Source organism: Streptomyces griseiscabiei (assembly GCF_020010925.1).
GTDB classification, from domain to species: domain Bacteria; phylum Actinomycetota; class Actinomycetes; order Streptomycetales; family Streptomycetaceae; genus Streptomyces; species Streptomyces griseiscabiei.
In genome coordinates, this window is record NZ_JAGJBZ010000002.1 from 401,384 (window position 1) to 458,714 (window position 57,331).

At 70.8% G+C, this 57,331-nt stretch carries 52 protein-coding genes and 1 tRNA gene (2 of these 53 cut by a window edge); 36 read left to right on the forward strand and 17 right to left on the reverse strand.

Annotated features, from left to right (window positions below; all coding sequences use genetic code 11):
• The 5 genes from J8M51_RS19375 to J8M51_RS19395 form a co-directional block, all read right to left on the reverse strand.
• Positions 1-420: the 5' portion of an FtsW/RodA/SpoVE family cell cycle protein gene (locus J8M51_RS19375; RefSeq protein ID WP_267299336.1), read on the reverse strand. 1,065 nt of this gene lie to the left of the window's left edge; 420 of the gene's 1,485 nt are visible here — the first part of the coding sequence; the start codon lies at positions 418-420; its stop codon lies beyond the left edge, outside the window.
• A gap of 54 nt (positions 421-474) precedes the next feature.
• Positions 475-834 carry an SH3 domain-containing protein gene (locus J8M51_RS19380; protein WP_086755880.1) on the reverse strand — a complete coding sequence of 120 codons (360 nt, stop codon included), beginning with the start codon at positions 832-834 and terminating at the stop codon, positions 475-477.
• 132 nt (positions 835-966) lie between these two features.
• Entirely contained in the window at positions 967-2,235 is a 1,269-nt protein-coding gene (locus J8M51_RS19385; protein WP_179203103.1) for a sensor histidine kinase, read from the reverse strand.
• Complete coding sequence (locus tag J8M51_RS19390) at positions 2,232-3,053, reverse strand: hypothetical protein (protein WP_398856466.1); 822 nt, start codon at positions 3,051-3,053, stop codon at positions 2,232-2,234. Before J8M51_RS19390 ends, J8M51_RS19385 begins: the two co-directional genes overlap by 4 nt.
• Positions 3,054-3,162: 109 nt before the next feature.
• On the reverse strand, positions 3,163-3,666 hold the full coding sequence (locus J8M51_RS19395) for a protein-tyrosine phosphatase family protein (protein ID WP_086755881.1): 504 nt from the start codon (positions 3,664-3,666) through the stop codon (positions 3,163-3,165).
• 119 nt (positions 3,667-3,785) lie between these two features.
• Here J8M51_RS19395 and J8M51_RS19400 point away from each other — a divergent pair, with 119 nt between their 5' ends.
• Positions 3,786-4,589: a nuclease-related domain-containing protein gene (locus J8M51_RS19400; protein WP_267299337.1), complete on the forward strand. Its 804-nt coding sequence runs from the start codon at positions 3,786-3,788 to the stop codon at positions 4,587-4,589.
• A 228-nt stretch (positions 4,590-4,817) separates the two neighbouring features.
• Here J8M51_RS19400 and ligD read toward each other — a convergent pair whose 3' ends face one another.
• From ligD to J8M51_RS19415, 3 genes are all read right to left on the reverse strand, one after another.
• Positions 4,818-5,699 carry a non-homologous end-joining DNA ligase gene (gene ligD, locus J8M51_RS19405; RefSeq protein WP_086760825.1) on the reverse strand — a complete coding sequence of 294 codons (882 nt, stop codon included), beginning with the start codon at positions 5,697-5,699 and terminating at the stop codon, positions 4,818-4,820.
• 532 nt (positions 5,700-6,231) lie between these two features.
• Positions 6,232-8,640, reverse strand: coding sequence for an excinuclease ABC subunit UvrA (locus J8M51_RS19410; protein ID WP_267299338.1), 2,409 nt, complete (start codon positions 8,638-8,640; stop codon positions 6,232-6,234).
• A gap of 146 nt (positions 8,641-8,786) precedes the next feature.
• Positions 8,787-9,194 (reverse strand): VOC family protein, encoded by a 408-nt coding sequence (locus J8M51_RS19415; protein WP_086761377.1) that lies wholly within the window; start codon positions 9,192-9,194, stop codon positions 8,787-8,789.
• A gap of 168 nt (positions 9,195-9,362) precedes the next feature.
• Here J8M51_RS19415 and ku point away from each other — a divergent pair, with 168 nt between their 5' ends.
• Complete coding sequence (gene ku / locus J8M51_RS19420) at positions 9,363-10,415, forward strand: non-homologous end joining protein Ku (protein WP_455568185.1); 1,053 nt, start codon at positions 9,363-9,365, stop codon at positions 10,413-10,415.
• Between the two features lie 775 nt (positions 10,416-11,190).
• On the opposite strand, the gene J8M51_RS19425 is transcribed toward ku, so the two are convergent.
• Together J8M51_RS19425 and J8M51_RS19430 are read right to left on the reverse strand one after the other, a co-directional pair.
• A complete protein-coding gene (locus J8M51_RS19425) occupies positions 11,191-12,459 on the reverse strand; it encodes a beta-ketoacyl-[acyl-carrier-protein] synthase family protein (protein WP_216590780.1) in 1,269 nt (422 codons plus the stop codon).
• A 128-nt stretch (positions 12,460-12,587) separates the two neighbouring features.
• On the reverse strand, positions 12,588-13,847 hold the full coding sequence (locus J8M51_RS19430) for a lysylphosphatidylglycerol synthase domain-containing protein (protein WP_216590779.1): 1,260 nt from the start codon (positions 13,845-13,847) through the stop codon (positions 12,588-12,590).
• Positions 13,848-14,314: 467 nt separating this feature from the next.
• Between J8M51_RS19430 and J8M51_RS19435 the strand changes: the two genes are divergently transcribed.
• Positions 14,315-17,290 carry a SpoIIE family protein phosphatase gene (locus tag J8M51_RS19435; RefSeq protein ID WP_398856471.1) on the forward strand — a complete coding sequence of 992 codons (2,976 nt, stop codon included), beginning with the start codon at positions 14,315-14,317 and terminating at the stop codon, positions 17,288-17,290.
• A gap of 108 nt (positions 17,291-17,398) precedes the next feature.
• On the forward strand, positions 17,399-18,079 hold the full coding sequence (locus tag J8M51_RS19440) for a TetR/AcrR family transcriptional regulator (protein WP_086763142.1): 681 nt from the start codon (positions 17,399-17,401) through the stop codon (positions 18,077-18,079).
• Between the two features lie 388 nt (positions 18,080-18,467).
• Here J8M51_RS19440 and J8M51_RS19445 read toward each other — a convergent pair.
• Positions 18,468-18,539, reverse strand: a tRNA-Arg gene (locus J8M51_RS19445).
• A gap of 171 nt (positions 18,540-18,710) precedes the next feature.
• Here J8M51_RS19445 and J8M51_RS19450 point away from each other — a divergent pair.
• The 26 genes from J8M51_RS19450 to J8M51_RS19575 all read left to right on the forward strand — a co-directional run bounded on the left by J8M51_RS19450 (position 18,711) and on the right by J8M51_RS19575 (position 47,355).
• Positions 18,711-19,265, forward strand: coding sequence for a response regulator (locus J8M51_RS19450; RefSeq protein ID WP_256965943.1), 555 nt, complete (start codon positions 18,711-18,713; stop codon positions 19,263-19,265).
• A 274-nt stretch (positions 19,266-19,539) separates the two neighbouring features.
• Positions 19,540-20,766: an ArgS-related anticodon-binding protein NrtL gene (nrtL, locus tag J8M51_RS19455; RefSeq protein WP_267299340.1), complete on the forward strand. Its 1,227-nt coding sequence runs from the start codon at positions 19,540-19,542 to the stop codon at positions 20,764-20,766.
• Positions 20,767-20,867: 101 nt separating this feature from the next.
• On the forward strand, positions 20,868-22,259 hold the full coding sequence (gene lysA, locus J8M51_RS19460) for a diaminopimelate decarboxylase (protein ID WP_216588684.1): 1,392 nt from the start codon (positions 20,868-20,870) through the stop codon (positions 22,257-22,259).
• A gap of 188 nt (positions 22,260-22,447) precedes the next feature.
• Complete coding sequence (locus J8M51_RS19465) at positions 22,448-23,740, forward strand: homoserine dehydrogenase (RefSeq protein ID WP_033526526.1); 1,293 nt, start codon at positions 22,448-22,450, stop codon at positions 23,738-23,740.
• Positions 23,741-23,746: 6 nt separating this feature from the next.
• Entirely contained in the window at positions 23,747-24,805 is a 1,059-nt protein-coding gene (thrC, locus tag J8M51_RS19470) for a threonine synthase (RefSeq protein ID WP_267299341.1), read from the forward strand.
• 359 nt (positions 24,806-25,164) lie between these two features.
• Entirely contained in the window at positions 25,165-26,118 is a 954-nt protein-coding gene (gene thrB, locus J8M51_RS19475) for a homoserine kinase (RefSeq protein WP_216588686.1), read from the forward strand.
• A gap of 410 nt (positions 26,119-26,528) precedes the next feature.
• Complete coding sequence (rho, locus tag J8M51_RS19480) at positions 26,529-28,565, forward strand: transcription termination factor Rho (protein WP_216588687.1); 2,037 nt, start codon at positions 26,529-26,531, stop codon at positions 28,563-28,565.
• Between the two features lie 158 nt (positions 28,566-28,723).
• Positions 28,724-30,448 carry a trypsin-like serine protease gene (locus J8M51_RS19485; protein ID WP_179203192.1) on the forward strand — a complete coding sequence of 575 codons (1,725 nt, stop codon included), beginning with the start codon at positions 28,724-28,726 and terminating at the stop codon, positions 30,446-30,448.
• Positions 30,449-30,659: 211 nt separating this feature from the next.
• A complete protein-coding gene (locus J8M51_RS19490) occupies positions 30,660-31,808 on the forward strand; it encodes an LCP family protein (RefSeq protein WP_086757582.1) in 1,149 nt (382 codons plus the stop codon).
• Between the two features lie 216 nt (positions 31,809-32,024).
• Complete coding sequence (gene rpmE / locus J8M51_RS19495) at positions 32,025-32,246, forward strand: 50S ribosomal protein L31 (protein WP_028804216.1); 222 nt, start codon at positions 32,025-32,027, stop codon at positions 32,244-32,246.
• Positions 32,247-32,380: 134 nt separating this feature from the next.
• Entirely contained in the window at positions 32,381-33,457 is a 1,077-nt protein-coding gene (gene prfA / locus J8M51_RS19500; protein ID WP_086757581.1) for a peptide chain release factor 1, read from the forward strand.
• A 39-nt stretch (positions 33,458-33,496) separates the two neighbouring features.
• Positions 33,497-34,342, forward strand: coding sequence for a peptide chain release factor N(5)-glutamine methyltransferase (gene prmC / locus J8M51_RS19505; RefSeq protein ID WP_086757579.1), 846 nt, complete (start codon positions 33,497-33,499; stop codon positions 34,340-34,342).
• Positions 34,343-34,419: 77 nt separating this feature from the next.
• On the forward strand, positions 34,420-35,067 hold the full coding sequence (locus J8M51_RS19510) for an L-threonylcarbamoyladenylate synthase (protein ID WP_086757577.1): 648 nt from the start codon (positions 34,420-34,422) through the stop codon (positions 35,065-35,067).
• Positions 35,064-35,735 carry an arsenate reductase/protein-tyrosine-phosphatase family protein gene (locus J8M51_RS19515; RefSeq protein ID WP_086757574.1) on the forward strand — a complete coding sequence of 224 codons (672 nt, stop codon included), beginning with the start codon at positions 35,064-35,066 and terminating at the stop codon, positions 35,733-35,735. The genes J8M51_RS19510 and J8M51_RS19515 overlap by 4 nt, the downstream gene beginning before the upstream one ends.
• Positions 35,736-35,837: 102 nt before the next feature.
• Positions 35,838-37,076: a serine hydroxymethyltransferase gene (locus J8M51_RS19520; protein ID WP_086757572.1), complete on the forward strand. Its 1,239-nt coding sequence runs from the start codon at positions 35,838-35,840 to the stop codon at positions 37,074-37,076.
• Positions 37,077-37,217: 141 nt separating this feature from the next.
• A complete protein-coding gene (locus tag J8M51_RS19525) occupies positions 37,218-38,513 on the forward strand; it encodes an MraY family glycosyltransferase (protein WP_086757570.1) in 1,296 nt (431 codons plus the stop codon).
• Between the two features lie 434 nt (positions 38,514-38,947).
• Complete coding sequence (locus J8M51_RS19530; protein ID WP_086757568.1) at positions 38,948-39,385, forward strand: hypothetical protein; 438 nt, start codon at positions 38,948-38,950, stop codon at positions 39,383-39,385.
• A gap of 273 nt (positions 39,386-39,658) precedes the next feature.
• Positions 39,659-40,429 carry a F0F1 ATP synthase subunit A gene (gene atpB / locus J8M51_RS19535; protein WP_086757565.1) on the forward strand — a complete coding sequence of 257 codons (771 nt, stop codon included), beginning with the start codon at positions 39,659-39,661 and terminating at the stop codon, positions 40,427-40,429.
• Between the two features lie 78 nt (positions 40,430-40,507).
• Complete coding sequence (atpE, locus tag J8M51_RS19540; RefSeq protein ID WP_013000660.1) at positions 40,508-40,741, forward strand: ATP synthase F0 subunit C; 234 nt, start codon at positions 40,508-40,510, stop codon at positions 40,739-40,741.
• Between the two features lie 40 nt (positions 40,742-40,781).
• A complete protein-coding gene (locus tag J8M51_RS19545) occupies positions 40,782-41,330 on the forward strand; it encodes a F0F1 ATP synthase subunit B (RefSeq protein ID WP_086757563.1) in 549 nt (182 codons plus the stop codon).
• Positions 41,327-42,142, forward strand: coding sequence for a F0F1 ATP synthase subunit delta (locus tag J8M51_RS19550; protein ID WP_086757561.1), 816 nt, complete (start codon positions 41,327-41,329; stop codon positions 42,140-42,142). Before J8M51_RS19545 ends, J8M51_RS19550 begins: the two co-directional genes overlap by 4 nt.
• Before the next feature lie 135 nt (positions 42,143-42,277).
• Entirely contained in the window at positions 42,278-43,873 is a 1,596-nt protein-coding gene (gene atpA, locus J8M51_RS19555) for a F0F1 ATP synthase subunit alpha (protein ID WP_086757559.1), read from the forward strand.
• Between the two features lie 21 nt (positions 43,874-43,894).
• Positions 43,895-44,812 (forward strand): F0F1 ATP synthase subunit gamma, encoded by a 918-nt coding sequence (locus J8M51_RS19560; RefSeq protein ID WP_086757557.1) that lies wholly within the window; start codon positions 43,895-43,897, stop codon positions 44,810-44,812.
• Positions 44,812-46,248 carry a F0F1 ATP synthase subunit beta gene (atpD, locus tag J8M51_RS19565; protein WP_059083623.1) on the forward strand — a complete coding sequence of 479 codons (1,437 nt, stop codon included), beginning with the start codon at positions 44,812-44,814 and terminating at the stop codon, positions 46,246-46,248. The genes J8M51_RS19560 and atpD overlap by 1 nt, the downstream gene beginning before the upstream one ends.
• Before the next feature lie 130 nt (positions 46,249-46,378).
• Positions 46,379-46,753, forward strand: a complete 375-nt coding sequence (locus J8M51_RS19570; RefSeq protein ID WP_086757555.1) for a F0F1 ATP synthase subunit epsilon — start codon at positions 46,379-46,381, stop codon at positions 46,751-46,753.
• 149 nt (positions 46,754-46,902) lie between these two features.
• Positions 46,903-47,355, forward strand: coding sequence for a DUF2550 domain-containing protein (locus tag J8M51_RS19575; protein WP_216588692.1), 453 nt, complete (start codon positions 46,903-46,905; stop codon positions 47,353-47,355).
• A 17-nt stretch (positions 47,356-47,372) separates the two neighbouring features.
• On the opposite strand, the gene J8M51_RS19580 is transcribed toward J8M51_RS19575, so the two are convergent.
• The 3 genes from J8M51_RS19580 to J8M51_RS19590 form a co-directional block, all read right to left on the reverse strand.
• Positions 47,373-49,196 (reverse strand): glycoside hydrolase family 18 chitinase, encoded by a 1,824-nt coding sequence (locus tag J8M51_RS19580; protein ID WP_267299342.1) that lies wholly within the window; start codon positions 49,194-49,196, stop codon positions 47,373-47,375.
• A 137-nt stretch (positions 49,197-49,333) separates the two neighbouring features.
• Positions 49,334-49,975 carry a response regulator gene (locus J8M51_RS19585; RefSeq protein ID WP_216588694.1) on the reverse strand — a complete coding sequence of 214 codons (642 nt, stop codon included), beginning with the start codon at positions 49,973-49,975 and terminating at the stop codon, positions 49,334-49,336.
• A 13-nt stretch (positions 49,976-49,988) separates the two neighbouring features.
• On the reverse strand, positions 49,989-51,176 hold the full coding sequence (locus J8M51_RS19590) for a sensor histidine kinase (RefSeq protein WP_086760475.1): 1,188 nt from the start codon (positions 51,174-51,176) through the stop codon (positions 49,989-49,991).
• Between the two features lie 153 nt (positions 51,177-51,329).
• On the opposite strand from J8M51_RS19590, the gene J8M51_RS19595 reads away from it, so the two are divergent.
• Complete coding sequence (locus J8M51_RS19595) at positions 51,330-51,920, forward strand: hypothetical protein (protein ID WP_086760452.1); 591 nt, start codon at positions 51,330-51,332, stop codon at positions 51,918-51,920.
• Complete coding sequence (locus J8M51_RS19600) at positions 51,917-52,126, forward strand: DUF5708 family protein (RefSeq protein ID WP_086760454.1); 210 nt, start codon at positions 51,917-51,919, stop codon at positions 52,124-52,126. Before J8M51_RS19595 ends, J8M51_RS19600 begins: the two co-directional genes overlap by 4 nt.
• A 19-nt stretch (positions 52,127-52,145) precedes the next feature.
• On the opposite strand, the gene J8M51_RS19605 is transcribed toward J8M51_RS19600, so the two are convergent.
• Genes J8M51_RS19605 through J8M51_RS19615 form a run of 3 tightly spaced genes read right to left on the reverse strand, consistent with a single transcriptional unit; the run spans position 52,146 to position 54,297 of the window.
• Positions 52,146-52,718, reverse strand: coding sequence for a cob(I)yrinic acid a,c-diamide adenosyltransferase (locus J8M51_RS19605; RefSeq protein ID WP_086760456.1), 573 nt, complete (start codon positions 52,716-52,718; stop codon positions 52,146-52,148).
• Between the two features lie 13 nt (positions 52,719-52,731).
• Positions 52,732-53,481, reverse strand: coding sequence for an ABC transporter permease (locus J8M51_RS19610; RefSeq protein ID WP_086760458.1), 750 nt, complete (start codon positions 53,479-53,481; stop codon positions 52,732-52,734).
• Positions 53,482-53,514: 33 nt separating this feature from the next.
• On the reverse strand, positions 53,515-54,297 hold the full coding sequence (locus J8M51_RS19615) for an ABC transporter ATP-binding protein (protein WP_086760459.1): 783 nt from the start codon (positions 54,295-54,297) through the stop codon (positions 53,515-53,517).
• A 101-nt stretch (positions 54,298-54,398) separates the two neighbouring features.
• On the opposite strand from J8M51_RS19615, the gene J8M51_RS19620 reads away from it, so the two are divergent.
• From J8M51_RS19620 to J8M51_RS19635, 4 genes are all read left to right on the forward strand, one after another.
• Complete coding sequence (locus J8M51_RS19620; RefSeq protein ID WP_086760461.1) at positions 54,399-55,040, forward strand: TetR/AcrR family transcriptional regulator; 642 nt, start codon at positions 54,399-54,401, stop codon at positions 55,038-55,040.
• Positions 55,041-55,169: 129 nt separating this feature from the next.
• The gene (locus J8M51_RS19625; RefSeq protein WP_086760463.1) at positions 55,170-56,018 is read left to right on the forward strand and encodes a 3-hydroxyacyl-CoA dehydrogenase family protein; all 849 of its coding nucleotides are present in this window, start codon (positions 55,170-55,172) and stop codon (positions 56,016-56,018) included.
• Between the two features lie 198 nt (positions 56,019-56,216).
• Positions 56,217-56,540 carry an STAS domain-containing protein gene (locus J8M51_RS19630; protein WP_033526497.1) on the forward strand — a complete coding sequence of 108 codons (324 nt, stop codon included), beginning with the start codon at positions 56,217-56,219 and terminating at the stop codon, positions 56,538-56,540.
• Between the two features lie 296 nt (positions 56,541-56,836).
• Positions 56,837-57,331: the 5' end (the start) of an ATP-binding protein gene (locus J8M51_RS19635; protein WP_086760464.1), read on the forward strand. It continues 2,064 nt past the right edge of the window; 495 of the gene's 2,559 nt are visible here — the first part of the coding sequence; the start codon lies at positions 56,837-56,839; its stop codon lies beyond the right edge, outside the window.

Consider the following 57,331-nt stretch of genomic DNA (forward strand, 5'->3'; position numbering starts at 1 on the left):
GCGCAGCAGCGCCACGACCGTGATGAACAGGGCCACCCCGAGCGTCGACCAGTTCAGCTGCGCGGGTGCCGCCTGGTCGGCCGGGGTCTCCAGGTCGAGCCGGTGGATCAGCACCAGCCCCAGGCCGTTGAGCAGCACCGCGATCGGCAGCAGCAGCGGATCGGCGTACGGCGCCCGCAGCCGCACCGCCAGATGGGCCAGCAGCGCGAGCACGCCGAGCCCGGCGCCGTAGTCGCCGGCGCCGGGCGGGACGGTGCCGTTCTTCGCCAGACCGACGGCGCAGTAGCCGGACACGGAGAGCAGGACGGCCACGACGGTGAGGGTGAACTCGACGCCTCGGCGCCGGAGCAGGCGTACGGCGGGTGGCGGGGACGGGTCGGAGGGATCCGCCGCCAGGGTCGTTCCGGCCTTGGTGGTCATGCCCGGAACTTACCCATATAGGACCTTTTTGGGGTGCCTTGCGCGCTCTGTCGCTCAGGCGTCGCACCAGCGCGGCGTCTTGAAGGGCTCGATGTAGCGGGCCGAGCCCCAGGCCCAGGTGCCGTCGACGAGCAGATACCACTGCCGGACGCCGTCGACGCTCTGGCCCTGGGTCCGGCAGTAGATCTTGACGATCTCGCCGTGGCGCGCGACCCGGATGACCGACCCGCCGCGGGTCGGCGCGCTCCGTAGGATCAGGCCGGTACGGGCGACGACCTCGCCCTTGACGATCTGCTTGCTCTCCCGCGGGTCCTCCGCGCCGACGCCGAGCGCGGGAGTCGTGGCCGCGAACGCCACCAGGGCGCCACCGGCAGCCGCTATACCGAACCGCATGAGCAGAATCCGCAGGGACATCTGAAGCTCCTCCAGAAGAAAAAGGGGGCGAGTCTGACTATTCGCCACGCTAGGAGGAGGGCGGGCGGGGCGCCTTTTCCAATGGGCCATCAGGGCGGCGCGCCCCTTTTGGGGGCGCGGGGAACTGCGCGATCAACCCTCACTCACCGGAAGCCGCAATACGGCCAACGCACCCCCACCCGGAGCGTTTTCGAATCCCAATCGCGCTCCCAGGACTTCCGCCTGTCCCACCGCGATGGTGAGCCCCAGCCCATGCCCCTTGGCGGAGCCCTCGGTCCGAAACCGCTGAGGCCCGCCCTGCACGAGGTACTCCGGAAACCCGCCCCCGTGATCCCGAACACTCACGACGGCCCCCTCCACGGTCACCACCACCGGTGGCCCCCCGTGGTTGTGCGCGTTGGCCACCAGATTCCCCAACACCCGCTCCAGCCGCCGCCGGTCCGTCTCCACCCACGTGTCCTCGACGACCCGCACCTCCGTCTCCCCGCTCGCCTGTGCGGCCACCCGCTGCGCCAGCACCCCCAGCCGGATCGTGTCCACCTCCAGCCGCTCGCTGCCCGCGTCCAGCCGGGAGATCTCCAGCAGATCCTCGGTCAGCGTCCGCAGCGCGGAGACCCGGTCCCGCACCAGCTCCGTCGGCCGCCCCGCCGGCAGCAGCTCGGCCGCCGCGTGCAGCCCGGTCAGCGGTGTCCGCAGCTCATGGGCGACGTCCGCGGTGAACCGCTGCTCGCTCAGCAGCTTCCGCTGCAGCGTGGACGCCATGGTGTCGAGCGCGGCGGCCACCGCGGCGACCTCGTCGCGGTACCGCCGCGGGTCCGTCGTCCGGGGGTCGCCGACCCGCGCGTCCAGGTCGCCCGCGCTGATCCGCCGGGCCACCTGCGAGGTCGCCCGCAGCCGCCGGGTGACCCCGCTGACGCCGAGCGCGCCCACGATCAGCGTCACCCCGATCGCGAGCGCCGAGGAGCCGAGGATGGCCCGGTCCAGGTTCTCGATGGTGGCGGCGCTCTGCGCGTAGTCGATCTGTACGGCGAGGGCACGGCCGTCGGCCGGCGCGGCGGCCCACATCGTGGGGTAGCCGTGGGCGACCCCGACCATCGTGCCGCGCCGCCCGCTCACCGCCAGCTCGCGCAGCGGCTTCGGCAGCCCCGGGGCGTCGATCCCGGTCAGCGGCGGCAGCCGGTTCCCGGCCTCGTACGCCCGTACCGCCTCGTCGAGCCGGACGAGCGCCCGGGAGCGGGCGTCGCTCACCGTCCGGTTGGTCACGGAGACATGGACGAGGGCGCCGAGCAGCGCGGCCAGCCCACAGCACATGACCGTGATGAAGGCCAGCGCCTTCCAGGTGAGCGAGGAGGCCCGGCGCCGCAGGCCGAACCGTTTCCGCGCGGACCCCGGCGCGCTCACCGCGGGCTCGTCGAGGGGGAGGTCGCGGGTGTCGTGGAGGGCGAGGGCGAGGGCGAGGACGACGGCGTCACGGTGGGCGGGACCGGCTTCGCCGACGCGCCGCCCACCCGCAGGATCTCGTCCCGGGTGAGCAGCATCGCCAACTGGTCCTCGTCCCAGGTCCACTGGGTGCGGTACTCGTAGCCGACGATCCCCGCGGGCGAGCGGATGATCACCGTCCGCCCGGCCAGTTCGACCGCGATCACGGCGTCGTCGCTGGCCAGCACCTGCACCAGCCGGTCCGCCTGGAAGGTGTACATCCGCACCGCCGTCTGGTTCCCGGGCAGCAGCCGGAACCCGAGCACCATGTCGTCGCGCCCGTCACCGGTGAGGTCCCGGTAGTAGGCCTTCAGGACGGGGCACCGGGCACGGTCCCCGCCACCGGCCCCGCCGCTGTCCGTCTCGCCGCCGTCGTCTCCGCAGTCCGCCATGCGCGCGGCCGTCCCGCCGTAGGGCGCCCCGGACCCCGTGTACACATCGGGGTGCGCCGCGATCTCCGCGCGTACGACCGCCACCGGGTCCACCTCGCGGATGTCCTCGCCGGGGGCCCGGACGCCCTTGACGACCTCGGTCTCGGCCTCGCCGTAGTCGTAGGCGGGGGAGGAGGCGGGCGGCTCCCCGGGCCACAGCCGGGTCGGGCCGCTCGCGGTGGGCGTGGCGCCCGCGCTCACCAGACCCCCGGAGTCGCCGCAGGCGCCCAGCAGCAGGGTGGCGGCCAGGGTGGCCGACGCGCCGGCGGCCACGCGCGCGCGGTGCCGGTGCCGGTGACGGGGGGACACGGGACTCCTGGGGGCGTCGTTACGATCCCGTACACCCTATTCGTCCGCACCCCCTATACGTGCGGAACCCCTCCGTCCGCCCCGCTGCTCCGCCGTCCGGGCCGCGCCCTCATGTCAGCTCCTCCAACTCCTCCAGGAGCCGGACCGTCGCCAGGCCGGTGTGCAGATACTCCACGAACAGCTCGTTGTGCAGCGCCCACGGCGAACGGCGGGTGCGGATCAGCCGGATCGCCTCCTCGGGGGAGTGCCCGTCGCGGATCAGCGCCTGCGCGACGACCAGACCCGACCGGTTGTACCCGCTGTAGCAGCGCACGAGGACCCGCTTGCCGTCCTCCAGCGCGTCGCACGCGGCCTGCGCGAGCCGCAGCACCCCCGCCAACTGCGTACCGTCCAGCGGTCCGTCCGGGATCGCCCACACATGATGCTCGACGCCCTCGTCCGGCCCGTACCCCGGAAGCCGCAGCAGCGTCAGCACCAGGTCGAACTCATCGTGTACGACCGCGAATTCGATTCCCCCGGCACCGGTCCGCCGCGCGAACTCGTGCCCGCCCATCCACAGTCCGGGCACGATCTCGCTCCACGGTTCCCCCGGCGCGGGAACATCGGGTCGCATCCTGCGCGTCCGCAACGGCGCCTCCCCAAGCCCCTGACGGCGGGTCGTCACCCCAAAGGTAACCGGGTTCTTGCCGATGGAGCACCCCGCCTGTTCCCATGGTCGTGGGGTGATGGTGCATGAGCGGACTGCGCGTCATACCGACCTGGCGGCACGGACGGGAGCGTCTGTACGTGTGCCGCGCCGACGGGCGGAACCTCGCCTGGTACGACCGTGAGGCGGGCCGGGTGAACCTCCTCGCCGAGGAGTACGGAGAGGATGTGCTGGCCGTTCTCGGCCCCTTCATCGCGGGCCCGGTCGCGGTGGGCCCGCCGCCCGTGCCCACCCCCGCCGAGCTGGTCCGGCTGAGTCTGCACCCCGACGACGACCTGGCCCCCAACCGCCCCGGCGAGGCCCTGCTGATCGCCCTCGACCGCGCCCCCGGACCACCGCGCCGGCTGCGCCCCGACCCGCGCCGCCGGGCCCTCGCCGCCGAGCAGACCGTCGGCGACGCGCTGGACCGGCTGGAGGGCGCCGGCTGGCACACCGTGCACTCCGTGCCGCTGCCCGGCGGCGACCGCATCCACCACCTGCTGCTCGGTCCCGGGGGCCTGTACTGCGTGCGGTCCCTGTACGCCCGCAGGCAGCGTGTCGTCGTCACCGACCCCGTGGTCGCCGTGGGCCGGCGTGAGCCCCGCGCGCTGCTGCGCGGGCTGCGCGCCGACGCCGACCGCGCCTCCTACGCCCTCACCGCCGAGGTCCGCCCCGTCCTCGCCCTCGTCGAACCCGCGGCCCTCGACATCGCCACGCCCCTGCGCGAACTCCGCGTCCTGCGCGACACGGACCTGCGCGAACTCGCCCGCGCCGGAGGGGTGTTGAAGCCCGCGGACGTGGAGGGCCTGCACGCTATGGCCCGCGACCGGCGGACGTGGGCCCGGGTGTAGACCACGTCGGTGGCACGGCTGGGCTGTGGGCTACGTCGGTGGTGCAGCCAGGGCGCGGGCCGCGCCGGTGGTGTGGCCGAGGTGCGGGCCATGCCGGCGGTGCGGCCGGGAGGCAGGCCACGCCGACGATGCGGCCGGGATGCTGGCCACGCCGACGGCGCGGCCGGGGCGTAGGGCACGTCGACGGACGGTGCCGCCGGGGTGCAGGCCCCGTCGGCGGTGGCGCCGTCACGGCAGCGCGTGTGTCGCCTCCGGGTCCAGGAGCGGGGCCAGCAGGTCGCCGTGGTCCTGGAGGCGGGGCGCGATGTCCTGGGCGCGGAACACCAGCCGGTCGGGGGAGGCGCACTCTTCCACCTCGGCCCAGGTCACCGGCGCGGAGACGGTCGGCTCGGCGCGGGCGCGCAGGGTGTAGGGCGTGGCGGTGGTCTTGCGGGCGGCGTTCTGGCTCCAGTCGACGAAGACCTTGCCGGGGCGCAGACTGCGGGTCATCCGGTGGACGACCAGGCGCGGCAGCGCCTCCTCCGCCTCCACGGCCAGCCGCTTGGCGTACTCCGACACCCGCTCCGAGGACGCCCCGCGCACCGCCGCCAGCAGATGCAGCCCCTTCGACCCGGACGTCTTCGCATGCGCCTCGATCCCGTCCGCCGCGAGCCGCTCCCGCAGCCAGCGGGCCACCTCGCAGCACTCGACGACCGTCGCGGGCGCCCCCGGGTCCAGATCGAACACCAGCCGGTCGGCCTCGTCGGAGCCACGGACGGTCCACTGCGGGGTGTGGTACTCGGCGACCAGGTTCGACGCCCACATCAGGCTCGCCAGATCCTGCACCAGCACCATCCGTGCCGGGCCCTCCATCCGCCGCACCTCGGCCGTGGTGACCCAGTCCGGGATGCCCGGCGGCACGTTCTTGGTGAAGAACACCTGACCGCCCGGCCCGTCCGGATAGCGAAGGAACGACACCGGCCGGTCGCGCAGATGCGGCAGCAGAGCGTCCGCCGTCGTCGCGTAGTAGTGCAGCAACTCGCCCTTGGTGAAGCCCGTCGCCGGGTGGAGGACCTTCTCCAGGTTGGAGAGGGCGACCCTGCGGCCCTCCACCTCGGTGATCGGTGTCATGGGAGCCAGAGTCCCATTTGGTGCGGTTGGCGGCAAAGGGTACTTATTGGGTGGGCGCCCGGGGGTTGGGTGCTCGTCGGTTGGGCGGGCCCGGGGTTGGGTGCTCGCCGGTCGGCGTACTGCGGCTGGGCACGTGGCGATCAGGTGTCTCGGGGCCGGGCGCCCGGCGATCAGCTTTCCCTTTAGGTCAGGCGCCTGGCGATCCGGTGGCCCGAGGCCAGGGGCCGGCGAGCAGCTGGCACGGTGGTCACTCGCCGTGCGGCCGGGTACCGACCCGCCTGGGCCGGGCACCCGATCGCCCGGTGGTCATTCGCCGCGCGGTCCGGCGTCCATCCGCCGCCCGGGTCGGGCATCCACCCGCCGTGCGGCCAGGCATCCACCCGCCGGGGCCGGGCACCCGACCGCCCGTTGGTCATCCGCCGCGCGGCCGGACGCCCATCCGCCGCGCGGCCGGACGCCCATCCGCCGCGTGGTCGGGCACCCGCCAAGGCCGGGCGCCCACCCGCCAAGGCCAGGCGCCCGCCCCCTCCGCTCAGCCCCCCACGTACGCGGCCAAGTGCTCCCCCGTGAGCGTGGAGCGGTCCGCGACCAGCTCGGTCGGGGTGCCCTCGAAGACGATCCGGCCGCCGTCGTGACCGGCGCCGGGGCCGAGGTCGATGATCCAGTCGGCGTGGGCCATGACCGCCTGGTGGTGCTCGATGACGATCACCGACTTCCCGGCGTCGACCAGCCGGTCCAGCAGCCCGAGCAGCTGCTCCACGTCGGCGAGATGCAGACCGGTGGTCGGCTCGTCGAGGACGTAGACCCCGCCCTTGTCACCCATGTGGGTGGCCAGCTTCAGGCGCTGCCGCTCGCCGCCGGAGAGCGTGGTGAGCGGCTGGCCGAGGGTGAGATAGCCGAGGCCGACGTCCGCCATCCGCTCGACGATCCGGTGGGCCGCGAGGGTCCGCGCCTCGCCCTCGCCGAAGAACCGCTCCGCCTCCGTCACCGACATCGCGAGCACCTCGCTGATGTCCCGCCCGCCGAAGCGGTACTCCAGCACCGACGCCTCGAACCGCTTCCCCTCGCACTCCTCGCACGTGGTGGCCACGCTCTGCATGATCGCCAGGTCGGTGTAGATGACCCCGGCGCCGTTGCAGGTGGGGCAGGCGCCCTCGGAGTTGGCGCTGAACAGCGCCGGCTTCACCCCGTTGGCCTTGGCGAAGGCCTTGCGGATCGGGTCGGCCAGCCCGGTGTACGTCGCCGGGTTGCTGCGCCGGGAGCCGCGGATCGGCGTCTGGTCGATCGACACCACGCCCTCCGCCCCCGCCTGCCGGGCCATCGAGCCGTGCACCAGCGAACTCTTGCCGGACCCGGCGACCCCGGTGACGACGGTGAGCACTCCGAGCGGGATGTCGACGTCCACGTCCTGGAGGTTGTTCGCGCTCGCGCCCCGCACCTCCAGCGTCCCGGTGGGCGTGCGGACCGTCTCCTTCAGCGCGGCCCGGTCCCCGAGATGCCGCCCGGTGACGGTGTCGCTCGCCCGCAGCCCCTCCAGGGTGCCCTCGAAGCAGACCGTGCCGCCCGCCGTACCGGCGCCGGGGCCGAGGTCCACGACATGGTCGGCGATGGCGATCGTCTCCGGCTTGTGCTCCACGACGAGCACCGTGTTGCCCTTGTCGCGCAGCCGCAGCAGCAGGTTGTTCATCCGCTCGATGTCGTGCGGGTGCAGCCCGATGGTCGGCTCGTCGAAGACGTACGTCACATCGGTGAGCGAGGAACCGAGATGCCGGATCATCTTCGTCCGCTGCGCCTCACCGCCGGAGAGCGTGCCCGAGGCCCGGTCCAGCGAGAGATAGCCGAGGCCGATCTCCACGAACGAGTCGAGCGTGTAGTGCAGCTTGGCGAGCAGCGGCGCCACCGACGCGTCCTCGATGCCGCGCGCCCACTCGGCGAGGTCCCGGATCTCCATCGCGCAGGCCTCGGCGATGTTGACCTTGCCGATCCGGGAGGAACGGGCCAGTTCGCTGAGCCGGGTGCCCTCGCAGTCGGGACAGACGGCGAAGGTGACCGCCCGGTCCACGAACGCCCGGATGTGCGGCTGCATCGACTCGCGGTCCTTGGAGAGGAAGGACTTCTGCAGCTTCGGGATCAGACCCTCGTACGTCAGGTTGACCCCGTTGATCTTCACCTTGGTCGGCTCGCGGTACAGGAAGTCGTGCCGCTCCTTCTTGGTGTACTTCCGGATCGGCTTCTCCTTGTCGAAGAAGCCCGACTCGGCGATCACCCGCACCACCCATCCGTCCCCGGTGTAGGTGGGGATGGTGAACGGGTCCTCGGACAGGGACTTGGAGTCGTCGAACAACTGCGTGAGATCGATGTCGGAGACCTTGCCCCGGCCCTCGCAGTGCGTGCACATCCCGCCGGTACGGCTGAACGTCACCTTCTCGGTCTTGGTCTTGTCGGCGCCCCGGTCGACCGTGAGACCGCCGCTCGCCGAGACCGAGGCGACGTTGAAGGAGAACGCGCCGGGCGGGCCGATGTGCGGGCTGCCGAGCCGGCTGAACAGGATGCGCAGCATCGCGTTGGCGTCGGTGGCGGTGCCGACGGTGGAGCGCGGGTCGGACCCCATCCGCTGCTGGTCCACGGTGATCGCGGTGGTCAGCCCGTCGAGGACGTCCACCTCGGGCCGGGCCAGGTTGGGCATGAAGCACTGGAGGAAGGCGCTGTACGTCTCGTTGATCAGCCGCTGCGACTCCGCGGCGATCGTGTCGAACACCAGCGAGCTCTTGCCCGAGCCGGAGACCCCCGTGAACACCGTCAGCCGGCGCTTCGGGATCTCGATGCTGACGTCCTTGAGGTTGTTCTCCCGGGCCCCGTGCACACGGATCAGATCATGGCTGTCGGCGGCGTGCGGCCCGGGAGACTGCGCCTGCGTCCGCGCCCTCGTGGCCTTGGTCATCGTTCCTCCATCTGTCGTGCGGAGCCGCGTGGCGGTCCCCGCCGGCGTCGCCTGTCCGGATCCGATCCGCATGGAACAGTGGGAACAGTACGTGCGGTGTGCGGTGTGCGGTGGTGGGCCCCGCGTGCGCGTCCGGAGCCGGTACCTCAGACCTCGTGGACGCGGATCAGGTTGCCCGCGGGATCACGGACCGCGAAGTCACGGACGCCGTACGGCTGCCGCATCGGCTCCTGGACGATCTCGGCGCCGCCCGCCTCCAGCCGTGCGAAGGTGCCGTCGAGATCGGCGGTGGCGAGGAGGACACGGGCGTACGTCCCCTTGGCCATCATCTCGACGATCACGCGCCGCTCGGCGTCGTCCACGGAGGGGTCGACGGCCGGCGGCTCCAGCACGATCGACGTGTCGGGCTGGCCGGCCGGTCCGACCGTGATCCAGCGCATCCCGTCGTACCCGCCGTCGTTGCGGACCTCGAAGCCGAGGATGTCGCGGTAGAAGGTGAGGGAGGCGTCCGGATCGTCGTGCGGGAGGAAGCTCGCGTTGATGGTGAGGTCCATGGCTTTCACGCTAGGCGCGCCCCGCCCGTCCGCGCTTCTCGAATCCTGACCGGTCCGGGACCGCGCACGGCCGTGCGCCGCTGCCCGGCGGCCGACGGGCAGCGGCGACACGCCGGAGTTACGGTGTGGACGAACCGGACGCGGCTACCCGAAAGGTGCGTGCTGCCCGTGCGATCCATCTGGAACGGCGCCATCTCCTTCGGCCTGGTCAGCATCCCCATCAAGCTGGTGAACGCGACCGAGAGCCACTCCGTCTCCTTCCGGCAGATCCACCTGGAGGACGGCGGCCGTATCCGCTACCGCAAGGTCTGCGAGCTGGAGGACCGCGAGGTGGCGCAGGGGGAGATCGGCAAGGCGTACGAGGACGCGGACGGCACGATGATCCCGATCACGGACGAGGACCTGGCGTCGCTGCCCATCCCCACCGCCAAGACCATCGAGATCGAGGGCTTCGTCCCGGCCGAGAGCGTCGACCCGCTGCAGGTGGACGCCGCGTACTACCTCGCCGCGAACGGCGTGCCCGCCGCCAAGCCGTACACCCTGCTCCGCGAGGCGCTCAAGCGCAGCGGAAAGGTCGCCATCTGCAAGTTCGCCCTGCGCGGGCGCGAGCGCCTCGGCATGCTGCGGGTGGTGGACGACGTCCTCGCCATGCACGGCCTGCTCTGGCCCGACGAGATCCGTACGACCGAGGGGGTCGCCCCCGACGCCGGCGTCACCGTCCGAGACAAGGAACTCGACCTCGCGGACGCCCTCATGGACACCCTCGGCGAGGTCGACCTCGACTCCCTCCACGACGACTACCGCGAGGCGGTCGAGGAACTCATCGCCGCGAAGGCCTCCGGCGAAGAGCCCCCCTCCGCCCCCGCCCCGGCCCCGGGCGGCAAGGTCCTCGACCTCATGGCGGCCCTGGAGAAGAGCGTCCGGGAGGCCAAGGAGTCCCGGGGCGAGGCCGACGCCGACGTCACGCCGCTGTCCCCCCGCCCCACCCCGAAACAGCCCACGGGCAAGAAATCCACCACACCGACGACCAGGAAATCGACGACGTCCCCGAAGAAGACGACCACCGCGAAGAAGTCGACCACCAAGAAGACGACCCCGGCGAAGCCCACCGCCACGAAGTCCACGGCGACAAAGTCCACCGCGACAAAATCCACGGCCAAGCAGCCACCGGCAAAGAAGACACCGACCAAGAAGACGGCAACCCGCAAACGCTCGGCCTGACCCCCCGCCCGGGCCACCGCGCTCGTAGCCGCTCGGCCCGACCGCCCGTCCCGGGGCCACCGCACGCGTAGCCTCTCGGTCAGCCGGGCGGGCCACCGCTGGTCGCCGCTGGGTTTGGTCGCCTGCCCCGGAGCACTGCTGGTTGCCGCTCAGCTTGACCGCCCGTCCCGGGCCACCGCCCCCGTAGCCGCTCTGCTTGATCGCCCGCGCGGACCACCGCTGGTTGCCGTTCGGTTCGATCGCCCGCACGCGCCCCCGTACTCGTGGCCGCTCGATTGGGTCGGCCGTCCGGCACCGCTGGTTGCCGTTCGGTTTGGTCGGACGCCCGGGCCATGCCCACAGCCGCTCGGCTTGACCACCAGCCCGGGCCACCGCTCGGTTTGGTCGGCCGCGGGCCACCGCACTCGTAGCGGCTCTGCTTGATCGGCCGAGCGGGGCACCGCTGGTTGCCGCTTTGTTTGGTCGGCCGCACGCGCCACCGCTCATAGCCCCTCGGTTCGATCGCCCGCCTGGGCCACCGCTCGTTGCCGCCCGGTCCGCTCAGTCCTACAGGTCACCGCTCGTCGTCGCTCGGACTGTTCAACCCCCGCAGCCACCGCCCGCTCTCTCCCGCCGCAGCCGTGCCCAGCCACGACGGCGGCGACCTGGTGCCGAACCGGCCGGAGCGACCGGGGCGGCAGTGCGGACCGGCCGGGTCGGCGGTGCCGTAGCGGCCGAGGCGCCCGGGGTCCCCCGGGCGCCATGCCGTGCGGCCCAGGCCGGCGTGCACCCGGGGCTACGCCGCGCGGCGCAGGGCGAGGACCGCGTTGTGGCCGCCGAAGCCGAAGGAGTTGGTGAGGGCGAGGTCGCCGTCGGGCGGGAGGGGACGGGGAGCGGTGGTGACGAGGTCGAGGGTGATGGCGTGGTCCTGGTCGGCGCAGCCGATGGTCGGCGGGATGACCCCGTGGTGGAGGGTGAGCGCGGTGGCGAGGGCCTCCACCGCCCCGGCGGCGCCCTGCAGATGCCCGAGGTGTCCCTTGAGCGCCGTCACCGGCACCCGCCGCCCCGACAGCACCGCCGTCAGCGCGTTCGCCTCCGCGAGATCCCCGTCGACCGTGGCGGTCGCGTGCGCGTTGACGTGCACCACGTCCGACGCCGAGGCCGCCGCGTCCGCCAGCGCCCGGCGCAGCGCGAGCGCCACCCCCGAGCCCGAGGGGTCCGGCGCGGCCATGTGGTGCGCGTCGGCGGACAGCCCCCACCCCGCCGCCTCGCAGTAGATCCGGGCCCCGCGCGCCCGTGCCCGGTCCTCCGCCTCCAGCAGCAGGAACCCCGCCCCCTCCCCGTTCACGAACCCGTCCCGGTCCGTCGCGAAGGGGCGCGACGGACTCCCCCCGCCCCCGTCCAGCCCGTGCCGCGACAGCGCCCGCATCGCCGCGAAGGACGCCATGATCGCCGGGGTCACCACCGCCTCGGCCCCGCCCGCGACCGCCACGTCCACCCGTCCGTACCGGATCCGGTCCACCGCCTGCCCGATCGCCTCCGTACCGGACGCGCACGCGCTGGTGACGGTCCGCGCCTCCCCGGTGATACCGAGGTCCAGGGAGATCTGCGACGCCGCCTGCGAGGGCACGCACATCGGTGTGGTGAGCGGCGAGACCCCGCGCGGCCCCCGGTCCCGTAACTGCCGGTCGCCGGCGACGAGCACCGACGCGTCACCGAGGATCGCCCCGGCGGACACCCCCACCCGCTGCGGATCGAGCCCGCTCGCCGCCGTGCCGCCGGGATCGAACCCGCCGTCCCGCCAGGCCTCCCGCGCCGCCAGTACGGCGAACCGCGCGGCCCGGTTCATCCGCCGCGCCCGGGGCCGGGGCAGCAGCCCGGCGGGATCCACCGGCACCGTCCCCGCGACCCGCACCGGTAACTCCGCGAACTCCGCCCCCTCCAACTCCCGTATCCCGCACCGCCCTTCCAGTAACCCCTGCCACAGTTCGCCCACACCCACGCCGAGCGGTGTGACAGCCCCGAGCCCCGTCACGACCACCCGTCGCCCCGTCGCGTACGACATGTGCCATCCCCCAACCCGCCGACCCCGCCCGATGCCTCTTGTCCCAGAGATGGTTCCCGCTTCAACTGCCTGCTGCACCCGGGGACGAAGGGCTTGTCGGCATCGGGCCGGGGGGATGGGGAGACCGCTCAGAGCACCTTCGCGCGTACCAACGCCGAGAGGACGAGCGTGCCGGGCAGGAGCGGGAGCCAGACGGTCAGGACGCGATAGCCGATGACGGTGGTGGTGGCGAGGGTCGCGGGCGCGCCGAAGGCGACGAGGGTGAAGACGAGCGCCGCGTCCATCGGCCCGAGGCCGCCCGGCGCGGGCACGGCACCGGCGGCCGTACTGGCGACGAGGTACACGAAGATCATCTGGACCCATGACACGGACAGCCCGAGCGAGGAGCCGACCGAGGCGAGCACGGCCCCCTGGCACAGCGGGAAGGCCGCGGCCCCGCCCCACAGCGAGACCGCCCGGACGGGACGGCTGTGCACCAGCCGGGTGTCGGTGAGGGCGGTCCGCAGCCCTCCGATGAGGGGCCGCCGCAACGGCCGTACGGTCGTGACCAGGGTGACCACGGCGGCGAGACCGACGCCGGTGATCGCGCCGGCCAGGGCGAGGGTCTCGCCCTTCGGGAGCAGCTCGGTCAGTCGGAGCGTGCCCGGGAAGGCGATGACGAAGACGACGATCACCAGCGTCTTGGCGACCGGTTTGACCGCCGAGTACAGGGCGAGCGAGGAGGTGGCCCGGGCCAGCGGGATGCCCCGGCGGCGCAGGAACCGCAGGACGACGGCGTGGGCGCCGATGTTGCCCGGCAGCGCGTGACCCGCGGCCCCGGCCGCGAACTGCGTGGCCAGCAGCTGCCCCGGCGGCAGCCGCTCCGGCACCGCGCCCTGCCGGATGCACGCGGACGCCACCGAGCACAGCGCGGTGAAGAAGGCACCGGCCAGCAGCCACCAGGGGTCGGCCGACGCCAGCCGCAGCGCCCCGTCGTGGACCGTCCGCCAGTCCACCGCCGCCCACACCCCGAGCAACAGCAACGGCAGCAGGGCGAGGGCGAACCGCAGCCGCCGCGCGTTGGCCGCCGACCGCGCGGGCAGCAGCGCCCGCACCCGGCCGGGCAGGAACGCCGGCATCCGGGACGGCCGGGGGCCCGCGGCGTCGGCGGCGGGGGAGACGCCGGGGCCGGCCGGATCGACGGGGTCACAGGGACGGGCGGAGGCCGCATCGGGCAGTGGTCTCGGTCCCGGGACCGTAAGGGGAGCACAGGGGGCGTCGGAGACCGCCGTCGGACCCTTGGTGAGGTCCGCGGGCCGGGCCGGACTGGGTATCAGGGGGAGCGGGTCGGTGACCGGGGACGGGGTGGGCCGCGAGGGGGGCGGCGCGTCGAGCGGGAGCGGGAACAAAGGGCACGTCGTCCTTCCGCGTCGCGTCGGCACGGCGGGGGACCGCTCCGACGGAGGCAGGGCAAGTCAAGAACGAAGGGAACCCCAGGACCGTTCCCACCCCAAATGACTCCCCGGTATGCGCCACCCGAACTCCTGCCACCGGCAGAACGACGACACCGCTTCCGAGCAGCGACTCTGCCGCCGGAACCCGCCCCGCCCCACCCGTCCCCCATGAGACGCAAGTCACCTCCCGACAAGCACGAGTCACCTGCCGACAGGCACGAGTCACCTCCCGACAGACGCGAGTCACCTCCCGGACCCCCCTCCGTCCGCCCCGCGCCCCCCTCGCCTCCGCCCCTCCGCTCCCGCCCCTCTCCACTGTTGTGATGCGCGTCACCCAAGGTCTAGGGTTGTAGCGCCTGGCAGGCGGCCCCCGGAGCGCGTCGGGTGGCGGTGTGCGGCGGGGCCGCCCGCGGCTGAGGGAAGTGATCCCGTTGTCCGTCTCCTGGGACGACATCGGCGGTCTCGTCGATGCCCATGAGCGCTTCCTCGCCGGGGCACGGGTCGACGCGGATGTCCGGGACCCGGTGCTCGACTCCTGGAAGCGGTGCCGTTCCGCCGGCCTCGAACCCCACCGGCTGCTGATCCCGTACGCGCCCGACCTCGCCCTGGACGACCCCTTCCTGCGCGCCGCCGACCCGGTGCTCGACCGCCTCACCACCTCCCTGTCGAACGTGAGCATGACCGTGGTGCTCTGCGACGGGCAGGCCCGCATGGTCCAGCGCCACGGCGGCGACCACCGGCTCCGCGCCCGCCTCGACGACATCAACTTCGCCCCCGGCTTCTGTGCCTCCGAGGCCGCCGCCGGCACCAACGGCGTCGGCACCGCCCTCGCCGAACGCCGGCCCGTCTACGTCCTCGGCCGCGAACACTTCGCCGACTGCCTCTCACCCTTCGCCTGCGCCGGAGCCCCCGTCCGCAACCCGCTCAGCGGCCGGGTGGAGGCCGTCCTCGACCTCACCTGTCTGCGCGACGACGGTGACCCCACGATGCTGCGGCTGGTCCAGGAGGCCGCCCACGACATCGAGGCCGGCCTCCTGGAACAGGCCACGGAACGCGAACGGGCCCTCCTCGCCGCCTACCACCGCGCCGCCCGCACCACGGCCGGCCCCGGCGCCTGGCCCCGCCAGCCCGACGAGCCGCCCTGGGCACGCGGCGACGAGGGTCGGCACGGCGAGACGCTCGGCCGCGTCGACCTGGCCGTCCTCCGCGAGAAGGCCGAGGAACTCATCGCCTCCCCGCACCGCACCCTCGACGAGGTCACCCTCTCCGGCGGCCGGATCGCGACCCTCCTGCGCCGCCCGATCATGAGCGACTCGGGCGAGTCCGGCGTGGTCGTCGAGGCCCGCGTCCTCGGCGGCCCCCACCTGCACCACACAGAACTGAACCCGCCCCGCACGGACCCGAACCCGCCCCGCACGGAACCGACCCCACCCCCCGCCCGGCCGACGCCGCCACCGCCCGTCACGCTCGATGCCGCCCCGGGCCCCGTCACCGCTGTCGCCCCGGGGCCGGCCGCCCCGCCCGTCCCGGCCCCCACCGCCCCACCACCGACCGTCGTCCTGAGCACCCTCGTACCCACCGCCCCGCACCCCCGCCCGACCCCCACGGAACCCCCACCGCCCCGGCCCGCCCCGCACGAGCCTCCCGCGGCCCCCGACTCCCCCTCCGACGCCTGGCTGCTCCTCATCGGCGAACCCGGCGTGGGCCGCCTCGCCGTACTCGCCCGCCGACGGCTCGAACTGCTGCACGACGCAGGAGTCCGGATCGGCACCACCCTCGACGTCACCCGGACCGCCGAGGAACTCACGGAGGTGGCCGTCCCCCGCTTCGCCGACTTCACGGCCGTCGACCTGCCCGTCTCCGTCCTCCTCGGCGACGAACCCGAACCCCTCGGCCCCGGCATGCGCCTGCGCCGGGTCGCGCTGGGCGCCGTGCACGAGCATTCGCATCTGTACGAGGTCGGGGACCCCGTCCGGTACGTGCCCACCACCCCGCAGGCCCGCTGCTGGGAGACGGGCCGGTCGGTGCTCGAACCCGTGCTCGCCGAGGCGGGCGGCTGGCTCGCCCAGGACCCGGCCCGGCTGGAGCGCGCCCTCGCGGCCGGCATCCACTCCCTGATCACCGTGCCGCTGCGGGCGCGCGGCGCGACCCTCGGCGTCGTCAGCTTCTACCGCTCCGAGCGGCCCGCCCCCTTCGAGGACGACGACCTCTCCCTGGCCCAGGAACTCGTCGGCCGCGCTGCGATCTGCATCGACAACGCCCGCCGCTACACCCGCGAGCACAACACCGCCCTCGCCCTGCAACGCAGCCTGCTGCCCCGCGGCCGTTCCGAACAGAGCGCGGTCGAGGTCGCCTACCGCTACCTCCCCGCGCAGGCGGGCGTCGGCGGCGACTGGTTCGACGTCGTCCCGCTCTCCGGCGCCCGCGTCGCCCTCGTGGTCGGCGACGTCGTGGGCCACGGCCTGCACGCCGCCGCGACCATGGGCCGGCTGCGCACCGCCGTCCACAACTTCTGCGCCCTCGACCTGCCGCCGGACGAACTCCTCACCCACCTCGACGACCTCGTCGGCCGCCTCGACCGGGGCGAGGGCTGGGCGGTGGAGAACACCCACCAGGACTCCGGCATCGTCGGCGCGACCTGCCTGTACGCCGTCTACGACCCGGTCTCCCGGCGCTGCACCCTCGCCCGCGCCGGGCACCCGCTGCCCGCGGTCGTCGCCCCGGACGGCACGGTGGACTTCGTCGACCTGCCCTCGGGACCGCCGCTGGGCCTCGGCGGCATGCCCTTCGAGACCGTTGAACTCGACCTGGCCGAGGGCAGCCAGCTCGTCCTCTACACCGACGGCCTGGTCGAGGACCGGCACCGCGACATCGACACCGGCCTGGACGCGCTCCGCAAGGTCCTCGCCCACCCCGACCGCGCCCCCGAGGACACCTGCGAGGCCGTCCTCGACGCCTTGCTCCCGGCCCGGCCGGGCGACGACGTGGCCCTGCTGGTCGCCCGTACACACACGCTCGGCCCGGAACGGGTCGCCCAATGGGAGCTGCCCAGCGACCCGGCCGTCGTCGCCCGCGCCCGCGCGTCGGTCACCGCCCAGCTCTCGGCCTGGGGCCTGGACGCCCTGGCCTTCACCACCGAACTCATCGCCAGCGAACTCGTCACCAACGCCATCCGCCACGCCACCGGCCCCATCCACCTCCGCCTCCTCCGCGACCGCGCCCTGATCTGCGAGGTCTACGACAGCAGCGGCACCTCACCCCGCCTGCGCCGCGCCCGCACCGAGGACGAGGACGGCCGCGGCCTCTTCCTGATCGCCCAGCTCACCGAACGCTGGGGCACCCGCTACACCCCCGACGGCAAGACCATCTGGACCGAACAGCCGTTGCCCCGCCCTTGATGGAACACTCATTACAATTACCGCAGACGCAATGACAGTGATGGCAGTGATGGCAGTGATGGCGATGACAGCCGTGACGACCACGGCAGAAGGAGCGGAACGCAGCTGATGACCAAGCCGCAATCGACGACCGGGGCACAGCCGACGCCAGATGCACGGCCGACGACCGGGTCGAGGACGCCGCGCAAGAAGCGTGCCAACGGTGTGGAGTCCCGTCAGCGCATCCTCGACGCCACCGTGGAGATCGCGGGCGAACGCGGCTACGAGGGCACGTCCATCGCGGCGGTCAGCGCCAAGTGCGGGCTGCCCGCCAGCTCGATCTACTGGCACTTCAAGGACAAGGACGACCTGATCGCCGCGGTGATCGAGCGCAGCTTCGAGACCTGGCTCACCGCCGTCGAACTCCCGGACGAGGAGACGGGCACCCCTCTGGAACGCGCCACCCTCATGGCGGCCGGAGTCGCCAAGTCCCTCGTCGACGCCCCCGACTTCCTCCGCCTGGGCCTGATGCTCGCCCTGGAACGCCGCCCCACCGAACCGAGAGGCCGCACGGTCTTTCTCCAGGTCCGCGACATCGCAGCCCGAAAGATCACGGCCGTCCTCAAGGACCTCTTCCCCACCCTGGACGACACCTCGGCCCACACCCTCACCACCTACGCGATGGCCGGCGCCGACGGCCTCTTCATCCAACACGAGATCCACGGCAACACGATCGACCTCCCCACCATGCTCAAACTCCACGCCCGCTCGCTCCACGACGCGGCACGCCACCTGACGGCCACGGAGTAACACCGGCTCGGCCATGCCCTCTGACGGGATGAGGCCCCGGATGACACCCCCACCCCATCCCGGGCAACCCTCAGCCGAGACTGCTGCTGAGTCACCCCCAAACTCCCCGGAATGGACCACGAGACCCAGACCACCCGCCTCCAGCAGTCCTTGGTCCCCACCCGCATCTCCACCCGCCTGGAGCCTGAGACCAGGCAGGCGCCGCAGTCGCCCACCCCGTCCGGCTCGGCCTTGTCAACGACCCCGAAACCACCGAGGACATACCCACCCGGGTCCGCTCCGGCGTCCCCGGCACTACCCCAGGCCGAAGCCGCACAGGACCCAAACACAAAGACCCCGTCCTCAGCGAAACCGCTGATGGCGGGGTCTTTGGGCACCTCGTGCAAGGTGCCCCCGGCAGGATTCGAACCTGCGCACACGGCTCCGGAGGCCGTTGCTCTATCCCCTGAGCTACGGGGGCGTGTCGGGCGCCTTGTTCGGCGGCGACGGGTAGAACCCTACCAGCTCTCTGAGGGAGATCATGAACGGGTTTTGGGGGTGGTGGGCGGGGTTGGGACGGGGGTGTCGCCCGCAGGGGGTGGAAGTGGGGAAAACCCGGACGCGGTGGTGGGCGCGGACCTACTCTCGAGTTGTGCCAGGCGTGTCCGGCCGGGTGCTTGTTGTGGACGACAACAAGGTCATCCGGCAGCTGATCAGGGTCAACCTCGAGCTGGAGGGCTTCGAGGTGGTGACCGCGGCTGATGGTGCCGAATGCCTGGACGTCGTTCATCAGGTGCGGCCCGACCTCATCACCCTCGACGTCGTGATGCCCCGGCTCGACGGTCTCCGTACCGCCGCCCAACTCCGCGGTGACCCCCGGACACGCGGCCTTCCGCTCGCCATCGTCAGTGCCTGTTCGCAGTACGAGGTCGACGCCGGGCTCGACGTCGGTGTCGACGCGTTCCTTGCCAAGCCCTTCGAGCCCGCCGAACTCGTCGCCCTCGTAAGGCGGTTGGTCGAGCGAGGGCATGCCGGGGGCGGCGAGTCCGTGCCCCGTGGGAGCAGGCAAGGGCAAGGGCAAGGGCAAGGGAATGGGCACGGGGGGAGCGGCAGTGGCGCCGATGGGTCCACGCACGCCGGCGCTTCCGGCGCCTCCCCCGACAGTGGGACCGAGTACACCGAGCGCGCCGGTCGAACCGGCAACTGATCGCTACCGGCTCCTGCCGGGCCGCCTGCGCGGGCGACGAGCTCTGTCAGGTGTGCGGTGTCTCCAGGAACTCCAGGAGTTCCAGGAACTCCAGCAGTGCCAGGAGTTCCAGGCGTCGCGCCTCGCCCTCCCCTGAGTCCGGCCGATCCGCTCGTCCCGGCCGACCCCGTCGACCGGCCGTCGGCCCGGCCTTCGGCCCCCACCCCGTCCACATCCCGGACCCTGGGCAAACCGGCTCGCATACCCACCCCCCTCCTCCCATACGCTTGTCCCCGTGACCCCCGTCGAGCTCTCCCGTACCGTGCTGCGCGCGGTGCGTCGTGCTGTGGATGAGGGGGAGCTCAGTGTCGCGGTGCCCGCACGGGCCGTGGTGACTCCGCCGGGGCCCGGTGGAAGCGGGGACTACGCGACGAACATCGCGTTGCAGCTGGCCCGGCCCGCAGGGCGGCCGCCGCTCCAGGTCGCCGAGATACTGCGGCCCCATCTCAGCCGTACCGAGGGCGTCGCCGCCGTCGAGATCACGGGCCCCGGATTCCTCAACATCCACCTCGACCGGGCCGCCGTCGCCGCGCTCGTACACCGGATCAGAGGAACCGAGGGCGACCGGGACGGACCAGGCCCTGCCCCCGCCCCCCTCCCGTACGGTCACAGCGGCACCCTCGCCGGACAGGTCGTGCGGTTGCGGATTCCGTACGACATCCGTGCCGAGGTCGTCGCGGACGCGCTCGTACGGATCGTCGGCAGCCAGGGAGGCCGCGTCGAGGTCGATCACGCCCGCCCCCCGATCACCGGCGAGGCCGAGCCCGCGGAACTCAAGGACATCGACCTCAGCGGCATCGATCACCTGGATCGGCCCGACGGCGGCGGCGACGGCCGCGATGTCCCCGAGCCCGACCCACCCGTCGACCTCCGCCCCGTCCCCGCCCCGGAGGACCCCACCCCCCTCGGCCCCGACGCCCTCCGCTGGGCCCTGCTGGCCCCGGCCGCGCACGACCGGCCCCGGATCAGCGCGGACCTTCTTGTGCAGCGTGCCGCCAACCCCCTCTTCCGGGTCCGTTACGCCCATGCCCGAGCCCGTGCGCTCACCCGCAACGCCGCGGCCCTCGGGTTCACCCCCGCCCCGGGCCCGCTCGGCACAACCGGCCCCCGGAGCACCCCGGCCGCCTCGAACACCCCGGCCCTCTCCGGCGCCCCCCTCACCACCGCCCCCCTCACCACCACCCTCGTCACCCCCGACGTGACCACCCCCCTCCTCACCGCCCTCACCGAATACCCCTCCGCGCTCGCCCGAGCCGCCACCCACCGCGCTCCCGACCGTCTCGCCCGGCACCTGGTCGTCACCGCCGACGCCCTGCTCGCCTTCCAGCACACGGTGCTGCCGCGCGGCGACGAGAAACCCTCGGCCGCCCACCGGGCCCGGCTGGCGCTTGCCGAAGCCGCCGGGACGGTGCTGGCCGGCGGCCTGTCCCTGCTCGGCATCGACGCACCCGACCACCTCTGAGCGAGTAACCCGCGGAGCCCGAAGCCCGAAGCCCCAAGCCGAGGCCGGTGCCGACGCCCCGCACACCACAGCCCAGAGCGCACACAGAAAGCCGTACAGACATGAGCCGTTCCGCACACCCCGCCGGGCCCCGTCACGCCGACGTGTTTCCCGAGGGGCATTACGCCGCCCCGCCCGCCGACCTGAACACGCTCGACCCGAAGGTGTGGGCGCAGACCGTCACCCGGGGCGACGACGGAGTCGTCAGCGTGGGCGGGATCGATGTGAAGGCGCTCGCGGAGGAGTTCGGCACGCCGGCGTACTTCGTCGACGAGGCCGACTTCCGCGCGCGGGCGCGCGCCTGGCGCACGGCGTTCGGACAGGACGCCGACGTGTTCTACGCGGGGAAGGCGTTCCTCTCCCGGGCCATCGTGCGCTGGCTGCACGAGGAGGGGCTCAACCTCGACGTCTGTTCCGGCGGCGAGCTGACCACCGCCCTCTCCGCCGGTATGCCCGCCGACCGCATCGCCTTCCACGGCAACAACAAGTCCGAGGACGAGATCCGCAGGGCCGTCGAGGCCGGGGTCGGGCGGATCGTGCTCGACTCCTTCCAGGAGATCGTGCGGGTCGCGCACATCGCCCAGTCGCTCGGCCGTCGGCAGCAGGTGCAGATCCGCGTCACCGTCGGCGTCGAGGCCCACACGCACGAGTTCATCGCCACCGCCCACGAGGACCAGAAGTTCGGGATCCCGCTGGCCGGCGGGAAGGCCGCCGAGGCCGTGCGGCGGGCGCTCAAGCTCGACGGGCTCGAACTGATCGGCATCCACAGCCACATCGGGTCGCAGATCTTCGACACCTCCGGGTTCGAGGTCGCCGCCCACCGGGTCGTCGGGCTGCTCAAGGACATCCGCGACGAGCACGGGATCGAGCTGCCCGAGATCGACCTCGGCGGCGGCCTCGGGATCGCGTACACCAGCGACGACGACCCCCGTGAGCCGCACGAGATCGCCAAGGCGCTGACCGAGATCGTCAACCGGGAGTGCGACGCCGCGAAGCTGCGCGCGCCCCGGATCTCCGTCGAGCCCGGGCGCGCCATCGTCGGCCCGACCGCCTTCACGCTCTACGAGGTCGGCACCATCAAGCCGCTGGACGGGCTGCGGACGTACGTCTCGGTCGACGGGGGCATGTCCGACAACATCCGGACCGCGCTGTACGACGCCGAGTACAGCGTGGCGCTGGTCTCCCGGACCTCCGACGCCGAGCCGATGCTCGCCCGGGTCGTGGGCAAGCACTGCGAGAGCGGGGACATCGTCGTGAAGGACGCGTTCCTGCCGGCGGACCTGGCACCGGGTGACCTGATCGCCGTACCGGCCACCGGCGCGTACTGCCGTTCGATGGCGAGCAACTACAACCACGTGCTGCGCCCGCCGGTCGTCGCCGTCAATGATGGAGAGGCCCGGGTCGTCGTCCGCCGTGAGACGGAGGAGGATCTCCTTCGGCTCGACGTCGGCTGAGGCGCGGCCCCGGAAAGGCCGCAGAAATGCCGGGCCGGAAGATCTCCTTCTTCCGGCCCGGAGAGAATGAAATAGATGTCTCACGATCCGGACCGGGGACAGAAACCCCCGTCCGGTGAGTGAGACTGGTCCCACCGTATTCGGTAGCGAGTATTCGGTATGTCGGTATGTTGAGGAAACGAGGTCGGATGATGCGTACGCGTCCGCTGAAGGTGGCGCTGCTGGGCTGTGGGGTCGTCGGCTCAGAGGTGGCGCGCATCATGACGACGCACGCCGACGACCTCGCCGCACGCATCGGCGCCCCGGTCGAGCTCGCGGGCGTGGCCGTGCGGCGGCCCTCCCGGGTCCGTGAGGGCATCGACCCCGCCCTCGTCACCACCGACGCCACCGCGCTCGTCAAACGCGGGGACATCGACGTCGTCGTCGAGGTCATCGGCGGTATCGAGCCCGCCCGCTCCCTCATCACCACCGCGTTCGAGTACGGCGCCTCCGTCGTCTCCGCCAACAAGGCCCTCCTCGCCCAGGACGGCGCCGCCCTGCACGCCGCCGCCGGGGACCATGACGCGGACCTCTACTACGAGGCCGCCGTCGCCGGTGCCATCCCGCTGATCCGGCCGCTGCGCGAGTCCCTCGCCGGCGACAAGATCAACCGGGTGATGGGCATCGTCAACGGCACGACCAACTTCATCCTCGACAAGATGGACACCACGGGCGCCGGGTACCAGGAGGCCCTCGACGAGGCCACCGCCCTCGGGTACGCCGAGGCCGACCCGACCGCCGACGTCGAGGGGTTCGACGCCGCGGCCAAGGCCGCGATCCTCGCCGGTATCGCCTTCCACTCGCGTGTGCGCCTCGACGACGTGTACCGCGAGGGCATGACCGAGGTGACGGCGGCCGACTTCGCCTCCGCCAAGAACATGGGCTGCACCATCAAGCTGCTCGCCATCTGCGAGCGGGCCGCGGACGGCGGTTCCGTCACCGCGCGCGTGCACCCCGCGATGATCCCGCTGACGCACCCGCTCGCCTCCGTGCGCGGCGCCTACAACGCGGTGTTCGTGGAGTCGGACGCCGCCGGTCAGCTGATGTTCTACGGGCCGGGCGCCGGCGGTGCCCCCACCGCCTCCGCCGTGCTCGGCGACCTCGTGGCCGTGTGCCGCAACCGCCTCGCCGGCTCCACCGGACCCGGCGAGTCCGCCTATGCCGCCCTGCCGGTCTCGCCGATGGGCGAGGTCGTCACCCGCTACCACATCAGCCTCGACGTCGCCGACAAACCGGGTGTTCTCGCCCAGGTGGCGACCGTGTTCGCGGAGCACGGGGTGTCGATCGATACGGTTCGGCAGCAGGGCAAGGACGGCGAGGCCTCTCTCGTCGTCGTCACCCATCGCGCCTCCGACGCCTCCCTCACCGGGACCGTCGAGGCGCTGCGCAACCTCGACACCGTGCGGGGTGTCGCCAGCATCATGCGGGTTGAAGGAGAGTAACCAGCAATGACCCACCAGTGGCGCGGAATCATCGAGGAGTACCGGGACCGGCTGCCCGTCTCCGACAGCACGCCGGTCGTGACGCTCCGGGAGGGCGGCACGCCCCTCGTGCCCGCGCAGGTGCTCTCCGAGCGCACGGGCTGCGAGGTCCACCTCAAGGTGGAGGGCGCGAACCCCACCGGGTCCTTCAAGGACCGCGGCATGACCATGGCCATCACGCGGGCGAAGGAAGAGGGCGCGAAGGCCGTCATCTGTGCCTCCACGGGCAACACCTCTGCCTCCGCGGCCGCCTACGCCGTCCGCGCGGGCATGGTCTCCGCCGTGCTCGTCCCGCGCGGCAAGATCGCGCTGGGCAAGATGGGCCAGGCCCTGGTGCACGGCGCGAAGATCCTCCAGGTCGACGGCAACTTCGACGACTGCCTCACCCTCGCGCGTGAACTGAGCGACAACTACCCGGTGGCGCTGGTCAATTCGGTGAACCCGGTGCGCATCGAGGGCCAGAAGACCGCCGCGTTCGAGATCGTGGACATGCTCGGCGACGCGCCCGACGTCCACGTCCTGCCGGTGGGCAACGCGGGCAACATCACGGCGTACTGGAAGGGCTACAAGGAGTACGCCGCCGACGGGATCGCGGCCAGGACCCCGCGCATGTGGGGGTTCCAGGCCTCCGGTTCCGCGCCCATCGTGCGCGGCGAGGTCGTCAAGGACCCGTCGACGATCGCCACCGCGATCCGCATCGGCAACCCCGCGTCCTGGAACTACGCGCTGGCCGCGCGGGACGAGTCGGGCGGCTTCATCGACGAGGTGACGGACCGTGAGATCCTGCGCGCCTACCGGCTGTTGGCCGCTCAGGAGGGTGTCTTCGTGGAGCCCGCCTCCGCCGCCTCCGTGGCCGGTCTGCTGAAGGCCGCCGAGGCCGGCAAGGTCGACCCGGGCCAGACCATCGTCTGCACGGTCACCGGCAACGGCCTCAAGGACCCCGACTGGGCCGTCGCGGGCGCCCCGCAGCCCGTCACCGTCCCGGTGGACGCGGCGACGGCCGCCGAGCGTCTCGGGCTCGCGTAACCGCGTCCGCGACCACTCGCGTATCCTCTCGCCCAGCCGTTCGAAAAGACCTGGGAGTCGCGCGTAGACGCGGGTTCCCGGGGGATAACCCTGACAGGACCCGACAGGGGGTGCACAGGGGGCTTACGACACGCATCGTGCGCCTCCTGTGCGCCCTATGTCGCCACAGAACCTTCCTTCGATAGGCTGTACTGAACCCGCCCGCCGCATATGCCCCGCAAGGGTGCGGCGCCGCGCCGTCTTGAGCGGCCGCAGGGTCTCACGTACCTGTCGAATGTCCGTCGATATCCATCGAACGTCATTCGACGATCGACAATCGAGAATCGTCAATCTCGCAGCTCAAGGAGAGTCATCGAGCGATGGCCGGTCCAGCGTTCCGCGCCGCCGCCGTACGGGTGCGCGTCCCCGCCACCAGCGCCAACCTCGGCCCGGGCTTCGACGCTCTGGGCCTGTCGCTGGGGCTCTACGACGACGTGGTCGTCCGGGTGGCCGACTCCGGCCTGCACGTCGACATCGCGGGGGAGGGCAGCGAGACCCTTCCACGCGACGAGAAACACCTCCTCGTACGGTCCCTGCGCACCGCCTTCGACCTGCTGGGCGGACAGCCCCGGGGCCTCGAGATCGTGTGCGCCAACCGCATTCCGCACGGCCGCGGCCTCGGCTCCTCCTCCGCCGCCATCTGCGCCGGCATCGTCGCCGCCCGCGCCGTGACCATAGGCGGCGACAACCGGCTCGACGACGCCGCGCTGCTCGAACTGGCCACGGAGATCGAGGGCCACCCCGACAACGTCGCGGCCTGTCTCCTCGGCGGCTTCACGCTCTCCTGGATGGAGGGCGGCGCCGCGCGGGCGATCAGGATGGATCCCGCGGATTCCATCGTTCCGGTGGTTTTCGTGCCCGGGAAGCCGGTTCTCACGGAGACGGCGCGCGGACTGCTCCCGCGCAACGTCCCGCACGTCGACGCTGCGACCAACGCGGGCCGGGCGGCCCTTCTCGTGGAAGCCCTGACCAGGCGCCCCGAACTGCTGCTGCCCGCCACCGAGGACCGGCTGCACCAGGAGTACCGCGCGCCCGCCATGCCGGAGAGCGCGGCCCTGGTGGAGCGGCTGCGCGCCGACGGCGTACCGGCCGTCATCTCCGGCGCCGGACCCACCGTCCTGGCCCTGGCCGACGAGGCCAGCGCCGACAAGGTGGCCGATCTCGCGGGTGCGGGATGGGCCGCCAACCGGCTGGATCTCGACGCCCGAGGGGCGTGCGTCCTGCCGCTGACCACGAACGTCATCGAGACCGGCGCCGACAGCGGCGTCGAGTAGGGGCGTTCGGTTGCCGGATTTCGAGAGGGGGAATGTTTGTTGGATCCGGTAGTGTTAACCTCAAGTCTGCACCTGCCCCAGCCATGGCGAGGTGCTTATCGTCCCCGTCCGGGACAACCATTCTTCCGGGAGTCTCCCAAGCCGCACTGTGCTTCGTACGTCAAGCTGTACGCCGTACGCAGGCACTGAGCGGTCTGCCGAGCAGGCTCCGGAACCGGCGTGGCCGAGCCGGCCGTGACACAGACACTCAGTGCCACGGCCCGGAAAGCGCCGAATCACCAGAAATTTTTCCTCCGCCGCCTTTGGCGGACCACCGCCCCGGCACGGTCCACCCGAACAGGGCCGAAGCCGGACAGCACAAACGGTCGCCGAGCCAGAAGGCCGACGTCCGCTCCAGGGAAGGACCCTTCGTGAGCGACACCACCGATCTGATGGGCGCACGTGTCGAGGACACCGCTGCCGCGCCCGCCACGGACGCCGCGCCTGCCAGCGGTGCCGGCTCCCGGCGGCGCCGTGGCACCGGCCTCGAGGGCATGGTGCTGGCCGAGCTGCAGCAGGTCGCATCCGGCCTCGGCATCAGGGGCACCGCGCGGATGCGCAAGAGCCAGCTGATCGAGGTCATCAAGGACGCGCAGGCGGGAGGGGGTGCCCCGGCGAAGGCCGAGGCCGCCGCCGAGGCCAAGCCGAAGCGCCGTGCCACCTCGAAGGCGCGCACGGGCGACGACGCCGCCCCGGCCGAGAAGGCCCCGGCCAAGAAGGCCGAGGCGCCCGCCGAGAAGGTCGACAAGACCGAGAAGGCCGTGGCCCAGCAGCAGATCGAGATCCCCGGCCAGCCGGCCGGCGGCGACGAGGCGCCCACCGAGCGCCGTCGGCGCCGGGCCACCGCCGACGCGGGCAGCCCCGAGACCGTCACCGCCGAGGCCAAGAGCGAGGCCAAGGCCGAGACGCCCGCCCCGGCCCAGGCAGACGCCGGTGACCAGGGCGGCGAGGGCCGTCAGGGCCGCCGCGAGCGCGGCCGTGACCGCGGCGAGCGGGGCGACCGTACCGACCGCGGCGAGCGCGGTGAGCGCGGCCGTCGTGGCAAGGGCGACGAGCAGCAGGGCGGCGGTCAGCAGCAGCGCGACCGCGGTCAGCAGCAGGGCCAGCAGCAGGGCGGCGGCCGTCAGGACCGCCAGCGCGACAACGGCCCGCAGGACGACGACGACTTCGACGGCGGACGCCGTGGCCGTCGCGGCCGCTACCGCGACCGTCGTGGCCGTCGCGGCCGTGACGAGATCGGCGCCCCCGAGCCGCAGCTCGCCGACGACGACGTCCTGATCCCCGTCGCGGGCATCCTGGACATCCTCGACAACTACGCGTTCATCCGGACCTCGGGCTACCTGCCCGGTCCGAACGACGTGTACGTCTCGCTCGCCCAGGTCCGCAAGAACGGCCTGCGCAAGGGCGACCACGTCACCGGCGCGGTCCGCCAGCCCAAGGACGGCGAGCGCCGCGAGAAGTTCAACGCGCTGGTCCGGCTGGACTCCCAGAACGGCATGGCGCCCGAATCCGGGCGCGGGCGCCCGGAGTTCAACAAGCTGACGCCGCTCTACCCGCAGGACCGGCTCCGTCTGGAGACCGACCCGGGCGTCCTCACCACCCGCATCATCGACCTCGTCGCGCCGATCGGTAAGGGCCAGCGCGGTCTGATCGTGGCCCCGCCGAAGACCGGCAAGACCATGATCATGCAGGCGATCGCCAACGCGATCACGCACAACAACCCCGAGTGCCACCTGATGGTCGTCCTCGTCGACGAGCGTCCGGAAGAGGTCACCGACATGCAGCGGTCGGTGAAGGGCGAGGTCATCTCCTCGACCTTCGACCGCCCGGCCGAGGACCACACGACGGTCGCCGAACTCGCCATCGAGCGGGCCAAGCGCCTCGTCGAGCTGGGCCACGACGTGGTCGTGCTGCTCGACTCGATCACGCGTCTGGGCCGTGCCTACAACCTGGCGGCGCCGGCCTCCGGCCGCATCCTGTCCGGTGGTGTCGACTCGACCGCCCTGTACCCGCCGAAGCGCTTCTTCGGTGCGGCCCGCAACATCGAGGACGGCGGCTCGCTGACCATCCTCGCCACCGCGCTGGTGGACACCGGGTCCCGCATGGACGAGGTCATCTTCGAGGAGTTCAAGGGCACGGGCAACGCCGAGCTGAAGCTCGACCGCAAGCTCGCCGACAAGCGCATCTTCCCCGCGGTGGACGTCGACGCGTCCGGTACCCGCAAGGAAGAGATCCTGCTCGGCAGCGACGAGCTCGCCATCACCTGGAAGCTGCGCCGTGTGCTGCACGCGCTCGACTCCCAGCAGGCGATCGAGCTGCTGCTCGACAAGATGAAGCAGACGAAGTCGAACGGCGAGTTCCTGCTGCAGATCCAGAAGACGACGCCGATGCCGGGCAACGGCGACTAGCAGCCGGTCGGCACCTGCCCGAACACCGGGGCCACCCTCCTTCGTGAGGGTGGCCCCGGTTTTCTGTATGGGACACGTGTACGATCACGGTCTTCATGCTCTGATCAACCATTGCACTTCCAGGGGGGAATTGAGTGGCTAGACCTTTGTCCGGAGCCATGGCCGCCGCGATAGCCGGGACGCTGTTGATGGCGTCCGCGAGCGGGGCGGGCGCCGACACCTCGACGCCCGACGCGCTGGACGTACGGATCGCCAAGGCGATGGCGGCGGACGACACCGCTCGTGTGGCGACGCGCGAGCCGTCGTCGAGCGCGAGTTCGGACGACGGCCCGGGGCGGTCCGCCCAGATCATCGGCGGCTCGGAGACCACGATCGCCTCGGCGCCGTGGATGGCCCAGCTCTGGTACTACGACCCGACCCAGGACCTCGGCTTCTTCTGCGGCGGCACGGTCGTCTCGCCGACGAAGATCCTGACGGCGGCGCACTGCGTCGACAAGGACTACTACGACTGGGCCGCGTACGGCGAGATCGTCACCGGTACCGACCGGCTGCCCACGGCCGTCTACAACGACGACGGCACCCTCGACCACGTCGACTACCACGGCGGCACCCGCAGCACGCTGTCGCGCCAGTGGAACCACCCCTCGTGGGACGAGGAGGCGATCGACAACGACGTCGCCGTCCTGACACTGGCGTCGCCGGTCAAGGCCAAGCCGATCAGGATGACGACGTCGGACGACACCACCTCGTACAAGTCCGGCACCAAGGCCACGGTCTACGGCTGGGGCCGTACCAGCTCCAAGACCGAGGACATCTCGGAGACGCTGAAGACGGCCACACTGCCGATCGTCAGCGACACGACCTGCGGGAGCACCTGGGGCAGCTACTTCGTCAAGGGCCACATGGTCTGCGCGGGCAAGCCCTCCGGCGGCACGGACGCCACCACCACCGCCACCTGCAACGGTGACTCCGGTGGTCCGCTCGTCGTCAACAACAAGGTCGTCGGCGTCGTCTCATGGGGCGTCGAGGACTGTGTGTACAAGGGTGCCTACCCGGTCTTCGCGAAGGTCAGCAAGTACGTCGGCGCGACCTACCCGAGGGTCGACGACGCGGCCATCACCCGCGACGGCAAGGCGGACGCCTTCCTGCGCAACAAGGAGACCGGCACGGGCTACGTCCGCGCCTCCACGGGCTCCAAGCTCGGCGACCGCAAGGCGCTGACCGCCGAGGGCAGTTGGAAGGGCTACAACCTGGTCCAGCAGACCGACCTGAACCGGGACGGCCACCAGGACTACGTCCTGCGCCGCTCCTCCGACGGTGACGTCTTCTGGCGGCGGTACGTGCCCTCGTCCAAGACCTGGTCGACGACGCAGATCTTCGACGACTGGAAGACCCGCACCCGGATCGTCACCCCCGGTGACGTCACCGGGGACGCCCTGCCCGACCTGCTCTCGGTCGACTCGGCGGGCGCGCTGTGGATCTACCCCGGCAAGGGCACCGGCTCCTTCGGCACCCGCGTCAAGGTCGGCACGGGCTGGGGCCAGTACAACGCGGTCGTCGGTCACGGCGACTTCACCGGCGACGGCAAGGCCGACCTGATCGCGCGCACCAAGACCGGGTCGAACCTGTACCTGTACAAGGGCACCGGCAAGTCCGGCACGGGCGCCTTCGCGGCCCGGATCAAGGTCCGCTCGGACTGGAGCTCGTACAACACGCTCGTCACTCCCGGTGACGTCAGCGGTGACGGCAAGGCGGACCTGCTGGCCCGTACGACGGCCGGCACGCTGTACCTCTACAAGGGCACCGGCAAGGCCACGAGCGAGATCTTCGGCACACGGGGCTCGGTCGGTACCAGCTACGCCCAGTACGACCTGCTCGGCTGAAACACCAGGTGAGACCGGTCCCGCCGGGCTCGTCCGTCACACACGGTGCCCATCGCGTTTGCGCGATGGGCACCGTTCGTCGTGCAACCCTTTCCCGGATTCTCCCGTCTGACCGGGCGGAGCGGCCATGGAACGGCATGGCCGTGTCCGACCCGACAGGCCTGGGCCTGAGCGCAGGGGGTAACCGACAGGAAAGGGAACCGAGGAGCAGATGTCCGCCGAGAGCACGCCGACACCCGGCACCCCGGGGCAGACCGGCACCACCGGCCCGCGTCACCGCGCCGCGAAGAGCCGCCGCCGCAGGAACCGCACGACACGTGGCGGCCACAGCAGAGCGGCGGTCGTCACCGCCTGGACGGCCGCGGGCGTCCTGGTCCTGGGCGGCACGGGCGTCGGCTACCTGTACTTCAAGCTCAACGGCAACATCAAGAGCGTCGACATCAACCAGGCCCTCGGCACCGACCGGCCGCTCGACGTCGACAACGGCTCGCAGGACATCCTCGTCCTCGGCTCCGACACCCGTTCGGGCAGCAACAAGAAGCTCGGCGGGGGCGTGGACGACGGCAGCGCGCGCTCCGACACGGCGATGGTCGTGCATGTGTACGAGGGCCACAAGCGGGCCAGCGTGGTCTCCATACCCCGGGACACGCTCGTCGAGCGGCCCGAGTGCACCGACGCGAACGGCAAGACGTATCCGGCGGCCTCGTACGCGATGTTCAACTCCGCGTACTCGACGGGCGGCGCGGCGTGTGCGGTGAAGACCGTCGAGTCCATGACCGGGATCCGGATGGACCACTACATCGAGGTCGACTTCGCGGGCTTCGAGAAGCTGATCAACGTCCTCGGCGGGGTCGACATCACGACGACCAAGGACATCGAGGACCCGGACAGCCATCTGGACCTGAAGGCCGGGGAGCACACGCTCACGGGCAAGCAGGCCCTCGGGCTGGTCCGCACCCGGCACGGGGTCGGCGACGGGTCCGATCTCGGCCGTATCCAGCTCCAGCAGGCGTTCATCAAGGCACTCATCGAGCAGGTCAAGTCCGTCGGGATCTTCAGCAGCCCCAAGAAGCTCTACGACCTCGCCGACACCGCGACGGACGCGGTCACCACCGACTCCGACCTCGACAGCGTCAAGGACCTCGCGTCCTTCGCGTCCGGGCTCAAGGGCATCGACTCCAAGAACATGACCATGGTCACCATGCCGGTCCAGTACGACCCCGCCGACCCGAACCGGGTGCTCGTGGACGAGGCGAAGTCGAAGCAGGTCTGGGCGGCGCTCAAGGCGGACCGGACCATCCCGAAGTCGGCGACGAAGGGCACGGCGACCGGGGCCGCCGAGGGCGTCGTGGCGGGTTAGGGCCCTAGCCACAAGGGCGGGGCGGTCGCGTACGGCCGCCGCGAGGCCCCCCTCGGCGCCCCTGGCGGCGGCCGCGGGCACGCGACGGGAATACCTGAGCCCACCCCCTGGTTTGGGGAGATGGCACCAGTCCTGGCAGACTGGTACGTCGGCTCCGGTTCACGCTCTCGCAGCCCGCGACAGCGACCCGGCGCCCTCCCGAAACTAGGAGACACCTTGAAGCGCGACATCCACCCCGAGTACGTCGAGACGCAGGTCAGCTGCACCTGTGGCGCGTCGTTCACCACCCGTAGCACGATCGAGAGCGGCACCATCCGTGCCGAGGTCTGCTCCGAGTGCCACCCGTTCTACACGGGCAAGCAGAAGATCCTCGACACCGGTGGCCGTGTGGCCCGCTTCGAGGCCCGCTTCGGCAAGGCTGCCGCTGCCAAGAAGTAGCGAGCCCCCAGCGCCGGTCCGCGGTGCCCCTCCGGGGGCGTCGGGACCGGCGCTTTGCGGTGCGGCACACAGCTGCGCAGCCCATGAGTGCAGCCCACTCACCACGTAGTACGTCGTACAGGGAGCCGGAAGAGATGTTCGAGGCGGTCGAGGAACTGGTCGGGGAACACGCCGACCTGGAGAAGAAGCTCGCCGACCCGTCGGTCCACGCGGACCAGGCCAACGCGCGCAAGCTGAACAAGCGCTACGCGGAGCTGACCCCGATCGTCGGCACCTACCGCTCCTGGAAGCAGACCGGCGACGACATCGACACGGCCCGCGAGTTCGCCGCGGACGACCCGGACTTCGCCGCCGAGGTCAAGGAGCTGGAGAAGCACCGCGAGGAGCTGACCGAGAAGCTGCGGCTGCTGCTGGTGCCCCGGGACCCGTCCGACGACAAGGACGTCATCCTGGAGATCAAGGCCGGCGCCGGAGGCGACGAGTCCGCCCTCTTCGCCGGTGACCTGCTCCGGATGTACCTCAGGTACGCCGAGCGCGTCGGCTGGAAGACCGAGATCATCGACTCCACCGAGTCCGAGCTGGGCGGCTACAAGGACGTCCAGGTCGCCGTGAAGACCAAGGGCGGCCAGGGCGCCACCGAGCCCGGCCAGGGCGTCTGGGCCCGGCTGAAGTACGAGGGCGGGGTGCACCGCGTCCAGCGCGTGCCCGCGACCGAGTCCCAGGGCCGTATCCACACCTCCGCGGCCGGTGTGCTGGTCACGCCCGAGGCCGAGGAGGTCGACGTCGAGATCAACATGAACGACCTGCGGATCGACGTCTACCGCTCCTCCGGACCCGGCGGCCAGTCCGTCAACACCACCGACTCCGCCGTGCGCATCACGCACATTCCCACCGGAGTCGTCGCCTCCTGCCAGAACGAGAAGAGCCAGCTGCAGAACAAGGAGCAGGCGATGCGTATCCTGCGCTCCAGGCTGCTCGCCGCGGCACAGGAGGAGGCGGAGAAGGAAGCCGCCGACGCCCGCCGCAGCCAGGTCCGTACCGTCGACCGCTCCGAGAAGATCCGTACGTACAACTTCCCGGAGAACCGCATCTCGGACCACCGCGTCGGCTTCAAGTCCTACAACCTGGACCAGGTCCTGGACGGTGAACTCGACGCGGTGATCCAGGCCTGCGTCGACGCGGACTCGGCCGCGAAGCTGGCAGCCGCGTAAGGCCGCTCACGAGCACGACCAGTACGACGGAGGACTTGCGTGAACCTGCTGCTCGCGGAAGTGGCCCAGGCCACCCAGCGCCTGGCCGACGCCGGCGTGCCCTCGCCGCGCAACGACGCGGAGGAGCTCGCCGCGTTCGTGCACGGCGTCAAGCGGGGCGAGCTGCACACCGTCAAGGACGCCGACTTCGACGCCCGGTACTGGGAGGTCATCGCCCGGCGCGAGCAGCGTGAGCCGCTGCAGCACATCACCGGGCGCGCCTACTTCCGCTACCTCGAACTGCAGGTCGGGCCAGGGGTGTTCGTGCCCCGGCCGGAGACCGAGTCCGTCGTCGGCTGGGCCATAGACGCCGTCCGCGCGATGGACGTCGTCGAGCCGCTCATCGTCGACCTGTGCACCGGCTCCGGCGCCATCGCCCTCGCCCTGGCCCAGGAGGTGCCGCGCTCGCGCGTGCACGCCGTGGAGCTGTCCGAGGACGCCCTGACCTGGACCCGCAAGAACATGGCGGGCTCCCGCGTCGACCTGCGCCAGGGCAACGCCCTGGACGCCTTCCGCGACCTCGACGGCCAGGTCGACCTGGTCGTCTCCAACCCGCCGTACATCCCGCTCACCGAGTGGGAGTACGTGGCGCCCGAGGCCCGCGACTACGATCCCGAACTCGCCCTGTTCTCGGGCGAGGACGGCCTCGAACTCATCCGCGGCCTGGAGCGCACCGCACACCGGCTCCTGCGCCCCGGAGGTGTCGTCGTCATCGAGCACGCCGACACCCAGGGCGGCCAGGTGCCCTGGATCTTCACCGAGGAGCGGGGCTGGGCCGACGCGGCCGACCACCCGGACCTCAACAACCGGCCGCGGTTCGCGACCGCCCGCAAGGCGCTGCCCTGATGAGCCCGCGCGCGAGCATGAGCACGCGTCTGATGAAAACCCCCCAGCAGCAGTACGTGTACGAGGAGGCCCGCTAGATGGCACGGCGATACGACACCAACGACGCGACCGACCGCGCCACCGGTCTGCGCGAGGCCGCGTCCGCCATTCGCCGGGGCGAGCTCGTGGTGCTGCCGACGGACACCGTGTACGGCATCGGCGCGGACGCGTTCACGTCGGAGGCCGTGGCCGACCTGCTGGAAGCCAAGGGCCGGGGTCGCAGTATGCCCACGCCCGTGCTCATCGGCTCCCCGAACACCCTGCACGGCCTGGTCACGGACTTCTCCGAGATGGCCTGGGAACTGGTCGACGCGTTCTGGCCGGGCGCGCTGACCCTCGTCGCCAAGCACCAGCCGTCGCTGCAGTGGGACCTCGGCGACACCCGGGGCACGGTCGCCGTCCGCATGCCGCTGCACCCGGTCGCCATCGAGCTGCTCACCGAGGTCGGCCCCATGGCGGTCTCCTCCGCGAACCTGACCGGGCACCCGGCGCCGGAGAACTGCGACGCCGCCGAGGCGATGCTCGGCGACTCCGTCTCCGTCTACCTGGACGGCGGCCCGACGCCCGGCAACGTCCCGTCCTCGATCGTCGACGTCACGGGCAAGGTGCCGGTCCTGCTGCGCGCGGGCGCACTGTCGGCGGAGGAGCTGCGCAAGGTCGTACCCGACCTCGAGGTGGCGAATTGACGGCCCCTGACGCGGGGCGTGGCATATGGGACGGGGAAGAGACGCGGACCTTCACGGGGCTGCCGCGGGACACCTTCCGCATCCTCCACGTCAGCACCGGCAACGTGTGCCGCTCGCCGATCACCGAGCGGCTGACCCGGCATGCCCTGGCGGACCGGCTCGGGGACCCGCTGTGGGGCGGTCTGGTCGTCGAGAGCGCGGGGACCTGGGGGCACGAGGGGGCGCCCATGGAGGCGAACGCGGAGGCGGTCCTCGCCCACTTCGGCGCGGACACCTCCGGTTTCACGGGGCGGGAACTGCTGGACGAACACGTGATCATGGCCGACCTGGTGCTGACCGCCACCCGTGACCACCGAGCCCAGGTCATCTCCATGGGTCACTCCGCCGGGCTGCGCACCTTCACGCTGAAGGAGTTCACCCGCCTCGTCCGCGCCATCGACCCGACCACGCTCCCTCCGCTGGAGGAGGGCATGGTCGTCCGCGCGCGTGCGCTGGTCCGCGCTGCGGCGGCTCTACGCGGGTGGCTCCTCGCCCCCACGGCCGAGGCCGACGAGGTCTACGACCCCTACGGCGCCCCGCTGCCGTTCTTCCAGTCGGTCGGCGACGAGATACACCAGGCGCTGGACCCGGTGGTGACGGCACTGACCGGGGTACCGGCCCGGGCGTAGCCGTCGGCCGGCCGCGGTGATCGGGCACGGCAACACCGGGCGCTCCGGGCATCGCGGGCCTACATTGGGTCGTACGTCACCGTCGACGCCCCGGAGTCCATCATGTCGGTCACCCCTGTACTCGAGGCCGATGTCCTGCGGCGGCAGGACCCTGAGCTGGCCGACATCCTGCTCGGGGAGCTGGATCGGCAGACGACGACGCTGCAGCTCGTCGCCGCCGAGAACTTCACCTCGCCCGCGGTGCTGGCCGCGCTCGGGTCGCCGCTCGCCAACAAGTACGCGGAGGGCTATCCGGGCGCCCGCCACCACGGCGGCTGCGAGCTGGTGGACGTCGCCGAGCGGCTGGCCGTGGAGCGCGCGAAGGCGCTGTTCGGGGCCGACCACGCCAACGTGCAGTCGCACAGCGGGTCTTCGGCCGTGCTCGCCGCGTACGCCGCCCTGCTGCGCCCCGGCGACACCGTCCTCGCGATGGGCCTGCACTTCGGCGGGCACCTCACCCACGGCTCGCCCGCCAACTTCTCCGGCCGCTGGTTCGACTTCGTCGGCTACGGCGTCGAGGCCGACTCCGGGCTCGTCGACCACGAGCAGGTGCGCACCCTCGCCCGTACGCACCGCCCCAAGGCCATCGTGTGCGGGTCGATCTCCTATCCCCGCCACCTCGACTACGCCTTCTTCCGCGAGGTCGCCGACGAGGTGGGCGCGTATCTGATCGCCGACGCGGCCCATCCGATCGGCCTGGTCGCCGGGGGAGCGGCGCCCAACCCGGTGCCGTACGCCGACATCGTGTGCGCCACCACGCACAAGGTGCTGCGCGGGCCGCGCGGCGGGATGCTGCTGTGCGGCGGCGAGCTGGCCGAGCGGGTGGACCGGGCGGTGTTCCCGTTCACCCAGGGCGGCGCGCAGATGCACACCATCGCCGCGAAGGCCGTCGCCTTCGGGGAGGCGGCAACACCCGCGTTCACGGCGTACGCCCATCAGGTGGTCGCGAACGCCCGCACCCTGGCCCGGGGCCTGGCCGAGCAGGGCCTCGTGGTCGTCACCGGCGGCACCGACACCCATCTGCTGACCATCGATCCCGCGCCACTCGGTGTCGACGGACGGACCGCCCGCGGACGGCTCGCGGCGGCCGGGATCGTCCTCGACTGCTGTGCGCTGCCCCACGGCGACGCCCGTGGCCTGCGGCTCGGTACGGCCGCGCTGACCACCCAGGGCATGGGCGAGGCCGAGATGGCACGCCTCGCCGTCCTGTTCGCACAGGCCCTCGGGGAGGGCGCGGACGGCAAGCGCACGCGTGAAGAAGTACGGGACCTGGCCGGAAGATTTCCGCCGTATCCGCGCTGAGGTGGGGTAGACGCACCACCGGGCACAGCAACACATGCAACCATCGGCCCTACCCGGAAGTCCTCAACCGTATGCGTGCGCGGCTTCGCGCATCGCTAGGGTGTGAGGCTGTGATGGCCAGCGAGACCTGTGGGGAAGCCCGTGCGTGAATACCTCCTGACGCTCTGCATCACGGCCGCGGTGACGTACCTGCTGACAGGGCCGGTGCGGAAGTTCGCGATCGTGGCCGGAGCCATGCCGGAGATCCGTGCGCGTGATGTCCACCGAGAACCGACACCGCGCCTCGGCGGCATCGCGATGTTCTTCGGGCTCTGCGCCGGTCTGCTGGTCGCCGACCATCTGACCAACCTCAGCGAGGTCTTCGCCGAGTCCAACGAGCCGCGTGCCCTGCTCTCCGGGGCCGCGCTGATCTGGCTCATCGGCGTCCTGGACGACAAGTTCGAGATCGACGCCCTGATCAAGCTCGGCGGCCAGATGATCGCCGCCGGTGTGATGGTCATGCAGGGTCTGACGATCCTGTGGCTGCCCATCCCCAGTGTGGGGATCGTCGCGCTCACCCAGTGGCAGGGCACCCTGCTCACGGTCGCCCTGGTCGTCATCACCATCAACGCGGTCAACTTCGTCGACGGCCTCGACGGTCTCGCCGCCGGCATGGTCTGCATCGCCTCCGCGGCGTTCTTCATGTACGCCTACCGCCTCTGGTACAGCTACGGCATCGAGGCCGCGGCTCCCGCCACGCTGTTCGCGGCCGTCCTGATGGGCATGTGCCTCGGCTTCCTGCCGCACAACATGCATCCGGCCCGGATCTTCATGGGCGACTCGGGCTCGATGATGATCGGCCTGGTGCTGGCGGCCGGCGCGATCTCCATCACGGGGCAGGTCGACCCGGACGTGATGAACCTGTACGGCTCGGAGCGCAGCACGGTCTACTCGATGGTGCCGGTCTACATCCCGCTGCTGATGCCGCTGAGCATCCTCGCGATCCCGGCGGCGGACCTGATCCTCGCGATCGTGCGCCGCACCTGGCGGGGCCAGTCGCCGTTCGCCGCCGACCGGGGGCATCTGCACCACCGGCTGCTGGAGGTCGGGCACTCGCACAGCCGGGCCGTGCTGATCATGTACTTCTGGTCCGCGGTGATCGCCTTCGGCACCCTCGCGTACACGGTGAACGCGGCGTCGATGTGGATCGTCCTCGCCATCGCCATGTTCAGCGGGGTCGGCCTCTTCCTCCTGCTGCTGCCCCGCTTCACCCCCCGCGCCCCGCTCTGGGCCCAGCGCTTCGTCCCGCCGCGCTACCGCCGCCGTCGCGCGGTCCCGGCCGTCGCCGAGTCCGCCGCCGAGCCCGTCGCCGACTGGACCCCGTCCCTCAACGGAGCGACGGCGATCGGGGGCCGGACGCACGAACCGGAACGCAGTCCGGCGGGTGCCCGCCGCTGAACCGGAGCCGTTCCCCGGGCCCCGCGTCGCAGCGCGCGGGGAACCGGCCGGAGGCCGTGCGCGGTACGCCGCGCACGGCCTCCGGCCGTCCGTCGTGCGGGCGGAGGGGCGGGGCGTCGCGCTGACGGCAAGGTAAGAATCTGACTAACACTTTGCCGATGCCATGCAAGACCCTGACGGTTCAAACCGGCCTTATACCAGACAAGTCGGCGCGGATTTTGCACAGACGGGCAGCTTCACTCTCATGTGTGACACCTGGCACAGCATTCAGGTAAAGACCTCATCAAATAGTTTGTGATACGGTTCACGAGAACCCGGGACAGAGTCGAAGGACCGCAATACGACGGTCTGTTGGCGGGAGATTTCCGCTCGCCCCCGGGGTCTACGCTCGTCCATGACGACACCCTGCCCCCTTAGCAAGCGGAGTTGCCGCCATGCCGTCCAATGACGTCCGGACCCTCCTTCAGGCAGCCGTACCCACGGCCGCCGCCGGCGCGATCGCCGCTGTGATCAGCGGTGTGGTCGTCGGAGGCAAGGGGGCTCTCGGTGCCGTCGTGGCGGCGGTGATCACGATCCTCTTCATGGGAATCGGGCTCTACGTTCTGCAGCGCACCGCCAAATCGCTTCCTCATCTGTTCCAGATGATGGGACTGATGCTTTACGCGGCACAGATCCTGCTGTTGTTCATCTTCCTGTCCGCGTTCAAGAACACCACCCTGTTCCACCCCAGGGCCTTCGCGTTCACGCTCGTCGCCACCACCCTCGTGTGGATCGCCGCACAGACGCGTGCCCATATGAAGGCCAAGATCCTCTATGTCGAACCCGATGAGCCGACGGGCAACAAGCCCGAAAAATCGGGGCACTCGTCGTGAGGAGTAGGGCCGGGATAAGGGCGTGTGCGAACTCCTGCTATCGTCCGGTGCCAACTGCGGCATCGCGGGCGCGGGCATCTGAGCTGACGCCTGCTCAATCGCGAGGCTTGATGCCCCCCAGCCGCCCCCACATCCGTAACACCAGTCCAGTGCCGACCCGCGGCTGCGCGCCGCGCCGACACAACGAGGTTGCCGTACCCATGCGTCACGCCGAAGGAGCCCGTGGTGAGTGCTGACCAGACCCAGCTCGCCTTTGACTGGAGCTGTCGGATCATGTCCGACAACGGCTGTGGCTTCCCGGCTCCGGGCCTGCACTCGTTCCTCTTCAAGCCGATCGCCACGGTCGGCGGGTTCGAGTTCAACAAGGTGATGCTGCTCGCCCTGATCACCACCCTCCTGGTGATCACCTTCTTCACCCTCGCCTTCGGCAAGGCGAAGGTGGTACCGGGCAAGCTGCAGATGATCGGTGAGGCCGGCTACGACTTCGTACGCCGCGGCATCGTCTACGAGACGCTGGGCCGGAAGGAGGGCGAGAAGTACGTCCCGCTGATGGTCTCGCTGTTCTTCTTCATCTGGCTCATGAACATCTGGTCCGTGATCCCGCTGGCCCAGTTCCCGGTGTCGTCGATCATCGCCTACCCGATGGTCCTCGCCCTGATCGTCTACGTGGTCTGGGTCTCGCTGACCTTCAAGAAGCACGGCTTCGTCGGCTTCTTCAAGAACGTCACCGGCTACGACAAGTCGCTCGGCCCGGTGCTGCCGCTCGTCGTGGTCATCGAGTTCTTCTCGAACCTGCTGGTCCGCCCGTTCACGCACGCGGTGCGACTCTTCGCCAACATGTTCGCCGGCCACCTGATGCTGGTCATGTTCACCGTCGCCTCCTGGTACCTGTTGAACAGCTGGATGATCCCGGCGGCCGGTGTCTCCTTCGTCATGACCATCGTCATGATCCTCTTCGAGCTCTTCGTGCAGGCCGTCCAGGCGTACGTCTTCGTGCTCCTCGCCTGCTCGTACATCCAGGGCGCGCTCGCCGAGCACCACTGAGCCCCGCCGCTTCACAAGCCCCCCAGAACGTCCGGTGGCCAACCCCCGCCGGTCCATGAAAGAGAAGGAAGAATCAGCATGGCTGCCATGGAGACCCTCGCCGCCCTCGAAGGCAACATCGGTTCCGTCGGCTACGGCCTCGCCGCCATCGGCCCCGGCGTCGGCGTCGGCATCATCTTCGGCAACGGCACCCAGGCCCTGGCCCGTCAGCCCGAGGCCGCCGGTCTGATCCGTGCCAACCAGATCCTCGGCTTCGCCTTCTGTGAGGCGCTCGCCCTCATCGGCATCGTCATGCCGTTCGTCTACAACTGACGAGCCCTGACGAGCAAACCTTTCAACGAAAGGCACTGATGTGATCGCCAACCTGGTACAGCTGGCGGCCGGGGAAGAGCAGAACCCGCTCATCCCGCCGGGCCCCGAGCTGCTCGTGGGCGCCATCGCCTTCGCCATCGTGTTCTTCTTCTTCTGGAAGAAGGCGCTCCCGAACATCAACAAGGTTCTGGAAGAGCGCCGCGACGCGATCGAGGGCGGTATCGAAGAGGCCGACCGTATGAAGGTCGAGGCCCAGAGCGTGCTGGAGCAGTACAAGGCCCAGCTCGCCGAAGCTCGGCACGAGGCCGCGCGGCTGCGCCAGGAGGCGCAGGAGCAGGGCGCCACGCTCATCGCCGAGATGCGCGCGGAAGGCCAGCGGCAGCGCGAGGAGATCGTCGCCGCCGGTCACTCGCAGCTCGAGATCGACCGCAAGGCCGCCGCTTCGGCGCTGCGTCAGGACGTGGGCAAGCTCGCCACCGACCTGGCCGGCAAGCTCGTCGGTGAGTCCCTGGAGGACCACGCCCGGCAGAGCCGCGTCATCGACCGCTTCCTCGACGACCTCGAGGAGAAGGCCGAGGCCGCGCGATGAACGGAGCGAGCCGCGAGGCCCTGGCAGCCGCCCGTGAGCGTCTCGACGCGCTGACGGACTCCACGTCCGTGGACGCGACGGTCCTCGCCGACGAGCTGGCCGCCGTCACCGCGCTGCTCGACCGCGAGGTGTCGCTGCGTCGGGTCATCACCGACCCGGCGCAGTCCGGCGAGGCCAAGGCCGAGCTGATCGGCCGCATCCTCGGCGGCCAGGTCGGCGCGACCACCGCCGACCTGGTGTCGGGCCTGGTGCGTTCCCGCTGGTCGCAGCCCCGCGACCTGGTGGACGCGCTGGAGCAGCTGGCCGATGTCGCCGACCTCACCGCCGCGCAGCAGTCGGGCGCGCTCGACGACGTCGAGGACGAGCTGTTCCGGTTCGGCCGGATCGTCTCCTCGAACACCGAGCTGCGGGCCGCGCTGACCGACCGTGCCGCCGGTGCCTCCGCCAAGGGCGAGCTGCTGCGCAGCCTGCTCGGCGGCCGCGCCAGGGCCACCACCGAGCGTCTGGTGACGCGCCTCGTGACCGCGCCGCGTGGACGTAGCCTGGAAGCGGGACTCGACTCGCTGTCCAAGCTCGCCGCGGAGCGCCGGGACCGTGTGGTCGCCGTCGTCACCTCGGCGGTTCCGCTGAGCGACGCCCAGAAGCGCCGCCTCGGCGCCGCCCTGGCGAAGCTCTACGGCCGCACGATGCACCTCAACCTCGATGTGGACCCGGCCGTCGTCGGCGGGATCAGGGTCCAGGTCGGCGACGAGCTGATCAACGGCTCGATCGCGGACCGTCTCGAGGACGCCGGCCGCCGCCTGGCGAGCTAGCACCAAACTTCATAGCAGTACGTACGTATGTCTGCGGCCCGGTTGGGCCGTGCAGAGGATTCACCTCTTTCAGGGGGGAGTCCCCATCCCCCCAAAGTGAAACTTCGGGCCCAACAAGGAGAGCAGGGAACCCAGATGGCGGAGCTCACGATCCGGCCGGAGGAGATCCGGGACGCGCTGGAGAACTTCGTCCAGTCGTACCAGCCGGACGCGGCCTCGCGCGAAGAGGTCGGTACGGTCACGCTTGCCGGCGACGGCATCGCGAAGGTCGAGGGTCTTCCCTCGGCCATGGCCAACGAACTGCTGAAGTTCGAGGACGGCACCCTCGGCCTCGCGCTCAACCTGGAAGAGCGCGAGATCGGCGCGATCGTCCTCGGTGAGTTCAGCGGTATCGAGGAGGGCCAGCCGGTCAGCCGTACCGGCGAGGTGCTGTCGGTCGCCGTGGGCGAGGGCTACCTCGGCCGCGTCGTCGACCCGCTCGGCAACCCGATCGACGGCCTCGGCGAGATCGAGACGTCCGGCCGCCGTGCCCTGGAGCTGCAGGCTCCCGGCGTCATGGCCCGTAAGTCGGTGCACGAGCCGATGGAGACCGGCTACAAGGCCGTCGACGCCATGACCCCGGTCGGCCGCGGCCAGCGTCAGCTGATCATCGGCGACCGTCAGACCGGCAAGACCGCCCTGGCCGTCGACACGATCATCAACCAGCGCGACAACTGGCGCTCCGGTGACGTGAACAAGCAGGTCCGCTGCGTGTACGTCGCCATCGGTCAGAAGGGTTCGACGATCGCCTCCGTGCGTGGCGCCCTCGAAGAGGCCGGCGCGCTGGAGTACACGACCATCGTCGCCGCCCCGGCGTCCGACCCGGCCGGCTTCAAGTACCTGGCGCCGTACACCGGTTCGGCCATCGGTCAGCAGTGGATGTACGAGGGCAAGCACGTCCTCATCATCTTCGACGACCTCTCGAAGCAGGCCGACGCCTACCGCGCCGTGTCACTGCTGCTGCGCCGTCCGCCGGGCCGTGAGGCCTACCCGGGTGACGTCTTCTACCTGCACTCCCGTCTCCTCGAGCGCTGCGCGAAGCTCTCCGACGAGCTGGGCGCGGGCTCGATGACTGGTCTGCCGATCGTCGAGACGAAGGCCAACGACGTCTCGGCGTTCATCCCGACCAACGTCATCTCCATCACCGACGGCCAGTGCTTCCTGGAGTCGGACCTCTTCAACGCCGGTCAGCGCCCCGCGCTGAACGTCGGTATCTCCGTCTCCCGAGTCGGTGGTTCCGCGCAGCACAAGGCGATGAAGCAGGTCTCCGGCCGTCTGCGCCTCGACCTCGCCCAGTACCGTGAGCTGGAGGCGTTCGCCGCCTTCGGTTCCGACCTGGACGCCGCGTCGAAGTCGCAGCTGGAGCGCGGTCAGCGTCTGGTCGAGCTGCTCAAGCAGCCGCAGTACCAGCCGATGCCGACCGAGGACCAGGTCGTCTCCGTGTGGGCCGGTACCACCGGCAAGATGGACGACGTCCCCGTCGCCGACGTCCGCCGCTTCGAGAAGGAGCTGCTGGAGTACCTGCACCGCAAGGAGCAGGGCCTCATGACCTCCATCAAGGAGGGCGGCAAGATGTCGGACGACACCCTGACCGCCGTCGCGGACGCGATCGCCGAGTTCAAGAAGCAGTTCGAGACCGCGGACGGCAAGCTGCTCGGCGAGGACGCCCCGGCCGTCAACGTCTCCAAGTGACGTAAGGAAGGGACCTGACTCATGGGAGCCCAGCTCCGGGTCTACAAGCGTCGCATCCGATCCGTCACCGCGACCAAGAAGATCACCAAGGCGATGGAGATGATCGCCGCCTCGCGCGTCGTCAAGGCGCAGCGCAAGGTGGCGGCCTCCACGCCGTACGCGACCGAGCTCACCCGCGCGGTCACGGCGGTCGGTACCGGTTCGAACACCAAGCACCCGCTGACCACGGAGGCGGAGACGGCGACCCGTTCCGCGGTGCTGCTCCTCACGAGCGACCGCGGACTGGCCGGCGCCTTCAACGCCAACGCCATCAAGGCCGCCGAGAAGTTGACGGCGCGTCTTGAGGCGGAGGGCAAGGAGGTCGACACGTACATCGTCGGCCGCCGCGGTCTGGCCCACTACAACTTCCGCGAGCGCAAGGTCGTGGAGTCGTGGTCGGGCTTCACCGACGAGCCCAGCTACGCGGACGCGAAGAAGGTCGCGGGTCCGCTGATCGAGGCCATCGAGAAGGACACGGCCGAGGGTGGTGTGGACGAACTCCACATCGTCTTCACCGAGTTCGTCTCGATGATGACGCAGTCGGCGCTCGACGACCGGTTGCTGCCGCTCAGCCTCGAAGAGGTGGCGGCGGAGGCGACGCCCAAGGGCGAGATCCTTCCGCTGTACGACTTCGAGCCGTCGGCGGAGGACGTCCTCGACGCCCTGCTGCCGCGCTATGTCGAGAGCCGTATCTACAACGCGATGCTTCAGTCGGCCGCTTCCAAGCACGCCGCCACCCGCCGCGCGATGAAGTCGGCCACCGACAACGCGGGCGAGCTGATCAACACGCTCTCCCGCCTTGCCAACGCGGCCCGCCAGGCCGAAATCACCCAGGAAATCAGCGAGATCGTCGGTGGCTCCGCAGCCCTGGCCGACGCGAACGCGGGGAGTGACAGGTAATGACGACGACAGTTGAGACGGCCGCTGCCACGGGCCGCGTCGCCCGGGTCATCGGCCCGGTCGTCGACGTGGAATTCCCCGTCGACGCCATGCCCGACATCTACAACGCCCTTCACGTCGAGGTCGCCGACCCGGCCGAGGACGGCGCCAAGAAGACGCTGACCCTGGAGGTCGCCCAGCACCTGGGTGACGGCCTGGTCCGCACCATCTCCATGCAGCCCACCGACGGTCTGGTCCGCCAGGCCCCGGTCACCGACACCGGTGCCTCCATCACCGTCCCCGTCGGCGACTTCACCAAGGGCAAGGTGTTCAACACCCTCGGTGAGGTGCTGAACACCGACGAGAAGTACACGGGCGAGCGCTGGGGCATCCACCGCAAGGCCCCGAACTTCGACGAGCTCGAGTCGAAGACCGAGATGTTCGAGACCGGCGTCAAGGTCATCGACCTTCTCACCCCGTACGTCAAGGGTGGAAAGATCGGTCTGTTCGGTGGTGCCGGCGTCGGCAAGACGGTGCTCATCCAGGAGATGATCTACCGCGTCGCCAACAACCACGACGGTGTCTCCGTGTTCGCCGGTGTCGGTGAGCGCACCCGTGAGGGCAACGACCTCATCGAGGAGATGGCCGACTCGGGCGTCATCGACAAGACCGCGCTGGTCTTCGGTCAGATGGACGAGCCCCCGGGCACCCGTCTGCGCGTGGCCCTCGCCGGTCTGACCATGGCGGAGTACTTCCGCGATGTGCAGAAGCAGGACGTGCTGTTCTTCATCGACAACATCTTCCGCTTCACCCAGGCCGGTTCCGAGGTGTCGACCCTGCTCGGCCGTATGCCCTCCGCGGTGGGCTACCAGCCGAACCTGGCCGACGAGATGGGTCTCCTCCAGGAGCGCATCACCTCGACCCGTGGTCACTCGATCACCTCGATGCAGGCGATCTACGTCCCCGCGGACGACCTGACCGACCCGGCCCCGGCCACCACCTTCGCCCACCTCGACGCGACGACGGTTCTCTCCCGTCCGATCTCCGAGAAGGGCATCTACCCGGCCGTGGACCCGCTGGACTCCACGTCCCGCATCCTGGACCCCCGCTACATCGCGGCGGACCACTACAACACCGCGATGCGCGTCAAGACGGTCCTCCAGAAGTACAAGGACCTCCAGGACATCATCGCGATCCTCGGTATCGACGAGCTGGGCGAGGAGGACAAGCTCACCGTCCACCGTGCCCGTCGCGTCGAGCGCTTCCTGTCCCAGAACACCCACGTCGCCAAGCAGTTCACCGGCGTCGACGGGTCGGACGTCCCGCTGGACGAGTCGATCACCGCGTTCAACGCGATCATCGACGGCGAGTACGACCACTTCCCCGAGCAGGCCTTCTTCCTGTGCGGTGGTATCGAGGACCTGAAGAAGAACGCGAAGGAGCTCGGCGTCAGCTGACGCCCGGCGACTTGTGAACAGTGGGGGGCGAGACCACACCTCATGGGGTGCGTCCCGCCCCTCTCTGTACTCCCACTAGAATTGACCCAACACCCGGCCGAGGCGCCGGGTGGTGACCCGAGGAGCCACCTTGGCTGCTGAGCTGCACGTCGCGCTGGTCGCGGCCGACCGAGAGGTCTGGTCCGGCCAGGCCACCCTGGTCGTCGCCCGTACCACGTCCGGCGACATCGGCGTCATGCCCGGTCACCAGCCGCTGCTCGGTGTGCTGGAGTCGGGCCCGGTGACCATCCGTACCAGTGACGGCGGCACCGTCGTCGTCGCTGTGCACGGCGGTTTCATCTCGTTCGCGGACAACAAGCTGTCCCTGCTGGCCGAGGTCGCCGAGCTGGCCGACGAGATCGACGTCCAGGGCGCGGAGCGAGAGCTGGAGCGCGCGAAGGCGGAGGGCGACGCCGCCGCCGAGCGCCGCGCGGATGTACGACTGCGTACGGCGGGTGCGCGCTGAGCGCGGACGTCGTGTGATGCTGTACCTCAGCCGCGGCTGGGTCGGGATGTCCTCATCCCGACCCAGCCGCGGCTGAGGCAAATATGGGTGTTTTTTACGTTCCATTACCTAGCAGGCGCGTTACCTGGGAGACGAGGAGGTCGGTGTCGATGGTCCTCGCTCTGGCTGTGTGCGGGTCGGTGATCGCGCTCGTGGTGGTGGGGCTCTTCGTCTTCGGACTGCGCCGGCGGCTGATCCAGCGCTCCGGTGGCACCTTCGACTGTTCCCTGCGCTGGGACGCCCCGGAGAAACCCGGCAGCGACGAGAACGGCAAGGGCTGGGGGTACGGGGTCGCCCGCTACAACGGCGACCGTATCGAGTGGTACCGCGTCTTCTCGTACTCGATCCGCCCCCGCCGGGTGCTGGAGCGCTCGGCGATCGAGGTGGCCGGGCGCCGCACCCCCGAGGGCGAGGAGGAGCTGGCGCTTCTCTCCGACGCCGTGATCCTCGCGTGTCAGCACCGCGGGACCCGGCTGGAACTGGCGATGAGCGAGGACGCGCTGACCGGTTTCCTCGCGTGGCTGGAGGCAGCCCCGCCCGGTCAGCGCGTCAATGTTGCCTAGTCGTTTCTTGTCGTGGGCTACTTCAGCCCGTTACTGATCGCGCTCACCAGCTCCCCGTTGCCTGTGTCGCCGCTGAACTCCCAGAAGAAGGCGCCGCCGAGGCCCTGGTTCTTGGCCCAGGTCATCTTGGAGCCGATGGTGGCCGGGGTGTCGTAGGACCACCACTGGTTGCCGCAGTGCGCGTACGCCGTGCCGCCGACGGTGCCGTTGGCGGGGCAGGAGTTCTTCAGGATCTTGTAGTCCTCGATGCCGGCCTCGTACGTGCCGGGTGCCGCGCCGGTCGCCGTGCCGCCGGGGGCGGACTGGGTGACCCCGGTCCAGCCGCGGCCGTAGAAGCCGATGCCGAGCAGCAGCTTCGAGCCGGGGACGCCCTTCGACTTCAGCTTGGCGATGGCGTCGGCGGAGTTGAAGCCCGCCGCCGGGATGCCCGGGTACGAGGTGAGCGGCGAGTGCGGGGCGGTCGGGCCGTCCGCGTCGAAGGCGCCGAAGTAGTCGTACGTCATCACGTTGTACCAGTTCAGATGGGTCGCGGCGCCGCCGTAGTCGGCCGCGTCGATCTTGCCGCCGGAGGAGCCGTCGGCGGTGATCGCGGCGGTGACCAGGTAGTTCGAGCCGAACTCGGTGCGCAGCGCGGACATCAGGTTCCTGAAGGCCGCCGGTCCGCTGGTGTCGCAGGTCAGACCGCAGGCGTTCGGGTACTCCCAGTCGATGTCGATGCCGTCGAAGACGTCCGCCCAGCGCGGGTCCTCGACCACGGCCTTGCAGGACTTGGCGAAGGCGGCCGGGTTCTGCGCGGCCTGGCCGAAGCCGCCGGAGTAGGTCCAGCCGCCGAAGGAGTACAGCACCTTGATGTGCGGGTACTTGGCCTTGAGCTGGCGGAGCTGGTTGAAGTTGCCGCGCAGCGGCTGGTCCCAGGTGTCGGCGGTGCCGCTGACGGACTGGTCGGCGGTGTAGGCCTTGTCGTAGGCGGCGAAGGTGTCGTCGACCGTGCACTGGCCGTTCTTGACGTTGCCGAAGGCGTAGTTGATGTGGGTGATCTTGGATGCCGAGCCCGAGGTCACCAGGTTCTTGACGTGGTAGTTGCGGCCGTAGACGCCCCACTCGGTGAAGTAGCCGAGGTTGATCTTCGCGCCGGGGTTCGGGTCGGTGCCGCCGCCCGTGGTCCGCACCGAGGCCGCGCCGCTGACCGGCCCGGTCTGGTCGGCGGTGTCGCGGGCCTGGACGGTGTACGAGTAGTCGGTGCCGGCGCTCAGACCGGTGTCGGTGTAGGTGGTGCCGGTGACGGTGGCGACCTTGGTGCCGCCGCGCAGGACGTCGTAGTTCTTGACGCCCTTGTCGTCGGTGGCCGCCGACCAGTTGAGCTTCACCGAGGTGTTGGTGACGTTCGAGGTGGTCGGGGTGCCGGGGGCGGAGGGGGCCGCGTCGCCGGGGACGGACGGGCCGCCGTCACAGCTGCCGCCGTTCAGCTTGCAGTTCGAAGGGGAGCCTGAGCCGCTCCCGTTGAAACCGAAGGAGACGGAGGCGCCCGGTGCGAGGGTGCCGTTCCAGGACTTGTTCTTGGCGGTCCAGTGGGTGCCGGAGGAGGTGACGTCCGCGTCCCAGGCGGAGGTCACGGACGTGCCGGAGGGGAAGTCCCACTCGACGGTCCAGGAACTGATCGTGGTCGTCCCGGTGTTCTTGACGGTCCACTTGCCCTCGAAGCCGGAGCCCCAGTCCTGGGGCTTGGCGTAGGTGGCGGTCGCCTGCGTGGCGGCCTGGGCGGGGGTGGCGAGACCGACGAGGCCGGCGAGGGGGAGGAGAAGGGTGGCGAGACCCGCTGTGGCTCGTTGCCTGAAGCGCATGTGCGCCTCCTTGTGGGGTGTCGTGAGCATGAGCATGACGTGGCGCAGTGCGGCTGAGAATAGAAAGGTCTGGACCATAGGTCAATGGGTCTGGACCAGTGCGCCCGCTCATGACACCCCGGCGGAGCCCGCCGCCGTCAGACCCCCAACTCCTGCGCCAGCACGGCCGCTTGCACCCGGCTCCGCAGATCGAGCTTCCCCAGCAACCGGCTGACGTGTGTCTTCACCGTCGCCTCGGCCATCCGGAGCCGCCCGGCGATCTCCGCGTTCGACAGCCCCTCGCCCAGACAGGAGAGGACCTCCCGCTCCCGCCGGGTCAGCGAGTCGAGGACCACCGGATCGACCGTGGGCTCGCGTACGGGCTTGGCGGCGAACTCGGCGATCAGCCGCCGGGTGACCGCCGGGGCGATCAGCCCCTCGCCGCGCCCCACCGCCCGTACCGCCTCGATGAGGTCCCTCGCCTCCGTGTTCTTCAGCAGGAACCCCGAGGCGCCGGCCCGCAGCGCCCCGAACACATACTCGTCGAGGTCGAAGGTGGTCAGCACGAGGACGTCGGCCAGCCCCTCCGCGACGACCTGACGGGTCGCCGACACCCCGTCCAGACGCGGCATCTGTACGTCCATCAGCACCAGGTCCGGCCGCAGCTCCCGGGCGAGCGCCACCGCACGCTCCCCGTCCGCCGCCTCGCCGACCACCTCGATGTCCGGCGCGCTGCGCAGGATGAGCACCAGTCCGGCCCGTACGGCGGACTGGTCCTCGGCGACGAGCACACGGATCATGCGGGTTCTCCTCTCACGTGGGTTCTCTTTCGGTGACGGGGAGGGCGGCGCCGACCCTCCAGATCTTGGCGTCTCCCGCGCTCTCGGGGCCCGCCTCGAAGGTGCCGCCCAGCAGGGCGACCCGCTCCCGCATCCCGATCAGGCCGGCACCGGAACCGGGCGCGCTCGGCACGTTCCGGTCGCCGTACGGGCTGGTCACGGCGATGCCCAGGGTGCCGTCGGTCTGCCGCAGCGCGACGGTGACCCGGCCGGGGCAGGCGTGCTTCAGGGCGTTGGTCAGCGACTCCTGGACGATGCGGTAGGCCGCCAGTTCGACGGGGGCCGGGAGGGTGGCGCCGTGGTCGGCGTCGAGGGTGACGTCGAGCCCGTTGGTGCGGGCGGCGTCCACGAGCGCGCCGAGCCCGTCGAGGGTGGGCGCGGCGGACGGCTCGGTGTCGTCGCTCGAATCGCGCAGGATGCCGATCAGCCGGCGCATCTCGGCGAGCCCCTCGACGCTGTTCTCCCGGATGACCCCGAGGGCCTCCTTGGAGGTGTCCGGGTCGTCGAGGGAGAGCGCGGCCGTGGAGTGGATCGCGATGGCCGAGAGGTGGTTGGCGACCATGTCGTGCAACTCCCGTGCCATGCGCGCCCGTTCGGATACGACGGCCTGGGCGCGGTCCATCTCCGCGAGCAGGGCGGTCTGTTCGGCGCGCAGCCGGGCGGCCTCGGCGGCGTCGCGGTGGTCGCGGACGATCCAGCCGGTGGCGGCGGGGGTGAAGCCGACCAGTCCGATGACCACCCCGATGAGCAGGGCCTCGGGCCGCTGCCACACCGCGAGCGGGACGACGGTGCCGGCCACCGTCATCAGCCCGGCGATCCAGGGGACCCGGCGGGCCGTGGAAGGCCGGCCGTACAGCACGGCCGCGTACACCAGGTCGGTGAACATCAGCAGGGTGAGCAGATTGCCCTGGGTGATGGTGTCCAGCGTCAGCGCGGCCCAGCCGACGAGCAGGGCCGTGCGCGGCATGGCGCGGCGCAGGGTCTCGCATACGGCGGTCACCACGAGCGGGAGCAGGATCCACCACTGCCCGCCGAGCAGTACGAGCGCATCGTCGGCGGGGCGGGTCGCGAGGCCGAGGCTCCACAGCAGCAGACCCCCGAGGAGTCCGGCGAGGGCGGCGTACAGGTCGAAGCGGTGGGGGCGGGGCAGTCGTACGGCCATGTCCTCCATCCAACACGCCGCGCGCCCCCGCCGCCTGATCCCCGCGAACGGTCCTGGACTGCATCGTTCGATGTACCGCGACTTCGTCACCGCCGACGACGAAACGGGCGGCGGCGGCCGGGAGCCTGGAAGGGTGACCGAAAGGAGTGCGTCGTGATCGTCGCGTTGATCATCGCCTGTGAGGTCGGCTTCTGGGTGCTGCTGGCGCTGGCCCTGGCCGTCCGCTATCTGCTGAACAAGCGCCGGGCCAGTGTCGTCCTGCTGCTCTGCGAGCCCGTGCTGGAACTGGTGCTGTTCGTGGTGACCGCGATCGACCTGAAGAACGGCGCCGAGCCGAGCTGGGAGCACGGGGTGGCGGCCCTCTACATCGGCTTCACCGTGGGGTACGGCCACTACATGATCACGTGGCTGGACGGCCACGCGGCCCACCGCCTGGCCGGCGGGCCCAAGCCGCAGGGCCCGCCGAAGTACGGCCTGGCCCGCGCCCGGCACGAGGGGAAGCTGTGGACCCGGACGCTGGTGGCGACCGGGGTGGCACTGGCTCTGCTGCAACTGGCCGTCTGGTACGTCGGCGACGACGGGAACGTCGATTCGCTGAGGTCGTTCCAGTGGGTCGCCCTCCGGGCCGCCGGTATCCACGGCCTGGTCGCCCTCGCCTACACGATCTGGCCGAAGAAGGAGCCGGACGCCCCGCGGGGCGAGGACCGGGACTCCGGCTACGCGAAGGAGAGGATCGGACGATGAGCGCCGCGAGGGACAGGGCGTCCGGCCGGGCGACGAGGAACCTGCTGGAAGGGGCCGCCACCTTCGTCACCGGCCTGGTGCTGTGGCTCTTCACCGAGGGGGTGACGGTCCCGGTCGTCACCCTGACCAAGGTCGGCGTGGTGATGATGTGCGTCGGCGGCGTCCTGCTCGCCACGGGCCTCTACCAGCGGGCGCGCGGAACGTGATCCTGGGCCCCGGGCGCGGCTAGCGCTCCCCGCCCGGCACCCACAGCACGTCCCCGACCTCCTTGTTCGCGGTCCTCGCGAGGATGAACAGGAGGTCGGAGAGGCGGTTGAGGTAGGTCGCGGTGAGCGGGTTCATGGTCTCGCCGTGGACCTCCAGCGCGGCCCAGGTCGAGCGCTCGGCCCGCCGTACGACCGTGCAGGCCTGGTGCAGCAGGGCCGCGCCGGGGGTGCCGCCGGGCAGGATGAAGGAGCGCAGTTTCTCCAGCTCGCCGTTGAAGCGGTCGCAGTCGGCCTCCAGCTTGTCGACGTAGAACTGCTCGACCCGCAGCGGAGGGAACTCCGGGTTCTCGGCGACGGGTGTGGACAGGTCGGCACCCACGTCGAACAGGTCGTTCTGCACCCGTACGAGGACCTTGACGACCTCCTCGTCCAGCCCGCCCAGCGCGATCGCGGTCCCGAGCACCGCGTTGGCCTCATTGGCGTCCGCGTACGCCGAGATCCGCGGATCGGTCTTGGACACCCGGCTCATGTCCCCGAGATGCGTGGTGCCCTTGTCGCCGGTCCTGGTGTAGATACGCGTCAGATTGACCATGCGACCAGCGTAGTTACGCCCCGGCCGTCCGGAAGACCCGTGTGCCCACCGTCACGGAGACCGCCGCGAGCCCGAGGGCGACCAGGACGCCGTACAGCATGGCCGGGGTGGCGTACGCGCCGACGTACGCGTCACGCATCGCGTCCACCAGATAGCGGAACGGCACGAAGTGGGACAGGACGTCGAGCCAGCCGGGGGCCAGGGACATCGGGAGCATCAGTCCCGACAGGAGCATCGACGGCATGGTCAGCGCGTTGACCGCCGGGCCGAACTCGTGCTGCGAGCGGGCCCTCATGGCGAGCGCGTACGACAGCGAGGCGAGCGAGACCGTCAGCAGGGCCACGAAGGCGAAGCCGATCAGGATGCCGGCAAGGGGTGCGCGCAGGCCCATGAGCAGGGCGGCGAGGACCAGCAGCACCGCCTGGAGGACGAAGACCGCCGTGTCGCGCAGCACCCGGCCCAGCAGCAGGGCGAGCCGGCTCACGGGGGTGACCCGCATCCGTTCGATCACCCCCGTCTGCTTTTCGAGGATGACCATGAAGCCCGCGAACGAGGCCCCGAACAGGGCCAGTTGCAGCAGCAGCCCGGGCACGAGCACCTGCCAGGAGGTGCCCCGTGAGCCGAGCGGGACGTCGGTGAGCAGCGGACCGAAGAAGAGCAGATACAGCAGCGGCATCAGCACGCCGAACAGCATCGCGAAGCGGGAGCGCAGGGTCTGCCGGGCGTACCGCCCGAAGATCAGCGCGGTGTCGTGAAGAAGCATCGAAGTCCTCGGACGGGTGACAGGGGCCGGGCCCTAGACGGCCACGGGGGTGGTGTCGGCGGGGGAGGGGCCCCGTCCGGTGATGGCCAGGAAGGTGTCCTGGAGCGTGGCGTCGACCGAGCCGCCGTGCCTCAGCTTGAGCGCGCTCGGGGTGTCGTCGGCCACGACCAGGCCCTGGTCGACGACGACGATCCGGTCGGCGAGGGCGTCCGCCTCGTCGAGGTAATGGGTCGTCAGGAAGACCGTGGTGCCGTGCTCGTCGCGCAGTCGGCGGACCGACTCCCAGAGGTCGGCGCGGCTCGCGGGGTCCAGCCCCGTCGTCGGCTCGTCCAGGAAGAGGACTCGGGGCCGGTGGGTGAGCGCCATCGCGATGTCGAGGCGGCGCCGCTGGCCGCCGGAGAGTGTGGCGCACCTGCGGTCCAGCAGCTCGGTGAGGTCCAGTTCGCGGGCCAACTCCCGGGCGCGCTCGATGGCCTGGCTCTTCGTCAGCCGGTAGAGCCGCCCCTGGGTGACCAGCTCCTCCCGCACGGTGATCTGCGGATCCACCCCGCCCGACTGCGCCACATAGCCGCAGGCCCGGCGCACCCCGGCGGGGTCGGTCGCCAGATCGTGGCCCGCGACCGTGGCGGCGCCGCCGGTCGGCGGAAGCAGAGTCGTGAGCATCCGCAGGGTCGTCGTCTTCCCGGCGCCGTTGGGTCCGAGGAGCCCGAGGATCTCACCGGGCCGGACGGTCAGATCGATTCCGCGCACTGCCTCGACGGGGCCGCGCCTGGTCTGGAAGGTACGGCTCAGTCCGGCCGTACTGATGATGGGCATGACCCCAGAAAAACAGAGTCACTTAAATTTTGCAATGCCACCAAGTTTTCATGGTCCCCAGAAAATCGTCGCCGACCGGCGCGGCGACCTACGATGTGCCCATGGCAGAGGGGCTCAGGGAGCGCAAGAAGCGCGAGACGAGGCAGCGGATCTCGGACATCGCCACCGGGCTGTTCCTGGAGCACGGGTTCGTGACCGTGACCATCGCGGAGGTGGCCGACGCGGCCGATGTCTCCGTCAACACGGTCTACAACTACTTCCCCGCGAAGGAGGACCTCTTCTTCGACCGCAGCGCGGGCATCGTCGACCGGCTCGCCCGCTGGGTGCGCGCCCGCGACCGGGGTGAGTCGGCCGTCGCCGCCGTCCTGCGCGAACTGCGCGAAGAGGTCGAGGCCGTCTCGCCGCGCGTCGGTCTGATGGAGGGTTACGACCGGTTCATGAAGGCCATCCACGAGGCGCCCGCCCTGCGGTCCCGGCTCTGGAGCATCCAGCAGGAGGTCCAGGACAACCTGGAGGCGGCCCTGCGCGAGGAGAGCGGCGCCGCCCCCGGTGACTCCCTGCCGACGCTGATCGCCGGTCAGATCAACTGGGTCCACCAGACGGTGATGGCCGTCATCGGGCGCGAGATGCTCGCGGGGCGCAATCCGGACGAAGTGTCCCGAGAGGTGCTTCTTCTCCTGGACGACATGGAGGGCCTGTTGAGCGAGCGGGTCCTCAACTACGCCGTACGACCCTCCGAGTGAGTCCCGGTGGTGTGATGTCCGCCCCTTGAGACGTGACTCGCGTTACTAAGCGGTCACACGGCCCCTCACGAGCGCTAGTGTCCGCCGGAGAGGTAACCCATCGACAGCGCGTACCAGGGGAGTCGCACAGTGACACGGAAGCTCGCCGTCATCGGAGCCGGGCTCATGGGGTCCGGGATCGCCCAGGTCTCCGCGCAGGCGGGCTGGGACGTCGTCCTGCGCGATGTCACCGACGAGGCGCTCAACCGTGGCATCGGCTCCATCAGCGCGTCGTACGACAGGTTCGTGGGCAAGGGGAAGTTGGCGGCCGAGGACGCCGAGGCGGCGCTGGGGCGGATCACCGCCACCACCGACCTCGACGCGGCGGCCGACGCGGACATCGTCGTCGAGGCGGTGTTCGAGAAGCTCGAAGTGAAGCACGAGATCTTCCGGGCGCTCGACAAGGTCGTCCGCGAGGACGCCGTGCTCGCCTCGAACACCTCCGCCATCCCGATCACCAAGATCGCGGCGGCCACCGAGCGGCCCGAGCGGGTCGTCGGCGTCCACTTCTTCTCACCGGTGCCGATGATGCAGCTGTGCGAACTGGTCCGCGGCTACAAGACGAGTGACGAGACGCTCGCCACCGCACGGGAGTTCGCCGAGTCGGTCGGCAAGACCTGCATCGTCGTCAACCGCGATGTCGCCGGCTTCGTGACGACCCGTCTCATCTCCGCCCTGGTCGTCGAGGCGGCGAAGCTGTACGAGTCGGGCGTCGCCACCGCCGAGGACATCGACCTCGCCTGCAAGCTGGGCTTCGGCCACGCGATGGGACCGCTGGCCACGGCCGACCTGACGGGCGTCGACATCCTGCTGCACGCCACCGGCAACATCTACACCGAGTCCCAGGACGAGAAGTTCGCCCCGCCGGAGCTGATGCGCCGGATGGTGGACGCCGGTGACATCGGACGCAAGAGCGGGCAGGGCTTCTACACCTACTGACGCGGACCCGGCGGACGCCGGCACACGCGTCACGGGCGGCCCTTCCCACGCATGTGAACGCATGAGCCTCTCCGGCCTCACCCCTTGAGGTGAATTCGGTATCGGTTCGCTCACAGACGGCAACCTGTCGGTGTCAAACACCGTCAGACGTTGCACACCCATCACACGGAGTACGAGACGCACTCACGGGGAGCGCTTATGTACATCAGGGGCGACCACGCCGAGCTGGTCGTCGGGGGCCGCCTCGACGTACGCAGCGCGGCGGACGCCCGTACGGTCCTGCACTCGGCCGTCGACGACGGAGCCGGCGACCTGGTGCTCGACCTGTCAGAGCTGGACTCCTGGGACGCCACCGGACTCGGGGTGATCATGGGAGCCCACCGGCGGGCGGGACGGTGCGGGCGGCGGCTGGTGCTGCGCGATGTGCCACCGCAGATGCAGCGGCTGCTCGTGGCCACCCGGCTGCACCGCATCCTGGCGATCGAGGGCGGTATCGGTCTGGAGTCGTTGCCCAGAGTGTGAACGCGTGTACGGGCCCGTACGTATGGCTCTGTGTGTGCGGGCCACCCTGAAGATCACCTGCGCGTCACCTGGGGACCATGGGGGCGAAACGCACCACACGGCCAATCCTCATGAGACTGTGACGTCTCGGACGGCGCGGGACCCCGGACTGTCGGAGATACTGTGCGAAGGTTTAGGGTTCGGCTGCCCGCTGCCAGCTACCCTCACGCGGGTTCCGGACCAGAAGCGACAGCGCGGTGTGCGACACGGCCGGGAGGGGCTCCAGCACACGAGACGCTTTTGGGGGGCTAGAACCGATGGACCCGAACACCCGGGGACCCGAAGAGTACGGCCATGACGACGGTCACACGCCGAACAAGCGATCGGCGCGTGACGCGCTGACGCAGGACTTCGACCGGCACGCCCCGGCACTCGCCCGCACCGTCCAACTCGTCTCGGGCGACTTCCTGCTCACCGTCAACCCGGTCGACGGCAGCGAGATCGAGAACTGCCCACCGGGCGAACTGCCTGGTCAGCCCGTGAAGCATCTGCCCTCCGAGCGCACGGCACTCGACCGCGCCGCCCGGCCGCCGGTGCCCCCGGGCCCCTCACTGCCCCGGCTGCCCCTGCTCCACCGCGGCGACGAGCGGGAGCGGCTCGTACGGCTCCTCGCGCGCGGCCGCTCCGTCCGCCTCAGCGGAGCCGCCGGTTCCGGCCGGACCACCCTCCTCGACGCCGTCGCCGAGGACTGCGCGGACCTGGCACCCGACGGTGTCGTCCGGCTGAGCGGTTTCCGGCGCACGGTCGACGAC

What these genes read in the sequence shown, in the direction of transcription:
- J8M51_RS19380 (WP_086755880.1), bottom strand. Translation starts at nt 834, where the DNA reads ATGTCCCTGCGGATTCTGCTCATGCGGTTCGGTATAGCGGCTGCCGGT.
- J8M51_RS19395 (WP_086755881.1), bottom strand. Translation starts at nt 3,666, where the DNA reads ATGCGACCCGATGTTCCCGCGCCGGGGGAACCGTGGAGCGAGATCGTG.
- J8M51_RS19400 (WP_267299337.1), top strand. Translation starts at nt 3,786, where the DNA reads ATGAGCGGACTGCGCGTCATACCGACCTGGCGGCACGGACGGGAGCGT.
- ligD (WP_086760825.1), bottom strand. Translation starts at nt 5,699, where the DNA reads ATGACACCGATCACCGAGGTGGAGGGCCGCAGGGTCGCCCTCTCCAAC.
- J8M51_RS19410 (WP_267299338.1), bottom strand. Translation starts at nt 8,640, where the DNA reads ATGACCAAGGCCACGAGGGCGCGGACGCAGGCGCAGTCTCCCGGGCCG.
- J8M51_RS19415 (WP_086761377.1), bottom strand. Translation starts at nt 9,194, where the DNA reads ATGGACCTCACCATCAACGCGAGCTTCCTCCCGCACGACGATCCGGAC.
- J8M51_RS19425 (WP_216590780.1), bottom strand. Translation starts at nt 12,459, where the DNA reads ATGTCGTACGCGACGGGGCGACGGGTGGTCGTGACGGGGCTCGGGGCT.
- J8M51_RS19440 (WP_086763142.1), top strand. Translation starts at nt 17,399, where the DNA reads ATGACCAAGCCGCAATCGACGACCGGGGCACAGCCGACGCCAGATGCA.
- lysA (WP_216588684.1), top strand. Translation starts at nt 20,868, where the DNA reads ATGAGCCGTTCCGCACACCCCGCCGGGCCCCGTCACGCCGACGTGTTT.
- J8M51_RS19465 (WP_033526526.1), top strand. Translation starts at nt 22,448, where the DNA reads ATGATGCGTACGCGTCCGCTGAAGGTGGCGCTGCTGGGCTGTGGGGTC.
- thrC (WP_267299341.1), top strand. Translation starts at nt 23,747, where the DNA reads ATGACCCACCAGTGGCGCGGAATCATCGAGGAGTACCGGGACCGGCTG.
- thrB (WP_216588686.1), top strand. Translation starts at nt 25,165, where the DNA reads ATGGCCGGTCCAGCGTTCCGCGCCGCCGCCGTACGGGTGCGCGTCCCC.
- J8M51_RS19485 (WP_179203192.1), top strand. Translation starts at nt 28,724, where the DNA reads ATGGCCGCCGCGATAGCCGGGACGCTGTTGATGGCGTCCGCGAGCGGG.
- J8M51_RS19490 (WP_086757582.1), top strand. Translation starts at nt 30,660, where the DNA reads ATGTCCGCCGAGAGCACGCCGACACCCGGCACCCCGGGGCAGACCGGC.
- prfA (WP_086757581.1), top strand. Translation starts at nt 32,381, where the DNA reads ATGTTCGAGGCGGTCGAGGAACTGGTCGGGGAACACGCCGACCTGGAG.
- J8M51_RS19510 (WP_086757577.1), top strand. Translation starts at nt 34,420, where the DNA reads ATGGCACGGCGATACGACACCAACGACGCGACCGACCGCGCCACCGGT.
- J8M51_RS19520 (WP_086757572.1), top strand. Translation starts at nt 35,838, where the DNA reads ATGTCGGTCACCCCTGTACTCGAGGCCGATGTCCTGCGGCGGCAGGAC.
- J8M51_RS19530 (WP_086757568.1), top strand. Translation starts at nt 38,948, where the DNA reads ATGCCGTCCAATGACGTCCGGACCCTCCTTCAGGCAGCCGTACCCACG.
- atpB (WP_086757565.1), top strand. Translation starts at nt 39,659, where the DNA reads ATGTCCGACAACGGCTGTGGCTTCCCGGCTCCGGGCCTGCACTCGTTC.
- atpE (WP_013000660.1), top strand. Translation starts at nt 40,508, where the DNA reads ATGGCTGCCATGGAGACCCTCGCCGCCCTCGAAGGCAACATCGGTTCC.
- J8M51_RS19550 (WP_086757561.1), top strand. Translation starts at nt 41,327, where the DNA reads ATGAACGGAGCGAGCCGCGAGGCCCTGGCAGCCGCCCGTGAGCGTCTC.
- atpA (WP_086757559.1), top strand. Translation starts at nt 42,278, where the DNA reads ATGGCGGAGCTCACGATCCGGCCGGAGGAGATCCGGGACGCGCTGGAG.
- J8M51_RS19560 (WP_086757557.1), top strand. Translation starts at nt 43,895, where the DNA reads ATGGGAGCCCAGCTCCGGGTCTACAAGCGTCGCATCCGATCCGTCACC.
- atpD (WP_059083623.1), top strand. Translation starts at nt 44,812, where the DNA reads ATGACGACGACAGTTGAGACGGCCGCTGCCACGGGCCGCGTCGCCCGG.
- J8M51_RS19575 (WP_216588692.1), top strand. Translation starts at nt 46,903, where the DNA reads ATGGTCCTCGCTCTGGCTGTGTGCGGGTCGGTGATCGCGCTCGTGGTG.
- J8M51_RS19580 (WP_267299342.1), bottom strand. Translation starts at nt 49,196, where the DNA reads ATGCGCTTCAGGCAACGAGCCACAGCGGGTCTCGCCACCCTTCTCCTC.
- J8M51_RS19585 (WP_216588694.1), bottom strand. Translation starts at nt 49,975, where the DNA reads ATGATCCGTGTGCTCGTCGCCGAGGACCAGTCCGCCGTACGGGCCGGA.
- J8M51_RS19590 (WP_086760475.1), bottom strand. Translation starts at nt 51,176, where the DNA reads ATGGCCGTACGACTGCCCCGCCCCCACCGCTTCGACCTGTACGCCGCC.
- J8M51_RS19600 (WP_086760454.1), top strand. Translation starts at nt 51,917, where the DNA reads ATGAGCGCCGCGAGGGACAGGGCGTCCGGCCGGGCGACGAGGAACCTG.
- J8M51_RS19605 (WP_086760456.1), bottom strand. Translation starts at nt 52,718, where the DNA reads ATGGTCAATCTGACGCGTATCTACACCAGGACCGGCGACAAGGGCACC.
- J8M51_RS19610 (WP_086760458.1), bottom strand. Translation starts at nt 53,481, where the DNA reads ATGCTTCTTCACGACACCGCGCTGATCTTCGGGCGGTACGCCCGGCAG.
- J8M51_RS19615 (WP_086760459.1), bottom strand. Translation starts at nt 54,297, where the DNA reads ATGCCCATCATCAGTACGGCCGGACTGAGCCGTACCTTCCAGACCAGG.
- J8M51_RS19620 (WP_086760461.1), top strand. Translation starts at nt 54,399, where the DNA reads ATGGCAGAGGGGCTCAGGGAGCGCAAGAAGCGCGAGACGAGGCAGCGG.
- J8M51_RS19630 (WP_033526497.1), top strand. Translation starts at nt 56,217, where the DNA reads ATGTACATCAGGGGCGACCACGCCGAGCTGGTCGTCGGGGGCCGCCTC.